This is a genomic window from Ruminococcus sp. RTP21484sp1_RTP21281st1_A8_RTP21281_210402 (assembly GCF_040914025.1).
GTDB classification, from domain to species: domain Bacteria; phylum Bacillota; class Clostridia; order Lachnospirales; family Lachnospiraceae; genus Blautia_A; species Blautia_A faecis.
Window position 1 is genome coordinate 31,576 of sequence record NZ_JBCPGE010000017.1, and the last position, 52,081, is coordinate 83,656.

64 protein-coding genes are annotated in these 52,081 nt (G+C 43.2%); 8 read left to right on the forward strand and 56 right to left on the reverse strand.

Annotated elements, in window-relative coordinates:
• From AB5170_RS09890 to AB5170_RS10110, 45 genes are all read right to left on the reverse strand, one after another.
• Positions 1-1,130: hypothetical protein (locus tag AB5170_RS09890; protein WP_368365061.1), on the reverse strand; the 1,130-nt coding region annotated here is incomplete at its 3' end.
• 20 nt (positions 1,131-1,150) lie between these two features.
• Complete coding sequence (locus AB5170_RS09895) at positions 1,151-2,617, reverse strand: DEAD/DEAH box helicase family protein (RefSeq protein ID WP_021652436.1); 1,467 nt, start codon at positions 2,615-2,617, stop codon at positions 1,151-1,153.
• Positions 2,610-3,410 (reverse strand): phage terminase small subunit, encoded by an 801-nt coding sequence (gene terS, locus AB5170_RS09900; RefSeq protein WP_021652435.1) that lies wholly within the window; start codon positions 3,408-3,410, stop codon positions 2,610-2,612. Before terS ends, AB5170_RS09895 begins: the two co-directional genes overlap by 8 nt.
• A 99-nt stretch (positions 3,411-3,509) precedes the next feature.
• Positions 3,510-4,070, reverse strand: coding sequence for a ParB N-terminal domain-containing protein (locus AB5170_RS09905; RefSeq protein ID WP_021652434.1), 561 nt, complete (start codon positions 4,068-4,070; stop codon positions 3,510-3,512).
• On the reverse strand, positions 4,060-5,205 hold the full coding sequence (locus AB5170_RS09910) for a phosphoadenosine phosphosulfate reductase family protein (RefSeq protein WP_021652433.1): 1,146 nt from the start codon (positions 5,203-5,205) through the stop codon (positions 4,060-4,062). The genes AB5170_RS09905 and AB5170_RS09910 overlap by 11 nt, the downstream gene beginning before the upstream one ends.
• A complete protein-coding gene (locus AB5170_RS09915) occupies positions 5,196-5,849 on the reverse strand; it encodes a ParB/Srx family N-terminal domain-containing protein (protein ID WP_044962048.1) in 654 nt (217 codons plus the stop codon). Before AB5170_RS09915 ends, AB5170_RS09910 begins: the two co-directional genes overlap by 10 nt.
• A gap of 45 nt (positions 5,850-5,894) precedes the next feature.
• Positions 5,895-6,671, reverse strand: coding sequence for a phosphoadenosine phosphosulfate reductase family protein (locus tag AB5170_RS09920; RefSeq protein ID WP_021652431.1), 777 nt, complete (start codon positions 6,669-6,671; stop codon positions 5,895-5,897).
• Positions 6,661-8,040 (reverse strand): transporter SSS family, encoded by a 1,380-nt coding sequence (locus AB5170_RS09925; protein ID WP_021652430.1) that lies wholly within the window; start codon positions 8,038-8,040, stop codon positions 6,661-6,663. The genes AB5170_RS09920 and AB5170_RS09925 overlap by 11 nt, the downstream gene beginning before the upstream one ends.
• A gap of 197 nt (positions 8,041-8,237) precedes the next feature.
• Positions 8,238-8,810, reverse strand: a complete 573-nt coding sequence (locus AB5170_RS09930) for a helix-turn-helix domain-containing protein (RefSeq protein WP_021652429.1) — start codon at positions 8,808-8,810, stop codon at positions 8,238-8,240.
• Positions 8,811-8,818: 8 nt separating this feature from the next.
• Entirely contained in the window at positions 8,819-9,049 is a 231-nt protein-coding gene (locus tag AB5170_RS09935; RefSeq protein ID WP_021652428.1) for a hypothetical protein, read from the reverse strand.
• Positions 9,030-9,260, reverse strand: coding sequence for a hypothetical protein (locus tag AB5170_RS09940; RefSeq protein ID WP_021652427.1), 231 nt, complete (start codon positions 9,258-9,260; stop codon positions 9,030-9,032). Before AB5170_RS09940 ends, AB5170_RS09935 begins: the two co-directional genes overlap by 20 nt.
• Positions 9,235-9,447 carry a DUF6011 domain-containing protein gene (locus tag AB5170_RS09945; protein ID WP_021652426.1) on the reverse strand — a complete coding sequence of 71 codons (213 nt, stop codon included), beginning with the start codon at positions 9,445-9,447 and terminating at the stop codon, positions 9,235-9,237. The genes AB5170_RS09940 and AB5170_RS09945 overlap by 26 nt, the downstream gene beginning before the upstream one ends.
• 15 nt (positions 9,448-9,462) lie before the next feature.
• Positions 9,463-9,684 (reverse strand): hypothetical protein, encoded by a 222-nt coding sequence (locus AB5170_RS09950; RefSeq protein ID WP_368361549.1) that lies wholly within the window; start codon positions 9,682-9,684, stop codon positions 9,463-9,465.
• The gene (locus AB5170_RS09955) at positions 9,681-10,001 is read right to left on the reverse strand and encodes a hypothetical protein (RefSeq protein ID WP_368361550.1); all 321 of its coding nucleotides are present in this window, start codon (positions 9,999-10,001) and stop codon (positions 9,681-9,683) included. Before AB5170_RS09955 ends, AB5170_RS09950 begins: the two co-directional genes overlap by 4 nt.
• A gap of 5 nt (positions 10,002-10,006) precedes the next feature.
• Positions 10,007-10,297, reverse strand: coding sequence for a hypothetical protein (locus tag AB5170_RS09960; protein WP_021652423.1), 291 nt, complete (start codon positions 10,295-10,297; stop codon positions 10,007-10,009).
• Positions 10,287-10,685, reverse strand: coding sequence for a nucleoside triphosphate pyrophosphohydrolase family protein (locus tag AB5170_RS09965; protein WP_021652422.1), 399 nt, complete (start codon positions 10,683-10,685; stop codon positions 10,287-10,289). The genes AB5170_RS09960 and AB5170_RS09965 overlap by 11 nt, the downstream gene beginning before the upstream one ends.
• Positions 10,675-11,610, reverse strand: coding sequence for a hypothetical protein (locus AB5170_RS09970; protein ID WP_021652421.1), 936 nt, complete (start codon positions 11,608-11,610; stop codon positions 10,675-10,677). Before AB5170_RS09970 ends, AB5170_RS09965 begins: the two co-directional genes overlap by 11 nt.
• A 33-nt stretch (positions 11,611-11,643) precedes the next feature.
• Positions 11,644-11,859, reverse strand: coding sequence for a hypothetical protein (locus tag AB5170_RS09975; protein ID WP_021652420.1), 216 nt, complete (start codon positions 11,857-11,859; stop codon positions 11,644-11,646).
• Positions 11,860-11,873: 14 nt separating this feature from the next.
• On the reverse strand, positions 11,874-12,419 hold the full coding sequence (locus AB5170_RS09980; RefSeq protein ID WP_021652419.1) for a hypothetical protein: 546 nt from the start codon (positions 12,417-12,419) through the stop codon (positions 11,874-11,876).
• Positions 12,420-12,422: 3 nt separating this feature from the next.
• Positions 12,423-12,713, reverse strand: coding sequence for a hypothetical protein (locus AB5170_RS09985; protein WP_368361551.1), 291 nt, complete (start codon positions 12,711-12,713; stop codon positions 12,423-12,425).
• A gap of 357 nt (positions 12,714-13,070) precedes the next feature.
• Complete coding sequence (locus tag AB5170_RS09990) at positions 13,071-13,367, reverse strand: hypothetical protein (RefSeq protein ID WP_021652416.1); 297 nt, start codon at positions 13,365-13,367, stop codon at positions 13,071-13,073.
• Positions 13,354-13,584 (reverse strand): Lar family restriction alleviation protein, encoded by a 231-nt coding sequence (locus tag AB5170_RS09995; protein WP_021652415.1) that lies wholly within the window; start codon positions 13,582-13,584, stop codon positions 13,354-13,356. The genes AB5170_RS09990 and AB5170_RS09995 overlap by 14 nt, the downstream gene beginning before the upstream one ends.
• Positions 13,577-13,894, reverse strand: coding sequence for a hypothetical protein (locus AB5170_RS10000; RefSeq protein WP_021652414.1), 318 nt, complete (start codon positions 13,892-13,894; stop codon positions 13,577-13,579). Before AB5170_RS10000 ends, AB5170_RS09995 begins: the two co-directional genes overlap by 8 nt.
• The gene (locus AB5170_RS10005; protein ID WP_021652413.1) at positions 13,875-14,102 is read right to left on the reverse strand and encodes a hypothetical protein; all 228 of its coding nucleotides are present in this window, start codon (positions 14,100-14,102) and stop codon (positions 13,875-13,877) included. Before AB5170_RS10005 ends, AB5170_RS10000 begins: the two co-directional genes overlap by 20 nt.
• 253 nt (positions 14,103-14,355) lie before the next feature.
• Positions 14,356-14,562: a hypothetical protein gene (locus AB5170_RS10010; protein ID WP_021652411.1), complete on the reverse strand. Its 207-nt coding sequence runs from the start codon at positions 14,560-14,562 to the stop codon at positions 14,356-14,358.
• Between the two features lie 15 nt (positions 14,563-14,577).
• Positions 14,578-14,781: a hypothetical protein gene (locus tag AB5170_RS10015; protein ID WP_021652410.1), complete on the reverse strand. Its 204-nt coding sequence runs from the start codon at positions 14,779-14,781 to the stop codon at positions 14,578-14,580.
• A 2-nt stretch (positions 14,782-14,783) separates the two neighbouring features.
• Positions 14,784-15,848: a DNA polymerase III gene (locus tag AB5170_RS10020; protein WP_368361552.1), complete on the reverse strand. Its 1,065-nt coding sequence runs from the start codon at positions 15,846-15,848 to the stop codon at positions 14,784-14,786.
• Positions 15,829-16,380: a Holliday junction resolvase RecU gene (locus tag AB5170_RS10025; RefSeq protein ID WP_021652408.1), complete on the reverse strand. Its 552-nt coding sequence runs from the start codon at positions 16,378-16,380 to the stop codon at positions 15,829-15,831. Before AB5170_RS10025 ends, AB5170_RS10020 begins: the two co-directional genes overlap by 20 nt.
• Entirely contained in the window at positions 16,367-16,648 is a 282-nt protein-coding gene (locus tag AB5170_RS10030) for a hypothetical protein (RefSeq protein ID WP_021652407.1), read from the reverse strand. The genes AB5170_RS10025 and AB5170_RS10030 overlap by 14 nt, the downstream gene beginning before the upstream one ends.
• On the reverse strand, positions 16,629-17,642 hold the full coding sequence (locus AB5170_RS10035) for a DUF5131 family protein (RefSeq protein WP_084449184.1): 1,014 nt from the start codon (positions 17,640-17,642) through the stop codon (positions 16,629-16,631). The genes AB5170_RS10030 and AB5170_RS10035 overlap by 20 nt, the downstream gene beginning before the upstream one ends.
• On the reverse strand, positions 17,635-17,874 hold the full coding sequence (locus AB5170_RS10040; RefSeq protein WP_021652405.1) for a hypothetical protein: 240 nt from the start codon (positions 17,872-17,874) through the stop codon (positions 17,635-17,637). Before AB5170_RS10040 ends, AB5170_RS10035 begins: the two co-directional genes overlap by 8 nt.
• A complete protein-coding gene (locus AB5170_RS10045; protein ID WP_021652404.1) occupies positions 17,871-18,065 on the reverse strand; it encodes a hypothetical protein in 195 nt (64 codons plus the stop codon). Before AB5170_RS10045 ends, AB5170_RS10040 begins: the two co-directional genes overlap by 4 nt.
• Entirely contained in the window at positions 18,065-20,230 is a 2,166-nt protein-coding gene (locus tag AB5170_RS10050; RefSeq protein ID WP_021652403.1) for a PcfJ domain-containing protein, read from the reverse strand. The genes AB5170_RS10045 and AB5170_RS10050 overlap by 1 nt, the downstream gene beginning before the upstream one ends.
• Before the next feature lie 11 nt (positions 20,231-20,241).
• Positions 20,242-21,009: a Cas9 inhibitor AcrIIA9 family protein gene (locus AB5170_RS10055; RefSeq protein ID WP_021652402.1), complete on the reverse strand. Its 768-nt coding sequence runs from the start codon at positions 21,007-21,009 to the stop codon at positions 20,242-20,244.
• Positions 20,994-21,827, reverse strand: a complete 834-nt coding sequence (locus AB5170_RS10060; protein WP_021652401.1) for an N-6 DNA methylase — start codon at positions 21,825-21,827, stop codon at positions 20,994-20,996. Before AB5170_RS10060 ends, AB5170_RS10055 begins: the two co-directional genes overlap by 16 nt.
• A 4-nt stretch (positions 21,828-21,831) precedes the next feature.
• On the reverse strand, positions 21,832-22,458 hold the full coding sequence (locus AB5170_RS10065) for a replicative helicase loader/inhibitor (protein ID WP_021652400.1): 627 nt from the start codon (positions 22,456-22,458) through the stop codon (positions 21,832-21,834).
• On the reverse strand, positions 22,451-23,257 hold the full coding sequence (locus tag AB5170_RS10070) for a phage replisome organizer N-terminal domain-containing protein (RefSeq protein WP_368361554.1): 807 nt from the start codon (positions 23,255-23,257) through the stop codon (positions 22,451-22,453). Before AB5170_RS10070 ends, AB5170_RS10065 begins: the two co-directional genes overlap by 8 nt.
• Before the next feature lie 12 nt (positions 23,258-23,269).
• Complete coding sequence (locus AB5170_RS10075; protein WP_021652398.1) at positions 23,270-27,103, reverse strand: AAA family ATPase; 3,834 nt, start codon at positions 27,101-27,103, stop codon at positions 23,270-23,272.
• Positions 27,100-28,227, reverse strand: coding sequence for a hypothetical protein (locus AB5170_RS10080; RefSeq protein WP_021652397.1), 1,128 nt, complete (start codon positions 28,225-28,227; stop codon positions 27,100-27,102). The genes AB5170_RS10075 and AB5170_RS10080 overlap by 4 nt, the downstream gene beginning before the upstream one ends.
• A gap of 149 nt (positions 28,228-28,376) precedes the next feature.
• Positions 28,377-28,733: a hypothetical protein gene (locus AB5170_RS10085; protein ID WP_021652396.1), complete on the reverse strand. Its 357-nt coding sequence runs from the start codon at positions 28,731-28,733 to the stop codon at positions 28,377-28,379.
• Positions 28,730-28,897, reverse strand: coding sequence for a hypothetical protein (locus tag AB5170_RS10090; RefSeq protein WP_021652395.1), 168 nt, complete (start codon positions 28,895-28,897; stop codon positions 28,730-28,732). Before AB5170_RS10090 ends, AB5170_RS10085 begins: the two co-directional genes overlap by 4 nt.
• Positions 28,898-28,906: 9 nt before the next feature.
• A complete protein-coding gene (locus AB5170_RS10095; RefSeq protein WP_156906935.1) occupies positions 28,907-29,077 on the reverse strand; it encodes a hypothetical protein in 171 nt (56 codons plus the stop codon).
• 14 nt (positions 29,078-29,091) lie between these two features.
• Positions 29,092-29,313 carry a helix-turn-helix domain-containing protein gene (locus AB5170_RS10100; protein ID WP_021652393.1) on the reverse strand — a complete coding sequence of 74 codons (222 nt, stop codon included), beginning with the start codon at positions 29,311-29,313 and terminating at the stop codon, positions 29,092-29,094.
• Between the two features lie 10 nt (positions 29,314-29,323).
• On the reverse strand, positions 29,324-29,800 hold the full coding sequence (locus AB5170_RS10105) for a helix-turn-helix domain-containing protein (protein WP_021652392.1): 477 nt from the start codon (positions 29,798-29,800) through the stop codon (positions 29,324-29,326).
• 41 nt (positions 29,801-29,841) lie between these two features.
• Entirely contained in the window at positions 29,842-30,042 is a 201-nt protein-coding gene (locus AB5170_RS10110) for a helix-turn-helix transcriptional regulator (RefSeq protein WP_021652391.1), read from the reverse strand.
• A gap of 89 nt (positions 30,043-30,131) precedes the next feature.
• Here AB5170_RS10110 and AB5170_RS10115 point away from each other — a divergent pair, with 89 nt between their 5' ends.
• From AB5170_RS10115 to AB5170_RS10135, 5 genes are all read left to right on the forward strand, one after another.
• On the forward strand, positions 30,132-30,338 hold the full coding sequence (locus tag AB5170_RS10115) for a hypothetical protein (protein ID WP_021652390.1): 207 nt from the start codon (positions 30,132-30,134) through the stop codon (positions 30,336-30,338).
• Positions 30,339-30,451: 113 nt separating this feature from the next.
• On the forward strand, positions 30,452-30,814 hold the full coding sequence (locus AB5170_RS10120) for a helix-turn-helix domain-containing protein (RefSeq protein WP_021652389.1): 363 nt from the start codon (positions 30,452-30,454) through the stop codon (positions 30,812-30,814).
• Between the two features lie 40 nt (positions 30,815-30,854).
• Entirely contained in the window at positions 30,855-31,796 is a 942-nt protein-coding gene (locus AB5170_RS10125; RefSeq protein WP_044962035.1) for a hypothetical protein, read from the forward strand.
• Positions 31,797-31,813: 17 nt separating this feature from the next.
• Positions 31,814-32,368, forward strand: coding sequence for a helix-turn-helix domain-containing protein (locus tag AB5170_RS10130; RefSeq protein WP_021652387.1), 555 nt, complete (start codon positions 31,814-31,816; stop codon positions 32,366-32,368).
• Positions 32,369-32,702: 334 nt separating this feature from the next.
• Positions 32,703-33,806 carry a site-specific integrase gene (locus tag AB5170_RS10135; RefSeq protein WP_021652385.1) on the forward strand — a complete coding sequence of 368 codons (1,104 nt, stop codon included), beginning with the start codon at positions 32,703-32,705 and terminating at the stop codon, positions 33,804-33,806.
• Positions 33,807-33,942: 136 nt separating this feature from the next.
• Here the strand turns inward: AB5170_RS10135 and guaA are convergent, their stop codons facing one another.
• The 11 genes from guaA to AB5170_RS10190 form a co-directional block, all read right to left on the reverse strand.
• Positions 33,943-35,520, reverse strand: coding sequence for a glutamine-hydrolyzing GMP synthase (guaA, locus tag AB5170_RS10140; RefSeq protein WP_173773039.1), 1,578 nt, complete (start codon positions 35,518-35,520; stop codon positions 33,943-33,945).
• A 674-nt stretch (positions 35,521-36,194) separates the two neighbouring features.
• Positions 36,195-38,261, reverse strand: a complete 2,067-nt coding sequence (locus tag AB5170_RS10145; RefSeq protein WP_270413439.1) for a hypothetical protein — start codon at positions 38,259-38,261, stop codon at positions 36,195-36,197.
• Positions 38,262-38,954: 693 nt separating this feature from the next.
• Positions 38,955-39,575: a V-type ATP synthase subunit D gene (locus tag AB5170_RS10150; protein WP_195409624.1), complete on the reverse strand. Its 621-nt coding sequence runs from the start codon at positions 39,573-39,575 to the stop codon at positions 38,955-38,957.
• 17 nt (positions 39,576-39,592) lie between these two features.
• Positions 39,593-40,975 (reverse strand): V-type ATP synthase subunit B, encoded by a 1,383-nt coding sequence (locus AB5170_RS10155; RefSeq protein ID WP_118579365.1) that lies wholly within the window; start codon positions 40,973-40,975, stop codon positions 39,593-39,595.
• 18 nt (positions 40,976-40,993) lie between these two features.
• Positions 40,994-42,763 (reverse strand): V-type ATP synthase subunit A, encoded by a 1,770-nt coding sequence (locus AB5170_RS10160; protein WP_118579362.1) that lies wholly within the window; start codon positions 42,761-42,763, stop codon positions 40,994-40,996.
• On the reverse strand, positions 42,756-43,343 hold the full coding sequence (locus AB5170_RS10165; protein ID WP_118579359.1) for a V-type ATP synthase subunit E: 588 nt from the start codon (positions 43,341-43,343) through the stop codon (positions 42,756-42,758). Before AB5170_RS10165 ends, AB5170_RS10160 begins: the two co-directional genes overlap by 8 nt.
• A gap of 17 nt (positions 43,344-43,360) precedes the next feature.
• Positions 43,361-43,669 carry a V-type ATP synthase subunit F gene (locus tag AB5170_RS10170; protein ID WP_117851005.1) on the reverse strand — a complete coding sequence of 103 codons (309 nt, stop codon included), beginning with the start codon at positions 43,667-43,669 and terminating at the stop codon, positions 43,361-43,363.
• Positions 43,670-43,671: 2 nt separating this feature from the next.
• Positions 43,672-44,103, reverse strand: coding sequence for an ATP synthase subunit C (locus tag AB5170_RS10175; protein ID WP_118579356.1), 432 nt, complete (start codon positions 44,101-44,103; stop codon positions 43,672-43,674).
• Positions 44,104-44,190: 87 nt separating this feature from the next.
• Positions 44,191-46,161 carry a V-type ATP synthase subunit I gene (locus AB5170_RS10180; RefSeq protein ID WP_173773037.1) on the reverse strand — a complete coding sequence of 657 codons (1,971 nt, stop codon included), beginning with the start codon at positions 46,159-46,161 and terminating at the stop codon, positions 44,191-44,193.
• Positions 46,162-46,179: 18 nt separating this feature from the next.
• Positions 46,180-47,223 (reverse strand): V-type ATPase subunit, encoded by a 1,044-nt coding sequence (locus AB5170_RS10185; protein WP_118579353.1) that lies wholly within the window; start codon positions 47,221-47,223, stop codon positions 46,180-46,182.
• Entirely contained in the window at positions 47,223-47,543 is a 321-nt protein-coding gene (locus tag AB5170_RS10190) for a hypothetical protein (protein ID WP_118579350.1), read from the reverse strand. Before AB5170_RS10190 ends, AB5170_RS10185 begins: the two co-directional genes overlap by 1 nt.
• Before the next feature lie 503 nt (positions 47,544-48,046).
• On the opposite strand from AB5170_RS10190, the gene trmB reads away from it, so the two are divergent.
• The 3 genes from trmB to AB5170_RS10205 form a co-directional block, all read left to right on the forward strand.
• A complete protein-coding gene (gene trmB / locus AB5170_RS10195) occupies positions 48,047-48,700 on the forward strand; it encodes a tRNA (guanosine(46)-N7)-methyltransferase TrmB (RefSeq protein ID WP_226815385.1) in 654 nt (217 codons plus the stop codon).
• Between the two features lie 65 nt (positions 48,701-48,765).
• Complete coding sequence (locus AB5170_RS10200) at positions 48,766-48,927, forward strand: hypothetical protein (protein WP_173719405.1); 162 nt, start codon at positions 48,766-48,768, stop codon at positions 48,925-48,927.
• A 16-nt stretch (positions 48,928-48,943) separates the two neighbouring features.
• On the forward strand, positions 48,944-52,081 hold a 3,138-nt coding region (locus AB5170_RS10205; RefSeq protein ID WP_368365062.1), incomplete at its 3' end, for a DEAD/DEAH box helicase.

Below are 52,081 nucleotides of genomic sequence, written 5' to 3' on the forward strand. Positions count from 1 at the left end.
GTGATATCCCGTTTGTCCACATCTCCATGGGCGAGTGTAGGATAGTCCTCAATCCCATCGAAATGGGAACCATTGATGTCTATCAACGAAGGAATGCCCTGGTTATTGAACGTCTCGCAAATAACATCTAAAAAAGCTCCGAGCGCAACAGAAAACAATTCTGTCTTGTCAGAGCTTAGTGCGAAGCTTCCCGTCTTTTCATGTCCCAACATAATAAAATCTGCAAGGACTGTCTGGGCAATCTTCGTATCGTATCTGTTTATGATTGCATTGGTGTCAAATTGTCTTGTGCCTCCGGTGCTCAGAAGTTCCGCTTCGTATCCATGTGGAAGAACAAGCCCTTCAGATTCATTTCTGCGAAGGTTCTTTACCATGGCAATAAGTGCTCCATTAATTTTAACCATGTCAGGATCGTGACTATCCCATATTTCCAAATCTTCAGGAGCATGAATAACTGGCAGACCTGCAAGATCTCGCTCAATTCCGATAGCTTCAATTTCCTGGATTCTCCGTTTAAAATACCAGGAGCGATATGCGTTTCTTAAAATACTCCGACCTTCCGGATTGTCTTTTACGCTCTCCGTTCGGAATAGCATTGCTTTACTCATCGGTATAGTAAACAGTCCATAATCCGGAGGCGGTTGCTGTGTCATTCCAATCAGATTGTCACTATCATCATATTCCCAGCGATACAAGGTATCCTGTGCTCTCGGAGGAAGTTTCTGCCAGCCTATCAATCCATCAGAGTATTTGCTTGATGATCTTCGGTTCTTTGTTTTACCCATTCGGCGCTTATATACAATCTCATGGAAACTCCAACCGTAAGGTAGGAATGACAGGATTTCCGAAATGGTATCTGTCCATGTGGCCTGCATGTCGCCCATACAGCTTTCAACAAACTCTGCAGCTTCTTTGTCTTTGGCACTGTCACCTCCCGGCTCTACATGCCACTCAACCTGCCGGATCATCATCTTAATTGCAAAAAGAATGGCTCCAACGGTATCGTCATTCTCTTTCATTTCTTTAAATACCTTTATCCCACGCATTCCAGACAGTTCCGGAAGAAATTCTTCATAAAACTGTCCTTCCCATCGTTTCTGTCCAATCCGTCCATACTCTTTCATCTTCATCACCCCTCTTTCCGGCTATATCAGCCCCAGTAATTGTCTTTGGTCAGCTCCTGTAATTCTTTGACTCCAGGTGCTGTGCCTGTGTGTTTCTTGATCTTTCCGAGATACAATGCCAAAGCAAGAGCATCTGCTCGGTCGGGAGAATCCAGCCCCCTTTTCTTCATTTCCTTTTTTGATTCGATTTCAAGCTTTCCGTTGCTCGCCATTGTGTATTTTCTGGAGGAAAGCTGTCCGATTGTCTGCTCATCATCTTCAATAACAATCTGTTTGTTATCAAGGAGGTCTCGCATACTGGCCCACATTGCAGTTGTCAGATTATTATATCTTTCAGCTGCATCTTTACCTGCTGCCGTATCGGTCTCAATCTTTTCTGCTGCATTTATCGGAATGATCTGCATCTTATGCAGCTTCTGTTCTTTCCGGACTTCCTTTAGGCGGTCGGTAACACCTCCGCCAAGACCGGTATCATCAATCTGCACATACACCTTGCCTTCATACTTTGAATATTCCCTGTATATTTTTTTAAATTCCTTTACGATGTCGCCTACAGTGGCCATCAGGTTCTGTCCTCGCCTGTTTCGGACTATTTTGCAATGACCATGATAATTACGATATATGATCGTTTCATCGTCTCCGAAACGGGCCACATCCACCCCAAGTGACACAAACTGCATTCCGTCCGTATCATCAAGCTCTAGCATTTTGCTACTACACTGCTCGATCAAGCTTAGCGGAATAAATACATCATCTTCTTGATTTGGGAATTCTCCACGGACACGGACGCGAACCACATTCGAATCCCATCCATACTTTCTTATGAGCGAATCAATGTTTTCTTTGTTCGTTCTGCTGCTGTCTGCAGATGATACAGTGTGGCATTTATACAACGCCCTGTCTCTGGTATGTGAATCATAGAATGTTCCAGATGTTCGCGTTGGGTTTCCGCACAGAAGAAGTTTATTATTTGCTCCAGATAAGGTACCAAGGATAGCTTCCATGATCGGATCCGCAACACCAGAAGCTTCATCAACGATAAAAAGCATATTATCTTCATGGAAACCTTGCATGTTCTCTGGCTTTGTAGCAGTCCTGGCAACGCCAAACCAACGCTTTTCATTGCCAACCATATAAACATATGTCTTTGTCCATTTAAGAAGCATTGAGAGCAATTCAGACTTGCTCATCCACTTGGAAATCTCAGACCAGAGGACATCGTGCAACTGCTGTTTGGTTGGTGCTGTCGCAACGATTCTCGGATATGGGAAACAGGTAATAAACCACAGGAATACTGCTGCCTCAAGACCAGTCTTTCCAACACCCTGCCCTGACTTAATACTTACCTTTGGGTTTGCAGCCAGGTCTCTTGCTGCTTGCGCTTGCCATTCATCAGGCTCAAAACTGAGCACCTCCCGGAAGAACATAACCGGATCATCACGCCACAGCGGTATACTTTCATCAAGGAATTCAGAGAACTGTATATCATCCATCTTTGTTCTCTCCTTCCCTTGCTTTTACCACAGCTTCGGCCCATGCACGAACAACCTCATTGCCCTTGCTTTCTCCGGCAATCTTCTGCTTTTCAAGTCTCAGCTTCGCAAGTGCTTCAATAGCCTTGGTCTTCTTTGACTGTACAGTTGACAGCTCTTTTTCAAGTCTGGCGATCATATTGTCCTTGTTTTCCATCGTGGTTTGCATGTTATACATATCTCCCGGCAGACGTTCTTCAGCAGATATTTTTTTCTCTATGCGTTCTTCATAGAGCTGCTTGTCCTCTTCTGTTTTGAATGTCCTTTTGCTTTCGCTTCGGTTGAATCCATACAGGGATACTTCACCTTTCATGTTCCGGTATTTATTGATTGCAATCATGATCCTTCTTTCCCTCACAGCAAAGAGCTGAATCTGTTCGATCAGAAGCATTTCTTCATCCATCGGGATATCTTCGATCATATCTTTTTCAGACTCATCAAGGACATCCCAATATACAGAGGAATATGCTCCGTGTTTCTCTGCAATCTTATCTCCCGGTTTCAGTGGACCGCCCTTATTTCCAACTGCATTTCTGTTCCCAGGCTGTCCACCTTTATGGCGAGCGTTCGCTTTTTTCTTTTGCGAACGTTCGTTTTTCTTTCCTTTTGTCTTTCCGTCCCAATTCTGTGTTGATTTCCACCGCCGAACTGTGCTGGCCGGGACGTCCAACTTCTTGGCAATGTCAACAAGTTTCATCCCGTTCTTATACATTTCCTCAGCTTCAATGCTGTTGGGACTTCTTGCCCTTGCCAATGTACACCCCTCCCCTCCATCATCTTATTTCGGCATATGCAAAAGGGAGAGGTTGCTCTCCCTCTCCCTGCTTTCTGTTCTATATGTCGTAGAACAACATTAAATTTTTGTAATAAATTCAGCTTTTGAATAGCCCGTCACCCCTTTTGTCATCATCTTCAAGAAGTCTTCTTTTGAAAAATCTGACAATCGGAAGATCTCCTCCGGTCTCATTCCAAGCTGTTTTCCGATTTCTTCAACTGTTTTGCCTTCGTCCATGAGTTCTTTAACGATTTTCTTCATAGGTTCTAGCAAATGGGTACCTCTTGCCCTATTATGGGTAACGGTACCGTAAATATTTTTCGCTTTATCTTTATGATCAACAATCACTACAAGCACTTTTCCCTCAAGACGTTCGTATAATGTCCTGCGATCATCTTCTTCCGAAGGAGGAACGTACTTCCAGTCAGGTCCTGCAACCGTCCATCTGTGGAATCCATCAATAATAGTACCGTCTGGTCTTACCACAATTGGCAGCGTCCATCCGTTTGTAAAGATAGACTGTGTGAGCAGTTCCAGATTTTGTCTCGAAACTTTGTTCGGATTGTAATCATTTGGTTTGATCTTATTCCTATCTACCCAATGCATGGTCCTAGATGGTGCTGACAGCTTATTGTCCATGGTGTTCTCCTTTCTTCGCATCGTTGATATAACGTCCATATACTCTCTGGTACAGTGCCCGGAATGCCCTCATTTTGGGATCTCCGGATATCAGTCCTTCGTATATGTGCTTGCAATCGGCCGATGTAGCTATTGCTGATACCGCCATAAAGAAATTACGGTATCGTTCTGCCACATGCCTTTTATGCGGAGTGTCGAAAAAAACGTCCATGTGATTAAAAAGATGTATCAGCTCCTGCCGATAATCTCTCTGCTCCTGTCCCTCTTCCGCCTCTTTCCTTTTTCTGGAACTTCTGCCGAACATCTCGCTGTCCCAATACAGGGCAGCCAGATAAGCGTTCGGTTCTCTTCTAATGATCCGTTCCATAAGATCTGGATAATACTCATTCATCTTCACAAGGCTTCTTGCTGTATCAACAGAAAAGAACTGGGATACTCGCATCTGCCTTTTACTGGATCCTGACTGCCAGAGGAACAAATATATCTCCGGGATATCTACATGATTTCTCAGAAGGAAGAGCCAGACATCATTGTCCGTCCAATCATAAATGGGAAATACCTGCTTCTTTGCAGTCATTTTGTTTCCTGCTTTTGTCATAGACGCAATATTCTGAAGCCTCTGTACAGATTCCGCTGTACGGATACCGACCATTGTAATTCCTGATACGGTTGTCCTTGGCAGGAAATCCTGATAAGCATCAATCCTTGGACGTAACAGTTTATGGTTCCTTATCGCAAAGGAAGGCGGCTGTCTTACCCATACGTCTTGTTTTGCGGAATCCCAGCAGATAAATGTTTCATCATTTGACAGTTCATTGAAGCAGTTAAAATGTTTTACTTCTACGCAATACCATTCAAACTTTGCTCCCATCATCATAAAGATGCGCCGCCACTTCTTTGTCATATCCTCCATGCAAGGAAAGATTGCTTCTTCATCTATAAACTGCACTGTAAGTTGTTTCATGTCAATCTCACCTCGATTGGCCAGATTGACCATCAGCTGCGCCACGCATAAGCTGTCCTTTCCCCCACTGAAAGAAAAGAACACTGGTAGCCCGTTTCCGAACACGTTTTTTATCCGGATCTCTGCAGCTTTCACAACATCGATATTGGCTTCACAACGTTTTACAGCCATATCTTTTCACCGCAGTTCGGGCAGATAACAAACTTCCGGGTTTCTGTTATTTCCGGTTCTGTTTCAGTGGTATTCTGCCTTTCCGACGATTGGTTGTCTGAAGTGTTCGGATTTTCTGAACTGTTCTCTGAATTATTGTCAGATATTTCCGCTGCTGCCGCTTTCTGCTCCCGTTTCTCATTGGCTTCCTTTATCTTCTGGATCTCTGATTCGTCCAATGTTCCATATTCAGAGATTTTCTCAGTTACTTCGTCTGCATCCGCGACCATCTGCTGTAATATTTCTTCATCGTATCCCGGAATGTCCAGATCGCCCTGCAATTCCTCAAGAAACTCATTCAGTGTATCCAGATTATCAATTCCAAGAGCATAAGTCTTATTGTCGGCTATCATAAGCTTCTTTTTATCATTTTCAGAAAGTTCCGTTTTTACATATACGGATGCCTCCTGATAACCAAGGCTCACCATAGCCTCATATAAGCCATTCCCGATCAGAATCACATTATTTTCATCCACAACAAGGGCTCTGGTCTGTCCAAACTTCTCAAGGGAGCGTTTCAGTTCCCTGATCTGCTGTTCAGAATGAATTCTGACATTTTTCTCTGGATGTTTAAGATCATCCAGTCTCTTTTTAATAACCTTCATTTTGTCCTCCATTTCTGAAGGGCAATGGCCTCCGGCTGCAACCGGCTATTTGATAGCTTTTAAAAAATCTCTGGCTCCATCGAAATGCTGTGCCGCATTTTCAACTATGGTCTTATCAATGTCGTAAACTTCTTTCCAGCCCTGCTGTTCTGTCTCCATGTACTGTCTGGCAGGCCATGGATGTGTGCCGCATAAATATCCTTTCTCCCAGTCATATATGGGTGGGAGCTTCACATCATAATAGTGAATGTATGCAAGGATATCTTCGTGCCTCCACTCTGCAAGAGGGCTGTATCTGGTGATTCCGGCTGAATTAGTGTAGATATTATCTTTTCCAACATAATTGCCATCAGCCTTCCTGCGTCCGAGCAGGAGTATTTCCAGCTGGTGTTCTTTATAATATCTCGCCTGTCCTCTGTGCTGTACGATATGAAACCACTGTGCTGCCTTATTGCTTTTATCCGGAAACAGCATATCCGGATGCTTTTTCAGCCATTCCATATCCTGTCCGGTATTGATAATCTCAAGGTCAGAAGGTTTATTCTGCTCTATCCATGCAATAAATGCCGGATATTCCAGATTACACCTTACAAGGACGCTCTGATCAATACCGGCTTTCTCGCATATCTCTCCAAGTACCAGTGAGTCTTTTCCCGCACTCCATGCATAGGCTGCCTTTTTCCCCTTGCATTTCTCTTTGATGTCTTTCACTGTCTTTTTCACAAGGGAATCCAGTTCTTTCTTTGGCACCGTCTCTTCAATGTGATCAAGCGCACTCTTCCAGTCTTCATTATTTCGAACGGATTGTTTTCTACCGAGCATAGTGTCTCTCCTTTCTGGAAGCAGCCAAGGCGATAAGTCCGCTCAACAGGACTGTCAGCAAGCTTCCCAGTGTTTTATATGGTCCACTATTCAAAACGCTGCCGTAGGCGAATACAGGAAGCCCTACAGCCAGTGCAGCAACCACACCTGTGATAATCCCTTTTGCATTCAGTCTTACCCCTTTCAGTGTCATGACTGTTGGAAGTAATGTTGACGCCCTCAGTGTGCCATAGAACAAAAACAGATGTGTCACTGTAATTCCCGGGATATTTGCAATCAGAATGCCAGTGATCAGAAGCACTGCCATTGCAGCTCTGGTCTTCCTGATGTCTTTTCCTCCTGCAATATCTGTCGTAAGCGAAGATACTGCGCACAGGTTGCTATCCACTGTAGACAGCAAACCGGAAACAATCATGAAAAGGAACGGCAATACTGCCCAGGACGGGAAAAAGTGGCGGATCAATTCAAAATTGATGATTCCAAGGTTCTGTGCCTGATATCCTGCACCGGCTCCCATAAATCCAAGAATTCCCATTGACAGTGGAACCACCGCAAAAAGAACTGCTCCAAGAAGAAACGCTCTTCCCAGCTTCTCTTTTTTTACTGCAAATGCCCTCTGCCAGAAGCTCTGATCTCCAAACGGCCCGGATAAAAGTCCTATCGTTGTCGGAAGCCCAAAGGCTAAGAAAATCTCTACTCCTTTTCCAGAAAAGAGCATTGTACAGTCTCCTGATATACCACTCAGGCCCTGTATAATGCCCTGTGTTCCTGTATTTCTTACTCCGAATATTACAAATAGGCTACATGCAACAAGCATGAATACCATTTGAATAGCATCTGTAAGCATAGATGCTTTAATTCCAGAGAACAGAGAATAGGAAATTGCTATACAAGCGAGCAAAATAGTCATGGTTTTGAACGAAATTCCTGTTACTGCACTAAGAATCTGGCTTCCCGCAAGAAGCTGAACTCCTGTTGACAGAACAGACAGTCCGATCAGCTGAAACAGGTAAACCCTTTTCACTCCATCGGATTGGTATTTTTCTTTCATGTAACCAGACAGTGTCATTCCCTCTGGCATTTCCTTCCGGATTTTCTTTGCAAAGGGAATGAATATCACCAGGCAAAGGGCATTCGGAACCAGAAACCAGAACAGGCCAACCCAGCCGGTAGAATATGCTTTCTCAGTTGATACAAATAATGCCGGAGCCCAGATCCATGTTGCCGCAATGCTGAGAGCCGACATCAGCCAGTTTTCAGAACGGCTTCCAACACAGAAGCGTTCCACATTTTTTTCTTTCTTTGTCAGGATCACTGTTGCCAGGATCATGATAGCTGCATATACAAATAATATTGTTACTCCATTCATGCGTAATCTCCTCTAAAATATTTTAAAGGAGCATTCCCATCTTTCTATCCTTTCCTCCCTCCCAAGATTGCATTAAAAAAGCCACTGGTTTTTTCCCAGTGGCTCATGGCTTTTGATTAAAATTTTACTCGCATATCATACACCATTTTCGTTATTAAGTCAATGTTAAGTTAACAGATTCCGTTATTCTGATTTTATTAAAAAAACTTCAGACCGTCAATTCCGAAAAACAGCGAAGATAAGCGCTCTTTCGCAATTTTGATATCTTCGTAAACAGTGACCTTGCTGACCGAAAATTTTTTTGAAATTTCTGCAATTGTCATTGGCGTCTTTGATATGTAAAGGGCTTTAATAATCTTATAGCGTCTCTTATCTTTTTCCGATAATTTGCTACAATAGATACGGTATACATCAAGCATTTTGTCAATATGCTGTACCATGATAGCGGTTCTTTTGGCCGAAGTTTTGATGCTCTCCACTATGACCTTATCATCTTTCATGGTCATGATGTCTTCCAGCACCTCTGTAACCTCCCCTTCCTTGGACTTGTAGACGGCATTTTCGTAGCTCGCCTTTAAAGTTCTGTAATTTCTAAGGAGTAAATCAGTATTATGCAAACGACGATCAATCTTCTCCTTCTCGCTTTTTCTCTGCCCTACCATCATTGCATCAGACGCAACCTGCGCTCCGGCAAGGGCAGCCTGCTGAATCATTGCATCAATTTCCTCTTTTGTCAGTGCTACGAATTGTACTTTTTTCTCTGTGTCCATGCCATACCTCACAAATATTTCTTTCCTGTTTCCGGATCCTCAAATCGAATTCTGTCGCAAAGTTTAAAATTAAATCCTTTTGCCAGACGTTTCACCATCTTTACGAACATATCTGCCTCGTTGTCTCTCCGCGTCCAGTCAGATCTGAAAACCTGTGTCTGCGGTTTTGATGCAGAACAAATCGCATCATGAGCGGTCTTATCCTTACACCCGCTGGCATTATAAAGTGTTCTGTCCATGCTGTCCCTCCCTCGACCTTTTTAAAAATCCACTTTTATATCCTTCCCATTGCTGATCGGTCATTTCCGGTCCCAACAAATCCCTCACAGTGTCAAGTGCCTGCTTTGTTCCACAGTCAGGACATATTTCTGTTTTCCTATCCTTTCTCGACACTGCTGGTCTGGCGCCGTACTGTTGCCCGCATTCAGGGCATATCTTTCTTATCGCCATTGTCCCCACCTCCCATATCCAAAAAATCCTCAATGTTCATTTGCCCAGGTACTCTGTAGTTTTCCCAGTCAACAGGGTTTCGGTAATAATGTGTAGTCAGGCTATTCCAACATTCCGGTCCATATCCCCTTTTGATGCTTTCGGGATCCGTCAGTTTCTTTCCACACTTCTGGCATTTACTGTACATATGGGCTTCCTCTCTTTACTCGTCTGTATATGTTTCATACTCTAATCGAGATATTGGAATTACCTTTTCTTCCGGCACATTGCACATATCCGCAATGCTCTTTTTCTGCATGCTTACATATTCTTCAAGATCGATGTTTTTTGTATCAATATCGACATTCAGCTGCATATAACCATCATCATAATTATATAATTCTGCGTCCAAAATCTTATAATATGTGCTGATACTACACTTCATTGCTTTTCCTCTTGCTTTTCTTCTTCTCTTTTTCCGCACATCAGTTCGATAAGCCATTGTTCCTGTTTCATCAAATACTCATACTTCCACTGGAGCAATGCCTGATCCAGAGCATGATCTGCTATATGAAGCTGCATTTTCACAGAAGAAATTCTCATTCTTGTTTCATCGATCTGTTTCTGAATCCTCGCACAAAGCTCTCCGTACTTGGATGCTTCACTCTCTTTTCTCACTCTCTGTACTGCTATGGCACACCATAATGTAAAAAACGCTCCTACTGTAGCAGCTCCTGCGATATAAAATAATACACTTCTCAATTCGTTCACCTCTCCGCTTCTCTGCAATGTTTGTTCCAGGCCTCTATTACGCTTGATATGTTTTTCCCAGCAAATGATACGAGATCACATTCTGTGGTAAGGTCTCCTATTTTGTCTCTATTGCTCTCGATTCCTTCGCAGCTGATTGCATACATTCCTGGATTATCTGCAAGCCCTTCTATTGTCGGATATTTTCCGCAGAAAGGGCAAGGTCTTACTCCCATTTTCAGCGCATATTTTTTTAACATAATTCCAACAGTCCTTCTCCTTACTTTAGTTATTTCTTTAAATGTCATCCGTTCTTCTATGATTCGCTTTGTCTGGATCGAAGCCTTCTGGATATCTTGCCTTCAACTTATTTATATTCATCTGGAATATCTCATCTATATCCAACTCCATGGATTCGCATATCATAGCAACATACCACATCACATCTCCAAGCTCTTTTTTCAAGTGTTCAACATGTAACTCATTTTCATGAAATACCCATTTTTTTATTAAATCTAATACTTCTCCGGATTCTCCAGCAAGCCCCAGGCATCCATTCAGCACACCCCCAATATCCGGTATGATCAGCTCGTCACTATTCACAAGCTGGTTATTATTAATCTTTTTAATTATCCTGTCAGAATTTTTGTGGTCATTTGTCCTCATGGCCAAATTCTGATATTCTTTACCTGTCATCCTCTTCCCCCTCGCTGAACTTAAATTCAATGTTATCTCCACTATCAACGCCAAGCTGTCTGCATTTTGCCATCGTTGATGTCCCTCCGGAATGATATGTCCTGAACAAGAACAATTCCTGAACGATATGGAAATACGACATGTTATAGCAGAACCTTTCTTCTTCACTCAGCTCTTCTATTGCATTTTCTCCATGTACCCATCTGTACCATTCTTCGAAACATCCGACCAGCTCCTGCATGAGAGAAATACAGTAATGCAAAATGTACTTTTCTTCATGGCTTTCAAGCTCTTTGTCTTTGCAATCCCATTTTGTTTCCCGTAATATCTTCCATAATTTTTCTACTTCCGGGGATCTCCACGCAACCATGCAATATGTATGTGCGTCTTCTGAGTAATGATAATAATTTCTCTCAAGATGTTTCCTGGCTTCTTTCTCTGTAAGAAACATCGTGTTTGGGTACATAAATGGTCTGATCGAAATACCAATTATCATGGTACCATCATGTCCATTGTTGGCAAGAAATTCATTCACTTCCTGCGTTGACAAATCCTCATACTCTTCTTCTCCATCTTCCGTGTACGTCAGTTTAAAATCCCATGTGTACCCTGTTTCAATTTTGCAGTTTTCTCTATCGATATTGCAGTCTGGCAAGATGTTATCATTGAGATACTTCACTGTTTCTTCCGTTGTGCTTGTAACGGTGCTTCCATCTACTTGCAGGACAAGTTCATCTGGATTTTCATTGTCAACTACTCTCTCGCTGCCTTTAATAACCCAGAAGCGAGGATCCGCTGTTCCTGTTGTGTCCTGAGTATTCATCTCAAGCTGTAATCTCTTCAGAAATTCTATATCTTCCTGAGAAATATCTCTTTTCTCTGTTGTATCTTCATGATGCTGCAATGTTTTATGGAATATTGCCATCTTAATTCTCCTCTCAATGATTGCCCCTTAATGTCAACGAACATGTTTTTTCAATGCCTTGTACGTTCTTTCATTCATGTATATTTCCCGACCCATTACAATCATTTGTCCGTTTTCAAGCAACTGATTTTCATATGTTTTAAAACCGTATCTTTTTGCCCATTTTTTGTTTATTCTCTTTTTCTTATGGGTACGTGCCTGTACCTTTTTGTCCCTTAAAACAATAATTTCATGTACATTTACATCCATTATAATCTCTCCTATTAACGCCCGCTCCGTAGCATGCAGAACAGTAATTCTGTCATAGACTTCGTTCTTATCCCTTGCCTGCAAGGTAATACAATTTCCAACTTCCAGTTTCTGTCCTCACTTAATGGCGTGGGGTCTTTGAATTCTTCAGTAGCCTCTCCCCAAAACGGAATAGCAACCATAACGCCATAATAAGTTGACGAATCCGGGTGCTTTTCGCTCATGTAATTAGCAAATCTGCCACTCCGGAAATCCGGTAGAATGTCTTTGTAACACGCCATCGTAGTTACAATGTAATTCTTTTCCCCGAAGAAATTCAAACCATTACCGCTATAAACATCCTCTTTGCAGCTCTTGATTTCATAGCAGGTGAATATGCCTTTTTCTATTCCTGACACAGAGCATTGATTCGCCGGAGAAAATTCCATGTAGTCCACCCGCCTTGCCTTCGGTGTCCATGGATCAACACTAACCTCGCTGGCCCAGTGCGAGCCAGCCCCTCCGAGGCGAGTATCTGTAAGTAATTTTCCGAGGAATTTGGTTGTTTCAGTTCTTGTCATTTTCTACCTCATATTGGGTTTTTTTACCTTAATTGTTTCTTGCAATTCAGGTTTTGTGGTGTTGTTTTCTGTCCACATGCGAAGTTCTTTTGCTCCTGGATTATCCTTTTCGATACCATCTGCCAAGTTGCGCAGGACCATAGAAATAATTCCGGCGTCTGCAGTTGCATATGGCGTAAGAGCTTTAATGATATTTTTACTGTAATAGTTCAATCCTTCACTAAGCATTTCTGCCCCTTCTTTGTTTTTTCCTTCTTGGACCATTTTTCTGGCTCTAAGGACATAACTCTGCATACGTTTCTCCTTAATCTTCCTCATTTCTTTACCACCTTTATCTTTTTTCTCAAACGTTCAGCATGTTCATTTGTTACGATATAATTTTCGCACTGCTTGCATCTCATATCTTTATTTTTTAAGTTCCCATCATAGTATCGACATTCCTCGCAAACATAGCAAAATATCTTTGCTTCTCCCGCCATTTGGTCTGAACTGTACAAATTGTTCGCACAATGGTCGCAAAGACAGCCGGCGCAAGGAAAAGCGTAATCATCCCGGCTCATAAACTTCCTTGCGCTAATTCTGGATTGTCGAAAATGTTGCCAATTGCTTCATAATGTTCCAGATCAAACTCATCAAGAAAAAGAATTTCTCTCATTCAACTCCACCGCTTTTCACGATTTCAATTGCCGTGTGCGTTTCAATAATTTCTCTTTTACGATTCCACCCCATGGGTCTTGCTATACAGCTTGCTCTTAAAATTTCATCCGTAACCTTTTCCACATCAAAAGCAGTCGGCTGTTCTTCTACTGCTTTCATGCAATTCTGGATTGCAGAATATACCGCACTAGATATTCTTCTCTCACCTGCACATTCTCTTTCATCCGGCGCTTCTGTCAGTGCATAATCGTTCAATGCCATAATAAGTTTATCTGCATCAATCAACCTCATCGTTCGTCCTCCTGTTCCAACTTTCTATCGCTTTTTCTTTACACCTTTCTATACTTTTTATGGCGTGCGCTGGGTTTTCCATATTTGGGCAATATCCTTCAGTTCTTGCGCTACACTCCTTGCATTCGCACCAAATTGTAAATCCGATATTTCTTTTCGTTTCAGCTATTATCTCTGCTTCTCTACCACAAAACGGGCAAGGTTTTAATTCAGTCATGTTCTACCTCCATTTTCAATTCTTCCTGCAATTTATCATCAATCACCGGTAGCATCATTTTAGGTACTGCCATCATATGAAACGGTGTTGGGGCATTGATGATCTTGAAGCACATATCAGCGTATACCTGTCCCGCCGTCAGCCCTTCTTTGTACGTTTCCTCCTTGTCTTTGTTGTCCTGGTACAAAGGAAGCTTCCGACATTCTTCAGCAGCTTCATGGATCAAGGCTTTTGATTCCGCCGTAAATTCAACTATTCCTTCCTCTTTCATCTGGACCAATTCCAGTATCTTAATGATTTTTTCTTCCATAACGCCATTTCCTCCTTGCTTCTGTTCTCTTCATTCTGTTTACCTGATTTTTCAATGCATTTACCTGTTTCTGAATATCATCGACATCGACCAACAGGTAAAAGTCCGGCTGGACCAGTCTGGTCGGGCCTACATTCATATTCATCTCTTTGTGCAATTCCTTGCACTTGTTTTCTCTCTCATGCACTGCTTTATATACTTTCATCATCCACACCTCTCAAGAATTTCTCTACAAACCCGGTCATATTCCAAAAGTAATGTAAGATCTTTCGTTCGGCTCAGTGGCCGGTCTACAACTTCAACGTAAAATTCTTTCCGGATCATCTGGCCGTAGCTCGTAGAATTATAAACATCCTGCTTTTTGCAGCTAATCAATTCAGCTACTTCGGATCCAGTGATGGAGTACTCCATCACTGTCCCATTCCTTTTGCATAAGTTATATAACACCTTCGCCATATTAATCACCCGTAATAAATTTCGCTGCATCCATCATCAGAAAACTCAACTTCTTCCAGCTTCCAACCATCGCGCTGGAATTCTCCTCGATATGCTTTTTCGTAATGGTTTTTTACGATTTTTTCAGCCTCTTGCATGTCTTTTGCTTTAACAATTCCGGCTGTAGTTTCGCATCGGAATCCATCATGCTGATAATATCTATACAAATTCATTTATTTCATCCCCTTTCAGCTGTGCGTGGCAATAAAGTTTTCCATCGCCCATCTATTTCCAGTAGCAGCCACCTGTGCTCTGGTTCGCTCATACGGGCTGAGAGGTCTTCCAGATGTTCTCCTGGTTCCTTCCGCCGGAAGAAGTCCCTTCCGGCGAAGATTTGCAAGTTCCTCTGGTGTTGCGTCTTTGATATCTTTTACTGATATGATCTCAATCATGTTTACGCCTCCCTTATCGCAACCGGAAGCACCATGGCTTTCATGTCGCTGTCCTCTGCTTCCACAATCATCGGTGTTCTTGGGCTGGTGAAGCCCAGTGCAATATTGTCACAGGTAAAAGCTTTCAGCGTTTCAAGAACCAGTTTGGAATCAAATCCCAACCGTATGGATTTGCATACGGTTTCCTGGAGCGGTACCTGTTCCTGATAATCTGCCAATTTATCCCGAATACTGATATTCAGCACATCGTCTTCTATCTGGAATACTGCCGGCTGCTTTTCCTCTGTACACATCTTTGCTCTGGTCATTGCTCCGATCAGGGCCGTGCGAGATGCACATGTATTGATTTCGCCATCAGTAAACATCTTCTGATACGGAAAATAATTTCCTGTGATCAATCTGGTATAGATGGTGTATTCGTCAGATTTGAATACTGCACTGTTTTTGGTGTATGTAAGTGTCACATCGTCGATCGCGCCCATGGAAATCAACTTCTTGGCGGTTGCCTTCGGCACGATCAGTTTCATGTCCTTTGCGCCTTCTGCTTTAACAGAATCTACTGCGACCACGTGCCCGTCCAGTGCGGCAAGGGAAACTCCGCTGTCTGTACCTTCAAAATAAATTCCGGTCATCTGTGTATTCGCACCGCCGTCAGCTGCTGCATAAATAACATGACCTATAGCCTCCATGATCTTTTTGCCATTCAATTCCACTCCATCCGCTTCCGGATCCTCTGTAATATCAAAATTGAATTCTTCCGGAGGATAACTCTGGTATTTATTTTTAATTGCTCCTATCTTGATCATAACTACATTCTTGTCAGTTGCGCTGATGTCGATTTCTCCATCTGGAAGATTTTTGATCAAGTCAAAGGCTTTCATTGGAATAATAAAATAACTGCCTTCTGAGGCCTCTAATTTGACCTTCATTGTGATCTCGGAGTTGGAGGCAATTAAATACCCGTCCTTTACCAGAATCCCGCCCAGTGCCGGAAACTGGTCATTCTTCTGCACAATACTTTTTAATTTGTCAATAACTCTGGCAATCTCATACTTCTGTACTTTCATCTTCATTCCTTTCCCGGAGGACAATACCATCGAGGTATTTCACCACTCCGTTTGAATATTTGATCCTGTAAGGTTCCAGCTCCTCCCGGTTCATGTACTTGTGTCCGTAAATCTTCTTCATGTCCCGGAACACCACCCACGGAACTCGGTAGAATTCTTTAAATTCCAGAGACACAACCAAAAAGCACATTGCTCCAAGCTTCATATACCGTTCAAAGCACGCCTGCTGTTCAGCAGTAACTACATCTCTGCCGATCTTATCCTTGTCCGTATGTTTTGCATCAAACAAGATCATGGTTGAATCCATGAGAATTCCTTTGAAATCAGGCTGAGCCTGTTTAGTGAAACAGCAGATGAACTGCCCTCTGTTCCTGTCCATTGCCTTCAGTACCTTAAATGCTTCCGGAGTTTTATCAACTGCTGCAATTCCTCTTTCTTCATAGAATCTGGATGCCGCAATTATCATTCCCTCAAAATGTTCCCCGTTAGATCTGCTCTGCAGACCTCTTATCGAACGCTTATAAGTATCCATTTTCTTCCGCTACCTTTATGAGTTTGTTTATTGTTACTGCTCCAATTCCCGGAATCTTATTCAGCTGAAGGAATGCGATAAACTCCTTTGCTCCCTCTCCGGTTTTTGGAACACTGGCTTTTCCACAATTGAAGCCCTCACTTCGTGCTTTTTCCACACGATCTTCCACATAATGCACAAGCTGTTCATCTGTCTTCTTTCTCATTTCCACAGCTTTTTTATGAATAAGGTTTTCATCAGTTGTTCTTCTACAGCTTCTCTTCGCCATCTTCAATCTCCTTTTTATTTTCCAGGTCCGGCACCGGTATATTGTGAGCAGTCAGCCATTTTGTAAAACAGGAATGGCACATATGGCCAAACGATGCCGCCTTGCCGCCCCTGACCGCTCTTGCTGTCAAGGTAACCATCTTGTTTTTATCTTCTGTCTTTCCGCACAACATACAACTGCCGCTGAGTCTTTTATTAACTTTCTCGCTTCTCTTACGAATTTGCAGTTCCTTCGGATAATCCCTGCGCATATTCTTCTCGCCAATAATCGGAACCAGACTGTCTTTCATGAATACCGGTATCCCATTGTAATCAGCTTCTACAACAATCCTCTTGATCCATTCGAACTTAGGAATCACTTTCTCTTTCCTGTGTCCTGTCTCGGCGCCGATGATGATCCAGTTCAAATATTTCAGTGCAGAAATGTTTTCGTCTATATCTTCAAGCAATGGCTCTATACTGGCGAAAGTGTTTAGCAGAGTTGGAAGCTGGTATATCCGTTCCATGTCCTCACTATTCGTCACAGTTGTTCCATACCACATATTTCCTTTTCCGGAAGGCACACCGTACTGGGTGTACCTTTTCGGATTCTTGGTAAGAAACAAGTAATTGTGCTGGGGGTGTTTTTCGCAAATACCAAAGATATCGTCTATCCAACTGTCCGGCACCCATTCGCCAAATATATCGGCCATTGCTCCAACAAACACATTCTGCCCCTGTTTCAGCTTGTCCAGTGTATCGTATCTGTATCTGTGCAATGTCGGTTCAAATCCAAATGGATATATGACAGGCTTTCCATCTTCATTCATGAACGGTTCATCCAGAACGAACAGATCTCCCTCTATTCGATATTGCCCTGTCTGGAGCATATTTCGTTTCATGTTTCCGCAAAAACGGAGTGACATCTTGTCGGCGTAGCAGTAAGAACAGCCATGCCGACAACCGGTGATTGGATTCCATGTGTGATCGCACCATTCAATACCGCTCTTATTCATTTGTCAAACTCCTTTCTGCATGTTCAAGAATTCTTTCTTCTTCCCACTTCACTTCTGAGAAGTCAATCTTCTGTCCGCACTCGCTACAGTATTTCGGTTGATAGTTCGGTCCTGCGTTTAATATATTCCGGCACCTCGGACAGTAGCATGGCTTATATTCTACGCATACAAGACCGTATCTCTTGTAAACCCTCGTCTTTACAACAGGTTTCCTGGCTATGAATTTCATCATTCCACCTTCTCTCCGTATTCGATCACATATTCGTACTGAGCTGATTTTCTGTTTTCGCCTCCGGGAACTTCTTTTCTGACAATCTGGACTGCATATCCTGCTTTTGCCAGCATGGAAACCATCTGCAATCGGTCTTCTTCGTTCCACTGAACGCTTCCTTTTCGAATACTTCTGATGCTCTGCTTCGCCATTATCCGCACTTCCTTTCCATCTTTTCTTCTCGTTCTTTCATCAGCTTCTCAAATGCAGCTACAAAAGCTTTTACCGATGCCGGCATCCCACAGTTGTGATTTCCCCTGCACTGGATCACGCGACCATTGTTATATTCCATTGTGAAATATGGTGTATCAGGTTCTTCCACTCTGCGCACAAAGAAGATGTGTGTCTGCCCTTTGGCCACTCGGTCAACGTAAGTTCCAACACAATGGTGAAGGGCAGCTCCTTCATTCTTGATTTCCTGTGTATCTCTTGGCACTCTCAATATCAATCCTTTTCCTTTTATCAAGAAAGCGTTGTCTATACCGGCATTCTCTTTGAGCATTTCCTCCAGAAGTTTTTTCATGACCTCGGCTTCCCGCTTTATCCGTTCATCTTCCCGGCGTTTCTTTTCCGCTGCCTTTTTATCCTGCAATGCTTGATATTCCGCAGCTGTCCGATCATGTACTTTCTTGAAATTCTTCGGAAAATAGAAGAACATATTGTTGAGATCATATTTCAGTTCTTTGCACCAGTTCAAATAATCAAGCCAGTCCTTAGCGCAATTCTGCAGACGTTCTTCTCTGATATCCGGTCTTTCTTTACACTGCATATAGGAATATCGCCAACATTGTCCGCTCTCTCCCACGCGATAATCAGCACCTTCGCGTTCAATATATCTGCAGATCTTATGGATGGTCGATTTCCTGTTCTCCTTCCGGATCAGCGTTGTGTTGCATCCGAAAAGTTTATAGAACCGTTCCAGTTCTTCCGCTTTTAGGTTGTAACCAGAGCTTTGCGCTTCCTGCAATAATCTCAGTTCATCAATGTTTCCATCAATAGACTGCAGTATTCGCGTGTTTTCCTTCGTAAGGCCAAGAATTTCAAATATTGTTTTTCCACTTTTTCTCAGTCCCCTAATTCCATTCCGGCTTTCATACCCAAAAGCACCATCGTGAAACTCGTTGATCAGATGTGCGGCCAGTTTATACAGCCCCATTTTTATAAACCATTCAAGCTGCGGAAACTTTCTGTATCTGTTGATTGCCTTTGCATAATGTATCTGTTCACTCGGTCTATTCTCCGCCAAAATTTCCAGTGCCGAGTATTTCATCGGAGTGTCTTTCCATGCTTCCGGCAGGTTTCCGGGATATAAGGTGCAGTATGAACTTTCTCTGTATCCTTCATCTGTGCACCACCGTACAATACCAGTCTGTTTATACTCTCTGTATTCATAACTGCTGGTGCATGGCGTTCCGTTCGGTGCAAATTTGTAAAATGTCCTTACGATCTCAAATAATCCATCATTTGTCTTTCCATCCGGCTTTACTTCTCTGTATGCTGTAAAATACCGCCACAGGAACCCCTCTTCTCTTGGATCAATAAATGAAACAATCCTCCTGTCACATATGCGTGCCGGCATCCTGCCTCTGGCTTTAATGGTGACCGGACTTCCGCAAAGGGGGCATATCCCCTTCTCGTTATTTCTTAACCGAATTTTCGTTCTGTCTACCAGTGTCACCCCATTACAATGAGTGCAATGCACCAGAGCCTCATTCTTTGATCTTGTTGAGTAAATCAGATATCTGCTGAATGACATCGCCTTATCTGATACCCAGTTTTTAAATTCATCAGGGATTTCTTTGACCGTTTCCATAAGCGCATCAATTGGATTGGTTTCTTTGGCATGTCTTTCATCAAGACGTTTTTGTTTGACCATATCCTGAAAGCGTGTCACAGCTGTCCAGTCTCTTGCATCTTTCTCTGTGCTCCATTCCTTGAAAAAGCTGCGCATACGATCAATGTCTGCATCCGTCCAGAAAAACATATTCGGCGTCCATCTGCCTGTGCTTTCTTTGTAATCCCAATGATGTTCATAAAGGCTGATATCATACATTCTGTCATAAGCTGCAGTCAGCCATTTCACTTTTTCAACGGTCAGATCTTGTGATATGTAATCATTCTTGGAAAAAAACGTTCTTAACTGAGCGTCTTTTTTTCCTTTCTTCAATTTTCTGATTGGATAGAATGTTACCATCAACAGATCTTTTTCTATATCTTTGGTCGTTACGATATGTGTGCCTGCAGCTCTTTCCGCAAATCTGACCATTTCATCAGAGGCTTCCTCCCTCGGAATCTTTGCTAATTTTCTCTTTTCCATGCGACAGCCTCCTACAGAAGATCAAACAATGACATCTGGCCAGACAGTTCGCTGCTTTTGGTACTGGTTTTTTCAGTTTTCCGCTGCTTGGAAGCAGCATCTTTTTTCACTGGCTTTTCAGAAATCTGAGGTTTATCTTTTGTTTCCTGTGATTTTTTCTCATTATCTGTGATTTTTTCGGTAGTTTTTGTTGGTGTAACCGGCTTTTTTGTTATCACAGGCTTTTTACCTTTTTCCTTTTTAACAGGTTTCGGTTTTTCATATTTGTGGTAATAATCCTCTGCCCATTCATATACAACCTGGTCTTCAACTGCAGCGGATCTGCCATTCGACTGCTTCCTGGCCTGCTCAACGATATAACTAAAGCACTTGTTCCAGGTCTTTCCCTCCTGCATCACATCTTCAGCAAGCCCCTGATCCTCTTCGCATCTTTTCATCAGGTAAGTAATGACCGGATCCGCAAAGTTCTTCTGTGTTGCCTTCTTCTTTTCTGCTTCCAGCTTTTCTCTGGCTTTCTGCTTTACCGGCTTTGCATTTTCAGCTTCTGCTGCTTCAACTTCTTCTTTTGTCGGAGCTGGAATCCCGGAAACAATATCAACAAGAGAGGCTTTTCCCATTGGAACTGTATCCTCTTCCTTTGATTCATCGTCTTCCTGGGCCTCTAATTTGCCCTCTGTCGGTTTCTCTTCCTGTTCCCCTATTGTTTCACTGTCTGCAACCGTTTCCGCCTCTAAACGGTCAGTATCAGCTTCAAGTTCCTGTTTTAACTGTTCTGACATTTGTAATCTCCTTTCTCGAAATCAAAATAAAAAGTAATCTTCCCAGGGTTGCGTTCTTCAATCGGAGTTATCCATGAACCGCACATTTCTTTAAATATCTGAATCTGCCGTCTACAGTTCCATTCTCCCCTGAAATAAAACGGTGTGTACCAGAATTCCTGTCCCGGCTTTTCAACCGGCATCAGTGGATCTCCGCACACCGGATTGGATATCGTATTTGCAACAGCCACCCAGCCTGCGCACCCAAGAAGCGAAAGCTGTATGTAACACATCTGGGCAACTACCCTGTCTATGTCATTGGCGGTGAACAAAACCCGTGTCTGATAATTTATCTTTTTTCTGTGGAATATGTTTGCCGCTGCTACAAGAGTTGCTCCTGCTCCACACGCCGGATCATTGACAGATATCCATTCCTGTTTTTCCAATGTCTGTACATTGTCATTGATTGTTATGCTTGCCATACATTCACAGACATTGTATGGTGTAAAAAACTGCCCTTTCCAGTGGTTCCCTAGCTCAAGGCTCATGTACAGTTTTCCAAGAAAGTCCTGATCCGGATTGCGTTCCAGTGCCTCAACCACAATCGCAAAGCATTTGGCCGGCTTCTCTACCCCGCCAAGGCGTTTGATGCACTCTGCATATTCTTTCTCTCTTGCAGTGTATCTCGGTTCCGTCTTATCAACCGAATTCGCCAGTGTGCAAGCCATTGCCGCCATTAGATCGGCCCACACCTGCCATGAACTCCGGCTGTAACACAGCTCTTGAAAAACTTTTATGAACTCTTTCTCCGTTCCTTGTATTTTCTCTATCTGCTCCATGCTGTCACCTCTTGAATCCGTGTTCCCGCATCAGCATATCTATATACTCTGGTGTCGCACGTTCTGGTTCTTCTGCTATCTGTTCCCGGTGCTGTTGTTCTATTGCCGCATTTTCGTGTGTGGTAAGCTGTGCAATATATTTATTTTTCGCTTCCAGAATACTCGGAGGAAGCTTTGCATCGTTCGTCTTGCGCTCGATCAGGGTTGAATATATCTTGAAGAAATGCGCTCGGACAGCATCCTGGTTCTCATCGAGGCATATCTCCCGGAAGCCAAGCCGCTTTACCGCTTCTCTGACTATCGGCGTCAGGCTTTCCAGTGCTTCTTCCTGCCTGTAATATCCATACTGGCTTATAGCCTTCTGTACTTCTCCCCAGGCTTCTCCCTGGTCTTTGAGGTGCGGAACTGTATATTCTGCACATTTCTCTCGTATCTCAGATATCTGAGGCGGATATGTATGAGTGGCAAACAGTTCCATCAATGCTGTTTCGCAAAGCTTATAGTCTAGGTCTCCCAACATGCGGTACCACATTCTGATGCTGTACTGGTCTGGCATGACATTAAATGTTGGATAGGCACTTTTGATCGAAGCTCTGACAAAATCAAATTCTTGAGGTGTCACTTCAATCACCCATCCCTTCGCGCCAGCCGGCCGTTGCCTCCATATACTGATCCGTTGACATGTTCTTTGTAGCTACAGGTGCTTGCGGTGTTCTGGATGCCGGCATTGAATTCTGTGAACGTTCTAACCAACCAGTGATAAATCTCTTGATTCCTCTAGGTGTCTTACGATTACGAGGGTGACTGTCAAGCCATGCTGCCATTGATCTAAACTCCTGTTCAACATCCAATGCCGGAAACAGTTCTCTCAGTGAATTGAGATAATTAAATGTCACATCGTAGTTTCCTGAGCCTGTAATCAGAGGAAGAGAGATGAACGTGTTCTGCTTGGAGTCTTTAAGCTCCAAGCTAATGTTTTTATTATCTTTCTCTTTATCTAACTCTATCTCTTTCTCTACGTCACCTATGCGTAACTGTTCCGTCACTTCAATGTCACATTGTGACGCTTTTTTGTCTCTTAACCGTCTCATTCTTTCAGCACTGGCACTTTCCGACCCTGTCATTTTGGAGCATTCCGACAGTGAATATTCGGTTTCGTCAATCAGCTGCATGAGGTCCTGCTGAATCAAAAACATAACCGTCACTCTTACATTTTCAACTTCTTCGTCCAGGTCCAGAGCAAGCTCGTCATAGAATGTTGCTTCTACTCCCTCGAAGTAAAGTCTTCCATCCTGTTTCATCGCCACAAGAAGCATTTTCAGGTAAATAATTGTGTAGGTGTCTCCTCCGGCAATCTTCCGAAGTTTTTTGATAGCCTTCTGACGGAAAAATCCGTCAGGAAGCTTTAACCAATAATATCTTTTCGCCATAAATTCCCCCGCTTAGTAGATTACTTTTGAACCATCATCTGTTTTAATTACTGTCACAGCCTGGCCAAATCTCGCTTTCATGGCATCGTCATGAGTTATAGCCATAATCTTCACATCAGAATATCGATCACGAATCGTCTCAAGGGCATCTACATAAGCCTGTGCACCCTCATCATCAAGGAATGGTGGTTCATCAATAAAGAGCATTCCAAGCTGTATTCCTGCCGCTGTTGCCTTGATTTCGGACAATGCAAGGATAACAGCAAGAGAAGCTTTTACCTTCTCGCCTCCGCTCTTGGAAGCATATGGAAGAGTTGTCTTGCCATATTCGTTGATCAGAACATCCAGCGTTGCCTTGTCTCCGTCCTTTCCTTTGACGGTGCGCTCCATCACAAATTCCACTCCCATCGTTCCACCAGTCATCTGGCCGAGAATATTGTTCGTAGTATCTGTGATATGAGGAATGATGTTCCTGATGATCTGGTGCGGAACTCCGTCCTGTGAAAATGCCTGTTTCAAAGCCTCGTAGCAATCAGCTTTCTCAGCTGCAACAGCAATACCTTTATTCAAAAGAGCTATTTCAGAACGCATTGCCTCAACATCTTCAACTCTCTGTGTCAGTACGCCTTTTTGAATCTGCGCTTTTTCAAGAGTTTCTTTTGTAGATTTTAATCTTCTCTCAACTTCTTCAAGAGCTTCACTGCCTTCAATATCTTTTCTTAATTCTTCCAGTTTTATTTCCGCTTCACGAAGATTGTTATGTAAAACAAGTTCGTTGGCATCTTCCTTGCTCCGTTCCTGATATAATTCAGTAAGTCTCTTATCAATATGCTGTTTTCTTTCTTCATACACCGGAAGTTCCTTTTCCTGGTCTGCAAAATGTGCTACCGAATTTCTTTTACATACAGCATCATCATGCTTAATAACGGAATCAGATAACGCAGCAACAATATCAGTTGCTTTCTGGGCCTTTATATTGAGCTCTAAGAGGATTTCTTCATACTGCCCTATCGTTTTACTGTTGGTGTTCTTTTCTGTCTCTAAACGGGCGATTTCAAGTTTCTTTTTCTCGGCATCCTTTTTCAAGTTTTCATATTTTACAAGTGCACGTGCTTTTCTTATCAAAAGTTCTAATCTTTCAGCATCATATCCGATAATACAAATTTCATCCTGTTTTTTGGATATTTCTTCGTCTCGTTTGATCCTCAATGCTGCTATTTCTTCCTCACATTTTTCCAGATGGTCTGCTTCTTCTGGTAAACTCTTTACATCATCGATTGCTTTTGCGAGAAACCTGCAGCTTGCTCTATCTATATCAGGGCAACCGGAATTCTTCATAAATTCCTCCTGCTGTCTTATCTCGGAAATTCTGTCCAAACGATATTTCCGCCTGTTCTCTGCTTCTGATATACGCTGAGAATACGTTGCTCTTATCTGTTGCAGTTCCTGCTCCGCAACAGAAGTCAAATGTCTTTTTTCCTGTAATTCCTCGCATTGCGTCCTCGCCTGAGCCAGCTCCGTCAGTTTTTCTTCCAAATTATCCGGAAGTTCTGCTTTAAGCTGTTCAATAAGATTCGCAATGTCGTTATTTCGACGCTTTGCATCGTTTATGATATTCTGGCAATTCTGGATGTCAGCATTATACCCAGCAAGATTTCTTTTTGCATTGTCATGATTAAGAACGTCTTTCTCCAGCTCTATAATCTGTTCGGACAACTGTTTATATTCGGCGGCTTTTTCTCTGACCTCATTCGCTGATTCCAATGCGGCATTACAGTTTTCTAAAATCTGCGTCTTACTTGAGATTTCATCTGAAATGGATCTGCGTCTCTTATGACAATCATCCAATTCTTCCGAAGCTTTGCGGCACTCCTGCTCTGCTTTTTCAATCTGAGCATGTTTATTCAGCAACTGTCCTTGAGTATCGCTTAAATCCTCAATATCTTTATTAAGCTGCTGAATATCTTCCTCTGCTTTCTGCAATTCAGATTCCGGATCTCCTTTGGATTTGATAAAATCCGTTTTGATTCGGACAGCTTCTTTTTTCGAAGCCAGCTCTTTTCTCTGTTCGGAGAGTTTCTTTTTTGAATCCAGTTCCATAACTCCATAGATTCCAAGCCCGAGCAGATTTCCAAGGATAGCAATACGTTCATCTTTCTTCGCCTGCAAGAATAATCCATACTGGTCCTGCATGATCAATGCGCAGCTGCGAAATGTCATGCTGTCCATACCAAGAAGCTTCTCGATTTCAGCCTGTGTGTCAATGATTCTTTCCTTGGACAGATTCATCCAGTCAGCACTTTCTTTTTGATACTGTGACAAGTTCAGTGTTGGTTTTCCAGATTTTGTTCTGGTGCGGACTACCCGGAATCGTTTCTCTCCGATGTCGAAAATAAATTCTATGGAACCGCTTCTTGCATCCTCTGTACCTCGGATCCACGCCTTACAGTCTCCCTCACGGGTTTCTTCAAACAGACAATCTACAATAGCATCCATGAAAAGGCTGCTCTTTCCTGCACCGTTTACTCCATTGATCGTGCAGAATGAAATGTCTGAAAAATCAAAGTTTTCTTCCTTGTAGTTTCTGTAATTTCTGACAGAAATGGATACCGGCTTAAACACACCGTGAATCTCTGCGGTGGTACTCTGTTTCATGGCTTCTGCTATGATTGGCTCGGCAAGCTCCACGATTTTGTCTGGATTCTTAAATGTCTTTTCCTCCAACCATTTTTTCAGATTCAACCTTGGGTCGCTTTCCTCCGAGAGAAGCCCGCGGTTCGTGATGTCAATAGTGCTTTCTGCTTCAATATCTGCCACATAGAATGCACCAAGCTCATACAGGTTCTTTTGCAGTAGTGGAATGTTGAGCGCCTTTTTCTGTTCAGATGTGCAGGAATACCGCACCCGGACTATCTTATCCGTCACATCTTCTGAAATGCCTGTTCTATGAAGATACATAGCCCCTTCACGGATATAGTCGCCAACTTCATCAGGATCCCAGGTGATAGTGCGGAACTGTCTGTATGGAGTAGTGTATCTATGTCCTTTTACCAGAGTGCCTTTCTCATTAAATTCATGAATCCAGAATCCACGATCCTGTCCTTCATCATTAAAATTCATTGCATTGATCGCTCCGGAATAGAATACATTGTCAAATCCTTCAATGATTTGCGGGCGATGGATATGACCAAGAAGCACCGCCTCATATCTTGCGGCAATTAAAGCTTCTCTTGGAATGACCGGCTCAAAGTTTGTGAAGAAGGAGGTCTGCCCTGATTCCATGTTGCAACCAGGAACCGTATAATGCGCCATGAGAATCGGTGTCTTTTCACACTCTGCTCTCAGTGCAAAAACCATATCTGAAATATATTTCGTCCATGCCAGATTTTCTTCATCTGCAGATAAACCAGGGAATTTTGCTCTGAACTCCTGTTTGTCAAATCCAGGTATGCAAGCAATGTCTGCATATTTCGTTTTGATAACAAACGGTTCCGTCACAACACATACGTTATTGACGTTCAGCAGCATTCTTTTCAGTACTCGGAACTGTCCGCTTCCATCATGGTTCGGTGTTCCTCTCATTACGATCACATAGCCTGCGAAATGCGCCAATGATGTGATGATATTGGTCGCATGAATCATTTCATCCGAATATCGTACCGGACCGATCTGCTCCTGGTGGAAGATATCACCGGAAATGCAAACAATGTCCGGTCGTTCTTTAATAGCTACATCAACCATATACTCAAGACATTTCACTGTATCCTGTGAACGGAGATTCACTCCGTCCACCACAGGACCTTTGAACTGGCCAATATGCCAATCAGCTGTATGTAATATTTTCATCTACGTCCGCCTCCTCTCTGACATTTAATGCAAAGTGGCTCTCCGAATTTATTGATTGAATATTCATAAACTCTTTCATTTATGACCTCACCGCATCTGGAACACTGGAAATCCATTGATCGGTCTGGTTCGGGTTCTGATTCTGGATCCGGCTCAGGAACAACGTCCGGCTCCTGCATCGGTGGATAATCATCTTCAGTTTCTGTATCCGAAGCGTACGCCGGATTATCCAGATCGGCAGGATCAAATGTATTGTTCTCCGTATCGAAATCAACTCTTTTGATGCCGATCTGCGGCGTTCCGAACATATTGTTTACAGAATTCATTCCCTGTGTCAGCATTGCCTGTCTGACCTGCGGATCCGAGAAATCCGGTGAAAAGATAACCGTAGGAATAGCAAAATTTCTCTGGAGTTCTGCTCTTGTATATGTCCCCTTTACGCCAAGCAATGCTCTAATGACACGAAGCTTTGCTCCAGTCATTGCTTTTTCAGCCCAGGTCTTTTTCAGAAGTGCCATGTTTACCATAACGGAACGTTCAATATATCGTTCCCGATCCTCTTTGGCAATCACAAATGCCTGGCATTTCTTTCCCCATTTATTCTTTGATTCCACCCACTGGCCTGCATAAATCTCAGCAGCTGCCTTTGCCTGTTTTTCGTCAACAATACCTTTGGCAGCTTTGTCGGAAAACTCAATGCGGTATTTATCTTCCTCGTCCTCGAGGCAGATTACTTTCTGATCTGTTTCGGTTCTGGCTGTTCCATCGGCTTTCCGCATGGCACCCTGTGCCTGCGCCCGGTATGTGACCCGGTCGATACGCTCGCCATATGTTTCCTTTGGATTGAACTGGATTCCGGCCGCCATTGCCATCTTATTCAATAATGGCTTTGACAGGGAGTACACATCTTCCCAGATGTCTTTTCCTCTCTCATCCTGCTTACCTGTCTTAACTGAACCAACCTTGAAAATATCTCCGCTGTTCTCACCCAGATCGACTGGAACCTCTTCTACATGGAATTTGTAGAATGGATTGAGCTGCACGTCCGTTGCTGTAGGAACCAGCAGATTGTAATTTTTGTATGCCGTGATAACTTCCGGCAAGCTTCCTAAAACATCTTTCATCTACTTGATAACCTCCTATTTTTGTGATAAAATGACGATGACTTTAAAAACAAAGGGTCGATAACCTGTTTTTAAAAGTTCTGACTGGTCTTGGATAGGATCGTGGGTGCCGTCTACACTCCGCTTTCCCCTTATTATCCAAGACCTTTTTAATGTTCATCACCTCCTATAAACCAATTCAGAAACCCAAACAGTGCGATGCCGAATATTCCAACAAAAACTATTTCTGAGCCAATTTCATAGCTTCCTCTTTCAAGATAAAGCTTATTTGAAAGCATATTGTAAAGAATCGTGCTTGCCAGGACTGGAAGTGCATACTTCAAAGCTCTTGCAATAAAAAGGATTCTCTTTCTCACTTTCTCTTTCTTTTTGCGGATGTAGTATTTCTCATATTCTGCCTCATTGAATTCTCGCACCACGGACAGATATACCCTTGTTTTGGAATCTTCTGTGATATACTTATATTCCATGTCTTTGTACATATCCGGCACCTTGCATACATTCATTTCCTTGCCTCCTTGTCAATGAGAATCAATTCCTTTGCGATAACACTCTGCAATGCCATTCTGTCCATTTCGTGCCAGCTGATCGGCACCGGGCTGTTGTCCATTGCATTCAGGATCCGCTCTGCGGCCTGATGATATTTTTCAAGATCTTTTGCTGTCAGCATCTTTCCCTCCTATACTGCCAGGCGAAGCTGGCCACTTTTTTCTTCTTTCATCATCTTTTCAACAAATGCAGTTGCTTTTTCTTTTCTTTCCATTTCGATCAGGCGTTCTTCATGGCAACTGCACTGTTCTCCCGGATCCAGATACGCTCCGCAATCCGGGCAGATTCTATAAAAAGCCATCGTATCCACTCCTTTCATTCAATCATGTATAATTTGTTAAATGCCTTTTTGGGGATTTTCCCTGACGGATATCCCTTGGCAAGCTGTCCATCAGCTATCAGGTCCGATCTAAGAGAACGTATCATGCGATATGCCGTATCCCTGCTCACACCCATCATTTCTCTGACCTCAGCGGCTGTATAGTAAGAACGTTCCGCAGATGTAAGCTTTTTGATTACACCGTTTGCATTTTCCATACCAAGCACCTCATTCCAGATTTCTCTCAATCCAATTTTTCAGATTTTGTGTGATCTCATTTACTTCATCTAATGTCTGAATGATTTTTTTCAGTTCCGGTTTTTCCTCTTCTGAGATAATTCCGTCTGCCGTAATATCAAGAAGTGATTCCTTTGCCTCGTTTATCTTCTTTAAAGAAGAAAGCATTCTCAAGCTGATTCTATCCAGTCCTGCATTCTCAATCTTCGGCATGTTCTTTCCAAGCGGGCACATCTCCCGGCAATAATTTCCTTTCAATTCCGGTGCCTTATAGCAGTCAGCCATCAAAAGGACCTCTTCCTGATATGGTATTGTGCTCCCAAGTTCGATTCTGGCTAACCTTGTACGGTCGATTCCTATTTCTTCCGCAGCACCTTCTCTGCTGCTCAGACGTTCATTTGACTTTGCCGCCTCATATCGTGCCTGGCAAAACATATTAGCCGCTGCTTTCGTAGCAAATTTCGACATTTTTCTCTCCTTCTATAAGCTGTATAATCAAGTTATGGTAATTAAATTGTGTACTCTGTATCGATATCCAGAGCCTTGCTGATTTTTTCAGCAAGTGCAGGTGCATACATTCTTCCATTTATGGTGGTTGTCACATAGTTCCTGCACATCCCAACTTCACCGCATAATTCCGTGACAGACATATCTCTGTCAATTAGGGTTTTCTTTACTTCTTTGCACCATGGAGACAGTTTTCGCTTCAAAATATCACCTCCGTTTTCAACAAATGTTTATTACATTTGTTGTTTACATTTGTTTGCGATTGCATTAAAATAATCAGAAAGGAGTTATCATGGATAATTGGATTGATAATCTCAGAAGAATTGGACTTAAACGTTATGGTGACGAAAACCGCCGGATTCTTTCTGAATTATTAAGAAACGGTATTCCTGCCGGAAACACTGTTATGTCGGAAGCATCTGCTGAGGCTCTTATCATTGCTGTGGCGGCCATGATTGAAGAAAACAATAAAGCATTGCTCTCCGATTTATCGATGTAACTCTCTCTTTTTTTGTTTTGCATTAAACATTTGTTTATTACATTTTTAATATTAATCCCAATTTGTGAATTTGTCAACTATGTTTTTCACATTTTGGGATTTTGGAGAATTGTATGATCACTCAGCGTATTTTATCACTGCTTGAAGAAAAGTCTTTGACAGCCACTGATTTATGTCGGGCTATCGGAATAAACACAAGCACTATGACCAACTGGAAGAACCGAGGAACTGATCCGCCCGCAAAAATGATAATCCCAATTTGTGAATTTTTAGGTGTGTCTAGCGACTATTTACTTACGGGCAAAGAAAGAAACTCAAAGCAGAACATTCTCTCTGAGGACTCCGAATGGTTAGCATTGATTCACCAACTTCCGCATGATGCGCAGTTGGAATTTCGAGGTGAATTAAAGGGGTACATAAAATGTTTAAAACGGCAGGAAGAAGATACTGTCGAGCCTCTTAAGAAAGCAAAATAATAAGCTTCGAGTGGTACCGAAGCAAAAGGGGGGAATGACTATGAAAAAGAAAATGATTGCACTTACCTGCTCATTGATTTTTGCCAATACTATCCCTGTATTCGCAGCATCCGATTATGGCATTAATATCGATCAAAAATACGTTTCCGGAGATGCTTCCCAATTATCCGATGCAATTTCCGAGTCGTTGAATGATATGGGTGTTAAAAAAGTTTCCTCTTACGATTTAGAGAAAAAAGAAGATTCTCAAACAGTTGCACAAGTAATTTTATCAGCAGATGGCGTAGCCATGGAGGCGGTCTGCTACTATACAAAAGACAATACTTGGAGTTGCTCTTCTATAACGAATATCCACAGTAGTAGTGATGATCTGATTTATTATTGGGTCAATCCGATTTCCGCTGATGCAACCGCATTTGAAATTAAAGACTACAAAACAGGGGAATATAAGCCAGAAGGAGCTGCCAAAGAACTACTTTCACAATATGAGAATCAGGAAAAATGGTTTTCACTGGAAGATTTTAAATTATATGATAAAAATGATGCTCCTATTGAGATACCTGATTCAGAAGATTATATAATGGCCTCTGCTTATCCTGATAGCAAAACATTTCGTGGTATAAGAATCGGTGATACAATTTCGAATTTATTTTCAGCGTATGATTCCAAATATTTTTCAGTACAGGTGGGCTATGACGACGCCACTGCTACCGATACTCAAAAGAAACTGGTTGAGATGTACAATGCCCAGATTGAAGCTGCTGATCCAGAGGATATCGAAAGTACTATTTCTTCTATTGACAGCAGTGCAGTATCCGTAGTCATACTATTTGAAGGTGCTGAATTTTGCGGAAAAATAATTCCAAAGCCAGAACTGAATTCAGACAAGTGGGTTTCATATAAGGTATCGGAAGATATAGGTTTCATAATTGATAACGATAAGATTTCTGATATTGTAATCCAACGCGGTGACAGATATTAATAAGAGGAATAGTTTTTATGACAATTGGTGAACGAATAAAAGAATTGCGGGCTGAGGCTGATCTGCGTCAGTCCGAACTTGGAAAAGCAATAGGTTTTTCTGGCCAAGTAGTATCGAATGTCGAAAGAGGTTACTCTTTTCCGTCAACAGAATTTGTTAATCGCAGTGCTGCATGCTTCGGTGTGCCAGCAGATTACATTCTTGGCCGGACTACTTCAAGATATGCTGTTGCGGATCCGAAAGAAGTTTCCGCAGTGCAGGCAAGAATAAAAGCCCGTTTGGCTCAGTTGCAGATGAGCCTTCCGGATCTGATCAAAAATTCAACGCTGACAGAGGAAGCCTGCTGCGACATTCTGGCCGGAAAGACTATTCCGGGAATAGATGCCACTGCAAGCCTGTCAAAAGCCCTCGACACCTCTATGGATTACCTTGTGGGTAATTCTGAATACAGCTGTGCCATTGCTTCAGAAGACGAACAGGACATTATCCTGCGGTACCGTCAGTTATCCAAGAAGGGAAAGCGTATCTTTTTGGGAATGATGGAGAACATGGAAGAAGAAAAAACAGAATAGTATATTTAACTGGGGAACCGTTGGGGTGTTATGTCAGCCGCCGGACACTTTGGTGAAAGGAGGCTGGTGCTGATGGTTACATATGGTGATTTATTTACTTTTGTAATTATGCTTTGTGCAGTTGTAACTCTTGTTATCAATTTAATGCATAAAAAATAGCGCCCTCGTCCTGGTAAGATAAGGCGCTATTTTTAGCTATTGTTTTATCCGGCGGTCAGGTGTACGCTGACCAACGGTTCTCTTGTTAAGTACATTATATCTATATTCAACATTTTTGTCAAACATTTGTTGATTACATTTGTTTGACACATTTGTTTAATAATGGAGGATTCAGATGCCGGCTTATAAGTATTTTACCAAAGATGGAAAGACAAAATGGTATGCCAACTTCTACTATGATGATTGGCTTGGCAAGCGTCAGCATAAATGCAAAAGGGGTTTTTCTACCAAAAAAGAGGCTATAGAATGGGAACGTGACTTTCTGGCGCAGGGAGCCAAGGATCCAGATATCCTGTTTTCTGCTCTGATCAAGAATTATATGTCAGACTGCAGCTCCCGGCTGAAACTGACCACTTTGGAAAACAAGCAGTATCTGATAGACATGAAACTGCTGCCATTCTTTAAAGATATGAAGATCGGTGACATTACTCCGATCGTGATCCATCGGTGGCAAGATGCCATGATTAATTACAGGGACGATAAGGGAAATCCTTATTCTCAGACGTATCTGAAGACCATCAATAACCAGATGTCTGCTATCATGAATTATGCTGTCAAATACTATAAGCTCCGGAGCAATCCATGCCTTGCAGCTGGTGCGATCGGGAAAAGCAGTGCAGATGAAATGAACATCTGGACCAGAGAGCAATTTGATTACTTTCTGACGTTTGAAAAGAAAAGCGCATACAGGATGGCATTCAGCCTCATGTTCTATGGCGGGCTTCGATCTGCAGAGGTTCTGGCCATTACTCCGGCGGATATCCTGCCGGACTGCTCTATATCAATTAGCAAGAACTTTGTGGTTATAAAAGGCGAGCAATACTTCCAGACACCCAAAACCGAAAAGAGCAAACGTGTCGTGAACATTCCGCAATCTCTGTATAAAGAGCTTCAGGATTATGTTGCCAGCATGGCTATAGAACCAGATGAGCGTATCTTCTATTTTCAGAAATCCGGTATGCGGTCAGAATTTAAACGTGCAACTGCCAGATCTGGTCTTCCAGAAATCAGGATCCACGATCTTCGGCACTCCCATGCAAGTATGCTGATCGATATGAAATTTTCCATCAAGGAGATTTCGGACCGGCTTGGACATGAATCACCGGAGACAACCTGGAAAGTTTATGCTCATTTGTATCCGGGAAAAGACAGGAAGCTTGCTGACGCTCTCAATGAAGTAAGAGCCACAAATGATAATGCAGAAGATAAAAACATATGAAACGTACAGTATCATATAATAACAAAAAATCCCCAAAAATAAGACACTTTCTCCCCATTAACATCACCGTAGCATCACGGACAAAAATAAAATCCCGGAAACCCTTGTAAATAAAGGATTTCTGGGATTTTGCTCATTATTCAAACTCAATCGTTCCCGGTGGCTTACTGGTCAGATCGTAGAATACGCGGTTAACTCCCTTAACTTCATTAATAACACGATTCATAACCCTGTTCAGTACTTCATACGGAATCTCTGCGGACTCTGCTGTCATAAAGTCAATCGTCTTCACTGCTCGCAGTGCCACTGCATAATCGTATGTTCTGAAATCGCCCATAACGCCTACGCTTCGCATATTGGTAAGAGCTGCAAAGTACTGGTTCGGTATCCAGGATGGTTCTTTGCCATTCTCAACTTTATAAGCTTCTGCTGCCTTATCAATTTCTTCACGGTAAATGAAATCAGCATCCTGCACAATGCGAACTTTCTCTTCAGTAACTTCGCCGATAATACGGATTCCAAGTCCCGGTCCCGGAAATGGCTGACGGAATACCAGCTTCTCTGGAATTCCAAGCTCCAGTCCTGCTTTGCGGACTTCATCTTTGAAGAGGTCACGAAGCGGCTCAATAATCTCCTTGAAGTCTACGAAATCAGGAAGTCCGCCTACATTGTGATGAGACTTGATCACTGCAGACTCTCCGCCAAGACCACTCTCTACCACATCTGGATAGATGGTTCCCTGTGCAAGAAAATCAACAGCACCGATCTTCTTAGCCTCTTCTTCAAAGATACGAATAAATTCCTCACCAATGATCTTACGCTTCGCTTCCGGCTCAGTAACTCCCGCAAGTTTATCATAATATCTCTGCTGTGCATTCACACGGATAAAATTCAGGTCAAACTGTCCATTAGGACCAAATACACCCTCAACCTCATCGCCCTCGTCTTTACGAAGAAGGCCATGATCTACAAACACACATGTCAGCTGCTTGCCAATAGCTCTGGAAAGAAGTCCTGCTGCTACAGAAGAATCAACACCGCCAGACAGTGCCAGAAGGACTTTGCCGTCGCCCACTTTCTCACGGATTTCTTTAATTGTATGCTCAACAAATGCATCCATCTTCCAGTCTCCGGCACATTCGCATACACCAAGTACGAAATTGGATAACATCTTCTTTCCTTCTACTGTATGGAGAACTTCCGGATGAAACTGGATCGCATACAGTTTCTTCTCCGCATTCTCGGCTGTAGCCACTGGACAGTCTGCTGTATGTGCAGAAATCTCAAATCCTGGTGCTGCTTGGGAGATATAGTCTGTATGGCTCATCCAGACAATTGTTTTCTCTGATACTCCTTCAAAAATTCTAGAATCTTTTTTGTCAACCAGCAACTCTGTTTTGCCGTATTCACTTACATCTGCTTTCTCAACTTTACCGCCGAGAACATGCATCATAAGCTGTGCACCGTAGCAAAGCCCAAGCACCGGAATACCAAGTTCGAATAATTCTTTCTGGTAAGTCGGTGAATCAGCTTCGTAACAACTGTTCGGTCCACCGGTAAGAATGATTCCCTTTGGATTCATGGCTTTGATCTTCTCAAGATCGGTCTTGTAAGAATAGATTTCACAATATACATTACATTCTCTGACACGTCTTGCAACCAGCTGATTGTACTGACCACCAAAATCAATTACAATAACTAATTCTTTCTTCAAGGTTTTCCTCCTGTTTTTCCCTATAAATTCTCATTGGAATCGTTACTGTTCACACTGGAAAATCTCCGGTAAACAATAACCTTGAATCTTCTTTCCATTATAAATGAGTATTACAACTTTTACAACGACTAATTTTCTTAGCTGAATAAAATTTTCAATATATCGTAGATAGATTTTATCACCATGAAATTAAGTTTGAATGCACAGCTTTTTCATACTGTATATTCCTATGCCGGTCACTTCAGGTGCGTTCCAGTTTATAAGTTCTTTAGATTTTCCTCATATATTTTTCAATTTGTTCTCACAGATTGATCACAAATTCCGCGTATATTAATAAACAAATAAAGCGAAAGCTTTTTTACATAGATTATAAATATACTTTTTCTTTTTCATACTTGCCGGGCCAAAAGGTCCGGCCCTCCTTCTTTTTAGCAGAATTTTCGGAAGTTGCTTACGTCGGAGAATTCGAATTTGATTATAAATTTAACATAAAAAATCCCGGTCTTTAGAAAAGAACTGTCTTGATATTTCTTTTCTGACCGGGATTTTTATAATTCAGGTTCACTCTTCTTTTAACGAAAAAACACTGAGCCACAATAAAGTGTAGCCCAGTGTTTTTTCTTATAACTCATCAAGCCCATAATCTTCAAATTGGAGAGTTTCTTTATCCAATTTTAAAGCTGATCCGGTTTCTCAACTGTATAAACACTCTGATCCTGGATTGCCGTTGCTCCAGACATATCTGCTGTGTCGCTGTAGGAACCAGTTGTAATGGTGTACTCGCTGTCGCCCTGTACATACACAGTTCCGTCTGTACCCTGAATTGTTACAGTTTTTCCATTACTATCTACAATTGTTCCCTCATTTTCCAGAGATGAGACAGTACTGTCGCCAGTTACAGTCCAGGTGGAATCTGCGCTTACATAAACGTTGCAGTATCCCTCTCCGCCTTCGCCTGCATAACTCTCATCATCTACAACTGCACCTGTCAAGCTGCTGCCATCTGTGAGATAAAAATCCAGATCACTGATAGAATCCCAGATCACATTTCCTTGCATATCCTGACTAATACCGGTAAAGTGGCAGTCAGCTCCGTTTGCCCCGGCCTGTCCCCAGCCTCTCTGGTTGGTGTTGCCTGTGCACTGCAGGAAAAATTCATTGTCATCGTTATAGTTAATATCCACGTTATTTAAAGTAATCGTACTCTCTGTATTAGTTGTATAAAACACACCGCCGTTCTCAGAAGTCAGGCTGCCACCATCCATCTGGAAGGTACTGTTACCAACCTCAGAATCACCAGACATGCTCTGGTAAAGGATTACAGTCCAGGTATTGTCGTTCTGATCCAGATCACTCATATTTCCAGTGAGATCACAGTCATAAAGATGAATAGAATTCAGACCTTCAATGCAAACTGCCTCAGAACCATTTGCTGTAAGGCTGGCATTGCTTACTGCAATGTCTGCTGTACTGTAAATAGCAGGAGAACCAACACCGTTGGAAACATAATTTCCACCATCGATCACCATTGTTCCGCCGCCTCTGTCACTTCGGATTGCAGCAGAAGACTCACCGTTTGTCTCTACATCCAAGTCCCATCCGTAAAGAGTCCCACCGCCAGCTACATGAACACCGCCAGAAGTATCCTGAGTCGTTTTCACAGTTGTACCAGAAGCATATACTGTTCCATCACCATATGCAAAAAGCCCTGCACCACCTGCTGCATCTGTAGTCACGCTGCCATCTTTCACATAAGCAGTACCATCTGTTGCCAGAACAGCAGCTCCTACACCATAGAAGCTGGAATTATCTCCGCCCTGGCTGTCTGCAGAAGTTCTTGTAATGGTATCATTATCAAGTGTTACGTTTGCTCCGGAAGAAATCAATGCTGCATTCTCGTCAGTTCCTGTTGACTCAATTGTCTCATTTGATATAGTTGTATCTTCTATATACTCATTTACCGCAGTATAACTGTCCACACCCTGAGACTGTCCACCAGGGCCTCCCTGTCCTGGAGCGCCTTGTTCATCACCGCCAGACTGACCCTGACCATCCATTTCCATGGACATTACAGTAATGGAAGCAGCATTTCCATCCTCATCTAAAGTGATAGAAACGATATCGCCCTCCTGAATGTCAGAAAGTGAAATCTCCTCAGCCTCTGCGGACTGTCCGTTACCGTCTGGTTTTTCCGGCTCTTCTCCGTCCTGGCTATCTGTATTCTCACTTTCCTGGTTATCGTCAGCTGCGTCCTGACTGTCACTTGCTCCATCAGAAGAATCAGAATTCTGTCCATCACCTTCCGGCTTCTCTGACGCACCGCCATTCTGTCCATCTCCGCCAGGCTGCATACCGCTTGCCTGCTTTGTGATCACTGTATCCGCAGTAATTGTAATCGTCTGCTCCTCGCCAGTCAGATCCAACATAGAAGGCGCCTCACCACCCTGGCCATTTCCATCCGGTGCTCCACCATTCTGGCCATCTCCACCAGGCTGACCCATCTCTTTCATAGTCCCAACCGCAATGGTAATCTCCGAATCAGAAACCGACTTAACCTCACCAAGTACCACATTCTCCTGACTCTCATCACCATTCTCATCCGAAGCAGCCGCCTCACCACTTTCATCATTCGCCGCATCCGCAGCCGTCTCCGTCTTACTATCCTCCGCATAAACCATAGCCGGAACAGAAGTTGTTGCTACCATAATTCCCATTAAAACAGCTAAATATCTACGTTTCATACCCATTCATTTCCTTTCTGTATTCATTCAACCCTTCCGAAATCCTCATTCTCTCCATCCGGATCATTTTGTTTTGTGTTCCTTATGGCTAATAATATACAGACCAAATGTGTGCAATTAATGGGAAAACTGTGTTCATTCCATGGTCAACCTGGTAAGAAACTGTGAACTCCACCAAAAGAATATGCCGCAACAACCAAATTCAGTCGAAATATACTCCACTCAAAAAATACACATAACAGAAATGATTTTTGACAGAACTCAAGAAGAAAGCTGACTAAAAATATACAAAAGAATAGAATATAGTAAACACGAAAATCTCCCCAAAAGGAATCAGCCAACGTTTCCTACCAGTACACAACGCTAAGCAAACGTAATTACCATCCGCCTCTCTTCCCAGGCGCTGCGTCACTTCCTCCCCTCCTTCAACTACTCCCACCTGCAGCCGCCGTCCTGTTTTCCCCTTCGCCAGTACACAGTGAGAGGAAGGTGGTGTCGGCTGGGGGCTTTGCCAAAATGGGCGTTTGACGAGTATAGCGTCCCTAAGAATTGCACTGTCTGAGCCCTGCAAGGGCGAGTTTGCAATTCTTAGGGACAATAGGCGACGCAGTCAAACGCCCATTTTGGCATCGCTCCCAGCCGACACCACCTTCCTCTCACGTACCTTAATGACAGAAAAAAAACAGGGCGCCATCACGCACCCTGCTTCATTCTCTTAATAACCTTAAGTCTGGTAAATTCCTCTCTCTCTTTCTCCTCCAAAGCATTGGAAATATCCTTGGTCAGAGCCTCGAACTTCGGAATCGTAATATTCTTCAGCGCATTCGCCCTCTTCTGAGTCTTCTTAATATTACTAGCCAGGCGAATCGCTGAATTCTCAATCATAGACAGCTTAATGGAAAGCTCCTTCACCCTCTCAAAAGCCGCCTTCGCCTCATCCAGAGACATCTTCGTACTATAATAAGCATATGTCGGCACATTTCCCGACTTATCATACTCTACCAGCGGAATCTCCGTACCCATAACACTACGTGTCTTAATACGGATAGAATTCTCCACCGGCACCGTATGGGAAATCTGATCCACAAACGCGATACCCATCTCCATATTCGCTTTCTGCAAAGCCTCATACGCAGTCCGGAACGTCTCGTCAATCTGTCCCTGGATATCCTTCGCCTGATCAACCAGATCCATCATCTCACGAATCAGAATATTACGCTTCTTATCCATCAGTTCGTAACCCTGACGGGAAAGAGCAAGTGAATTCTTAGCCAGAATTAAATTACCCTTGGTAGGAAAGGTATTCGGATCCATTCAAGTCACCTCACTCTTTATTTGGTAGTCTCGTGATAATACTGATCCAGAATCTTGGTATCAATACGGTCAAGCTCATCCTTCGGAAGCATACCAAGAAGCTCCCAGCCCTTATTCAGAGTATCGATAATACTTCTGTTCTCTGTATCTGTCTGACCGACAAACTCAGCCTCAAACGCCTTACCAAACTGCAGATACTTCTTATCCAGAGGAGAAAGCTCGTCCTCACCGATAACAGAAGCAAGGGCTCTCGCATCTCCAACCTTTGCATAACAGGAAAACAGCTGGTTGGCAACATCCTGATGGTCTGCTCTTGTGAAGCCCTCACCAATACCATCCTTCATCAGACGGGAAAGAGACGGCAGAACATTGATTGGCGGGTAAATACCCTGTCCATGAAGCTGTCTGTCCAGAACAATCTGACCCTCAGTAATATAACCGGTAAGGTCAGGGATCGGATGGGTAATATCATCATTAGGCATGGTCAGAATCGGGATCTGTGTAACAGAACCTGTACCACCGGAAACAATACCTGCACGCTCATATAAAGTAGCAAGCTCACTGTAAAGATATCCAGGATAACCCTTACGGGAAGGAATCTCTCCCTTGGAGGAAGAAACCTCACGCATTGCCTCACAGAAAGAAGTAATATCTGTAAGGATAACCAGAATATGCATACCTTTTTCAAAAGCAAGATACTCTGCTGCAGTCAGGGCAATCTTCGGAGTCAGAAGACGCTCAACAGTCGGATCATTTGCCAGGTTCAGGAACATAACAACATGATCGGAAGCACCGCTCTCCTCAAATGTTCTGCGGAAAAACTCTGCAACATCATACTTAACACCCATTGCAGCAAACACAATGGCGAAATTTTCATCGGAATCAGCACCCAGAGATGCCTGACGCACGATCTGTGCCGCCAGCTTATCATGTGGAAGACCGTTTCCGGAGAAAATCGGAAGCTTCTGTCCACGAATCAGGGTGGTCAGACCATCAATTGCAGAAATACCGGTATTGATGTAGTTACGCGGATACTCACGGGTAACCGGGTTCAGCGGCAGACCATTGATGTTCAGGCTTACCTCCGGTGTGATCTCGCCCAGCCCATCGATTGGCTGTCCAATACCGTTAAAGGTACGTCCCAGGATTTCCGGGGAGAGCCCGATTTCCATAGGATGACCGCTAAGACGTGTATGAGTGTTTCCAAGGGACATATTATCTGTACCCTCGAAAACCTGAATTACTGCTTTATCTTCGTATATTTCAATAATACGGCCAAGCTTTTCGGTACCGTCATCCATACGGAAGGAGACGATTTCCTCGTAGGAAGCGTTTTTAACGCCTTCCAGAACTACAAGAGGGCCGTTTATTTCACTAAGGCCTAAATATTCGATTGCCATAAAAAACTTACCTCCCTATCAGCCGTTTCTCTCTAATACGTTATCATAGAATCTGTCGATGTCAGCCTTATACTGGTCAAACATCTCAGGTTTGTTATTCGGAACATCATATTTGATAGCAATAACACGCTCAAAAATATTGTCCTCCTTCAGTACGGAAACCGGCATTCCCTGATTAACAAGGGAACGGCACTTCTCGTACAGATAAAGGATGATCTCCATCATATTGAACTGCTTGCTCATCGGTACACAGGTATCCTCTGCATGGAACGCATTCTGCTGAAGGAATCCAAGACGGATAACCCTTGCAATCTCCAGAGTCAGCTTCTGGTCATCCGGAAGAACATCACTACCGATCAGCTTAACGATTTCCATCAGGGAACTCTCCTGGTTCAGAATCGCCATCAGCTGATTACGGTCGCTTACAAATTTAGCAGAAACATTATCTCTGTACCATGGGGTTAAATCCTCCAGGTACTCACTATAACTTGTAAGCCAGTGGATAGCCGGGAAATGACGGGCATAAGCCAGAGATTTATCCAGTCCCCAGAAACAGCGGACGAAACGCTTTGTATTCTGTGTAACAGGCTCGGAGAAGTCACCTCCCTGTGGGGAAACTGCACCGATGATGGAAACAGAACCCTCTGTTCCATTTAAGTTCTGCATCATACCCGCTCTCTCATAGAAAGCGGAAAGCTTGGAAGCCAGATAAGCCGGGAAGCCTTCCTCTGCAGGCATTTCCTCCAGACGTCCGGATAACTCACGAAGAGCCTCAGCCCAACGGGAAGTGGAGTCTGCCATGATGGCAACGTCATAACCCATGTCACGATAATACTCAGCCAGTGTAACACCTGTATAAATAGAAGCCTCACGGGCTGCAACAGGCATGTTTGATGTATTGGCGATCAGAGTGGTACGGTCCATCATCAGGTTTCCGGATTTCGGGTCGATCAGTTTACTGAAATCCTCCAGAACCTGTGTCATCTCGTTTCCACGCTCACCACATCCAATATAGATAATGATATCAGCGTCAGACCACTTTGCGATCTGGTGCTGTGTCATAGTTTTTCCAGTACCGAAACCGCCAGGAATCGCTGCTGTACCACCCTTTGCAATTGGGAAAAGGGTATCCAGGATACGCTGTCCGGTTACAAGCGGCACGCTTGCAGGGAAACGCTTGTAGGTAGGTCTTGGCACACGGATCGGCCATTTCTGCGCAAGTGCGATATCGCGCTCACTGCCATCAGAAAGACGAACCGTTACAATCGGGTCAAGGATGGTATATGCTCCGTCCGGAACTGCCTTGATAACCTCAGCCTCTCCAATTGTTGGCGGAACCATGGATTTATGAAGAATGGAAGCTGTTTCCTGAGTCTCGGCAATGATAGTACCTGCGCTTACCATATCTCCAACTTTAACAGTTACATGAACATCCCATTTCTTAGCAGTATCAAGGGAATCAACACTTACACCACGGGAAATATATTTTCCGGAGGATTTTGCGATCTCCTCCAGAGGACGCTGGATACCGTCGAAAATGTTATGAATGATTCCAGGTCCCAGAAGAACGGAAATAGCATCGCCTGTTCCCATTACTGTATCACCTGGCTTCAGTCCTGTTGTCTCCTCGAAAACCTGTACGGTAGTCATACCCTTTTTCAGACCAATGACCTCACCGACCAGCTTCTCAGGTCCAACATAAACCATCTCGGAAATCTTAAATCCCGGGTCGCCTTTCAGATAAATAACAGGACCGTTAACGCCGTAGATAATACCTGTTTTATTCATGGCTCAGCCCTCCGTCAAATTTGAATTCTTTTTTCAGCTTCTCATAAGCACTCAGGAAAGAGTTGTCGATCAGGATGTTTTTAGCCGGGATTGTGGCTTTGATACCACCCATAAACGGTTCATCGGAAATCTCAACTGTGAATCCGGTCTTTGCTACAATAGAGCGCTGTAATGCTGTATCTTCAGCGGAAAGATAGATAAAAATCTCATCATTTCCTGCAAATTCTCTTGCCTTCTGGATTCTGCTGCACAGATAATCCTGATACGCAGGACTCTCCATGAAGTTCTCCAGATGATTCTTAACCTCTACAAAAAGCTCGTTTTTAAGCTCTGTCTGTTTGGCTGTCCAGTCACGTCTTAAAGTCAGCTGCTCAGCAGAAAGTGCCTTGTTTACCTCTCGGGTAGCATTTTCTGTCTCTGCCTTGATCTGTGCCTCGGCATCCATTTTTCTTGATTCTTTATGCTTTTCAAACATTTCTTCCAGACTCTTCTTATGTGCTTCCAGTGTATTCTCAGCCTCTGTCTGGGCTTCCGCAACGGAAGTGTCGTAGAAATGCTGCAGTTTTTCTTCAATTGTCATGCTTGGTCTTCTCCTGCCTATAACTTTAAGCCAATGGCTTCGTTAACATATCCGGTAATAAAATCAGGTTTGCGGCCTGTACCATGCCTGTCAGGGATTTCGATGATCAAAGGCGTTTTATGGTTCAGCTTTACATCGTCCACGATCTGGGGAAACTCCCTGCCGAATTTCTCGGTCAGGAGGAGAATCCCGATTTCCTTGTTGGCGATTGCTTTTTCCAGAGCGTCCTTCAGTTCGTCACGCTCATGGACTACCACGCCTTCCACACCTGCCAGTCTCATCCCTGTGCAGGTATCGATGTTGTCACTGATCAAAAACATTTTCATAATTATAATTTACCGATGATCATGAAGGAAATGATCAGACCGTAAAGAGCAACACCTTCGGCAAGACCTACGAAGATAAGGGATTTACCAAGAATGCTCTGATCCTCGCTGATTGCACCAAGAGCTGCACTTGCCGCACTGGCTACGGCAATACCACCACCAATACAGGAAAGACCTGTAACAAGAGCTGCTGCAATATATCCAAGACCTGTTGCAATACCTGCATCAGCGCCTGTTGCAGCCTGTACAGAAGAGCTTCCTGCAAACATAACCATTGCTGCTACTAACATGGTACCAAAGAAGAAAAATGCGTTTGTTGCGATTGTTGTTTTGTAACGTCCACGGCTCTTCTCGCCGATGAAATAGTAACCAAATGGAACGATAATGCTTAATACAAGCGCTACTGCTAAAATAATCTGTGTCATAACTGTCATGATAATTGACCTCCTCGTGTTTTAACATTTGTAATGTCACTGCATTTCACAGAGACATTTGATAAATATTTCACTACCAGCGGCAGTTTACTTTGCCTCCGCGTCAGAACGGAACGGCTCGAATTTTCTTCCGCTTCCTTTGTAGAAACGGCTAAACATCTCGTAATACTCAAGTCTCAGTACCTGGATACCAACGATCAGACCCTCAAGACCGCATACGAAAATATTTCCGAGAACAATCACTACCCAGTTCGGGCTTCCGTTCTCAGCACCGGCCAGCATCAGTACAACCTGCATCATAGCTGCATGGCTGACTGCATAAGCTCCGATACGCACGAAAGAAAGTGTGTTGGAGAAATAGCTCAAAAGGACTTCGAACATCTCGAAAAATCCCTGAACAATAAACATTCCCACACCGCCTTCAAAAGCTGCCGGCTTCTTTTCCACAAGGTTTGTAAGAGGCTCTTTTAAGAACATTACAAGCAGCGGAAGGATAAACATAATGCAAAGAACAATACCGCCAGGAAGCTTATGGCCTGTCATGAACAATGCAATTACAATCACTGCGGATCCATAGAATACAAGGCCTGCAACAGAGTTGGTATCAAACCATACTTTCTCTGTATCCTTTGCTTTCAGGGAATTCATAATATTAAAAATCATGCACAGAAGAATGATTCCCATACCAAAGCCAATAGCGATAATAAATACGGTATTCAGTTTTCCGATAAAAGGCACATTCATCATGGCATCCATAGGCCTTAACCATACAGGCTCTATAATATCTTCAAATCCGAAGACGCTGCCGAACATGAAGCCAAAGAATGTGGAAAAGATACCTGCACAGCTGATGATTCCGGCAAGATCAATATGCTTGAATCTGTAAAGAAGATATCCGCCGATCAATAAAACCAGACCCTGTCCTGCATCTCCGAACATTGCGCCGAAAATAAAGGAATAAGTAATGGCGATAAACCAGGTTGGATCCATCTCTCCATAAGCCGGAAGGCCATACATTTTGGTGTACATTTCGAATGGCTTGAAAAGCTTGGGATTCTTCAGCTTGGTAGGCGGTGTCTTATGGGCATCCTCCTGCTCATTCTCATCAATCAGACAGAAAATACGGGAATCTCCGGAAATATCATTCTGGAAAGCCTTAGCATCCTCCTCTGTCATCCAGCCACAAAGGATATAAAATGGTTCTTTCGGCTTATAATCGGCTGCTGCCTCTCCCTTATTGTCCCCATGTGTGCATGCTGCCAGTTTACGGATATCAAAGTTCCGTGAAAACTGGGAAAGTGTATGTTTGCAGGAAACAATGTCGGATGCATTTTTTCTGAAGAAAGCTTTTCTTGCCGCTTTGTTTGCATCAAGATCTGCAATTGTTTTCTTGTACTGCGCTTCAAGTGCTGTGTATGCAGCTTTGGCAGTTCCATCATACTGATCCGGTACAAAGATTTTTTCAAAGTGCATAGCAGAATATACGGCATGAATTCGCTGAGCTTCATGAACGGGAACAAAATAAATTCCCCAGATATAACGGTCATCTTCATCACATTTAATGAAAATCGTATCCAGATTATCATAAATGTATGTTTTAAATTTATCGAAATAATCTTTCTCGATCCGTCCAAAGCGATAATGGATATAACGCATTTTCAGGATTGACTGCACATCAAAGTCTACATTTCGGAAAGGATAGATGATACGAAGTGATTCTGCCAGAGAATCACGTTTCTCTTCCAGTTCCTGACGGGTCTTGTTAAGGACATCCGCTTCATCTTTGATCTGCTGTACGAAAGAGAGAGCTTTTTCGATTGGCAGCTTCTTCGCAGAAGCCTGCTCCGGGTTCTCAACCTCTTCATAGAAGCTTCCGACTGTGCTTAAAGCTTCTTTATAAGGATTGATTTCAAGATAAGGGGAAAGATTCTTCACATCTGTGAGCTCAGTAAGAGCATTCTCCAGATGAATCTCATACCGGCTGAGGTAATTATTTACAACTCGGTCGATATCCTCTCTTGGCCCGGTAATGCTGACAAATTTCATTTTCTCAATCACATTGCTACCTCCGGGTTACTAATTGTTGTGAACATAATGCATTGCCTCGTCCGGATCAACCTGGTAACGAACACACTCCAGTGCGATGGTCAGACGGTTTACCTCATGCTCTTTGTGGTAAAGATAAGAATACAAAACAGCTACTGAATAAGGATCCTTGCGAGCCTCTTTCTCAAGCACGGTACGGAGCAGACTATTATAAAGCTCCTCCATGGAGATCAGGTTCAGCTGCTGATATTTCCTGCCGTACCAGGTACGGGAAAAGATCTGCTCACCTTCTTCTTTGCTGGTAGCTTCCACCAGAGCTGTGATTTCTTCTTTCTTTAGTTTATAATTCACGGGAATCAGCTGTGCGTAGATGGCTGCCGGCTCCATTTTGTAATAACGCTTGGATCGCAGGATAAACTGCAGATTCAGCATATCAAACTTCTCACCATAAGCCTTGGTGATCTCGTCCAGATCGTTTCCCTTGAATAACTTTTTGCGGACACTCCAGATCTGATTAAAATAATAAAGATCAAGAGCCATTCCGTAGTCAAATAAAAGTCCATTGCCGTTCTCATATACGCTCTGAAGCGGAGCATAGAATTCATTGCCCTTCAGGGCTGTCATGAACTCATCCATATTTCCGGCACCTGCCACTCTGTCAATGTCCAGCTTGGAATGGTGCAGGAAAAAGTCGCGGTAAGGACTCATATCCACAGGATCGGTGCTTCTGTGATCAAAGAGATTTGTCATGATCTCTTTCAGAACACGGATTTCGTAGCGCTTGGAATAAAGTGCCAGGAACTTGCGCTGCTCCTTGTTTGCAAAATTGTAAATGCGGGAGAAATTTCCGAAAATGGATTTCTTCAGAAGCTTCTCGATCTCACCTCGGTGAAGATTATTCTCATCAAGGTCTGACCATGCTTTCGCATATTCCGGCGTTTTCTTCAAATAAGCGGCTACCTGTGGAACGTCCGAAAAGCGGACGATTTCCTGAAGCTGTTCATCTGTCACCAGATGACTGCTCATAGCGCGTATTTTCGTGGAAATTCCGCTGTAGGAAAGAACGCTTCCCATTACATCACTTCCTCCTGAATGATCTTTTCAAAAATTTCTCTGGAAAGGCGTTCGTGATTCTTCGCATAGTAAGCGTCCAGCTGACTTAAGGCAGCCTGAGTGTCTTCCCGCAGGGATGACAGGCGCTTATCCTTCTCACCCTCAAGATTCCGGCGAATTTCCTTAATCTGCTCTTCTGTCTGTTTCTCCAGCTGGGTGTCGAATTCCTTGGACTGCCTTTCCATCTCAGCTGAAAGAGCTTTCTTCTTCTGCAGTGCATCCTTCATAATGGTCTCTGCAGTTGTCTCTATCTCGGATAACTTACCGATTATCTGTTCCATTTTTCCCCTCCTTTTTCAAGTTTTAAGTATCTTACACCCATTTTGATGAAAATACCAGTCAAACTTTGCCTAAAATTTTCACAAAAATTCAATACAATTCCAGATGTTTTGACTAAAAATTAACGATCTTATCAATTCCTGTCATATCGAAATTTTATACTAGGTACACGTATTAATTATAAATAGGAAGAAAATGCATATTTATACAGAGTTCTCCCACATTTTTCCGTTTACTTTTCTTATTGACGCATTTCATATTCAGTCAAAATTAGTCAGTTTTTTCAATTAAAAGAACTTTGCGTTTTCCCCCTGACATAGAATGTGTTTGAAAAATCACGATATCAATATTATTGCGGAAAAGCAGGAAATCATGTATAGTAGTTTTGTTAAGAATGAATACAATTTCAGCTGATTCTGACAAGCATTTTTTACCACCCGGTAAACTTTTGCAAAGAGCCGGAATCAGTTTCATACAGCTATAAATATAATTACAGGAGGAACCTATGCGACTTAGAAATATACCAGGCGCCAAAGACGCAATTGCAGAAAGTATCTACGTGATCCAGAATCCCCAGGAGAATAAGGGAAACTGGGACAAGGTTTTCCCACAGAATCAGCCTGTCCATCTGGAGGTTGGCATGGGAAAAGGCCGCTTTCTTATGGATATGGCGAAGCTCCATCCGGAAATCAACTATATCGGAATCGAAATGTATGACAGCGTACTCCTTCGTGCCATTCAGAAGAAAGAAGCCCTTGCAGAAGAAGGACAGGAGCTTTCTAATTTAAAATTCATGCGCATGGATGCAAGACTTCTTCCCGAAGTTTTTGAAAAAGGCGAGGTTTCCAGAATCTATCTGAACTTCTCTGATCCTTGGCCTAAGGCCCGCCACGCTTCCCGCCGCCTTACCTCCCGGGAGTTTCTTTCCCGCTACGACAAGATTCTGAAAGAAGACGGAACCATCGAGTTCAAAACTGACAACCGCGGTCTGTTCGACTTTTCCCTGGAAGAAGTCCCGGAAGCAGGATGGAAACTGGAAGCTCACACCTTTGACCTCCACCATAACGAAGAAATGATGATTGGAAATGTAATGACCGAATATGAGGAAAAATTTTCCTCTATGGGAAATCCGATCTGTAAGATGATCATTCGTCGTTAAATGTTTCACCTTGCTGTATTTCTTTTCATATTATAAGGAAGAAATATCTGGCAGGAGTTTTTTATATGAAGCGAACCAGATCTTTGCAAAAATTTGCTGCTCAATTTGGCTATGAACATAAAAACAGAAGCAATCCCTTCTCCGGCATAAAAAAGCATGCCAATGAACTGTCCAAACTGCTGGACAGCATGTTTCCCAAGGACAAAAACGACAAAGAAAAATCATAAAAAGGAAGCCAAACAAATGAAAAATTCTCCGACAGAAGTGAAAAAGAAAGAAACGGAAGAGCGCAAACGTCAGGAAGAGCTGGAAAAACAAAAGCGTAACGAAACGTACCAGCTTCTTGGCGGTTCCCAGAATGACAGTGACGCAGACGACGATTCCTCATTAGACGGAAATATCCAACAGCTGGAAAATTACAGCTACTTTGACGGCGACAAAATTCTTGAATCCCTAAAGCTTGCCCCCAAAGACCGAAAAAACGGGGAAGCCATCTATCGCCAACAGAAAATGAATGTCACAGATATTTCCTGCGGCTACGACAGGATGAACGGTCAGCGCCTTGGCCAGATTGAAGCAACCTTCCAGACTGGCAGAGATATCTTCGGCGTCACCCTTCTTTTCTCTCACGAGGAAGTTACTTATGCAAGATGCGGATGCCCGGAATGCCACAGAAAATACTGGGGCTGGTATTCTGATAATTCCAGGTGCCAGTATACAGCTGCACTTGCCTTCTATATTCGTGATTATGTAAACCACAGCAATTTTTCGGATGCCACTGACATGAACGGAGACTATCTGCTGAACTCCTATCGCAGAGGACAGCTCAAAAATGACCAGAAAGAAACACCGGCCCATGTTTCCGCAGGTGTTTCCCTGGTTCCAAGACTGACACAGAATGACAATAAGCTTTCCGTTTCTTTTAAGGTAGGAACTTCCAAAATGTTCGTGGTAAAAAAACTGGATGACTTCTGCCGTCAGGTTCGCAACGGTGAGACCGTTCAGTATGGAACCAGCACCCAGATCAGCCACAAAACGCAGGATTTCACAGAGGAGAGCCGCAAATGGATCCGCTATATTGACCGGATCGTCCGCGAGGAAGAGCAGTTTGTAGACAAAATCCAGAATTCCGGCATCTATTTGCCAAAAAAATTTAATGTTGGCAATTCTCTGGATCTTTTTGGCTGGCGTCTGGACAGTTTTTATGACAATATTTGCAATTATAAAATAGATTTTGAAGATAAAACTCCGGATGCTGCCCGTAAAAAAGCCCAGCTTCACTGCAAAACAGGGAATCCACGGATTTCCATACGGATTCTGGATGCCTCTAAGGACAAAAAGCAATTTGACGGTGTCACAGTGAAGGGATACATCCCAGAGCTTTTTCATGGTATGGACTCTTCATACTTTATCCAGGATGACAGCTTCTGTAAAACCGAACCGGCCTTTATGGAGAAGGTCCGTCCATTGACAGCACTTTCCAGAAATGGAGAATTCCACTTCCAGATGGGGCGTAATACACTGTCCAATTTTTATCACAATGTGCTGCCTCAGCTTCAGGAAGTGGCGGATATTACGGAGGAAAATCCGGAGAAATTCAGACAGTACCTCACGCCTGAAGCACACTTCGTATTTTATCTGGACATGGAAAACGATAACGTTATCTGCAAGGTAAGCGCCTTTTATGGAAAAAGAGAATTCTCTGTAGGAAAGCTTTTACTTCATGAGGATATCTCCCCGGACCAGCAGTTCCGTGATTTTCCTCTGGAAAACAGTGTCCTGGATCAGACCATGGAATGGCTGCCTTACTATGATCCCGACTTTGACGTACTTCACTGCAACCATGACGAAGAACTTAGCTATCAGATCATGGAGTCTGGAACTGCCGCCCTCATGGAGCTTGGCGAAGTACGCTGCACCAACCGTTTCCGCAGCAGACACACCTTAAAGACTGTAAAGGTTTCCGTTGGTGTGTCCGTATCCGGCGGACTCCTGGATCTGAATATTTCCACGGATGATATTTCCAGCCAGGAGCTTCTGGATATCCTGAAAAGCTATCAGCTGAAGAAAAAATATTACAAGCTGAAAAGCGGCGAATTTGTCAATCTTCAGGAGCAGAACCTGGAAATGCTGGCAGAACTGATGAAAACCCTTCATCTCACCCCAAAGGAATTTGTCAAAGGAAAAATGCACATTCCGGCATACCGCACCTTATATCTGGATCAGATGCTGGAGAGCAACGAAAACATATATGCCAACCGCGACCGTCATTTCCGTGAAATCGTAAAAGGCTTCAAAACCATTAACGATGCCGATTTTGAAGAGCCGGAAAGCCTTTCCAGGATCATGCGAAAATACCAGAAGAACGGTTATAAATGGCTGCGTACCCTGGAAGCATGGAAATTTGGCGGAATTCTCGCCGATGATATGGGCCTTGGAAAAACCTTACAGGTAATCGCAGTTCTTCTTGCAGCGAAGCTTGAAGGAAAAACCGGCACATCCCTGGTAGTAGCTCCCGCTGCCCTTGTTTTTAACTGGGGTGAAGAGCTTGCCCGATTTGCCCCACAGCTGAAAGTTTCCCTGATCGCAGGAAGTCAGTCCGAGCGTCAGGCAAAGCTTCAGACGTACTCAGATTTCGATGTTCTGGTCACCTCTTACGATCTTTTAAAAAGAGATATTGACCAGTATGAGGAAAAAGAATTTTTATACCAGATCATTGATGAGGCACAGTATATCAAGAATCACACAACAGCAGCAGCCAAATCTGTAAAGGTGATCCACAGCCAGTCCCGCTACGCACTTACCGGAACACCAATTGAGAACCGCCTCAGTGAGCTTTGGAGCATTTTCGATTATTTAATGCCGGGATTTCTCTACGGTTATGATTCCTTTAAAAAGGAATTTGAAACTCCGATCGTAAAGAACGACGATGAGTCTGCCATGACCCGTCTGCAGAAAATGGTGTCTCCATTTATTCTTCGTCGTCTGAAAGAGGATGTGTTGAAGGATCTTCCTGAAAAACTGGAAGAAGTCCGTTACGTAAAATTTGAGGATGCACAGCAGAAGCTGTATGATGCCCAGGTTGTACATATGAAGGAAAAAATTGCCCAGCAGGACGAGGGCGAATTTAATAAGAGCAAATTGTGGATTCTGGCTGAATTGACGAAGCTGCGACAGATCTGCTGCTCTCCTTCTCTTTGCTTTGAAAATTACCGCGGTGAATCTGCCAAGGCTGAGAGCTGTATGCAGCTGATCCAGAGTGCTATTGATGGTGGGCACCGTATGCTTTTATTTTCCCAGTTTACTTCCATGCTGGCTCTTCTTCAGGCAGCACTGGAAAAAGAGGGGATTCCTTATTACATCATCACTGGGGAAACCTCC

Bases quoted from the DNA above. Each gene is read 5' to 3' on its own strand.
- trmB (WP_226815385.1), top strand. From the start codon at position 48,047: ATGCGACTTAGAAATATACCAGGCGCCAAAGACGCAATTGCAGAAAGT.
- AB5170_RS10025 (WP_021652408.1), bottom strand. From the start codon at position 16,380: ATGGATACTTATAAGCGTTCGATAAGAGGTCTGCAGAGCAGATCTAAC.
- AB5170_RS09940 (WP_021652427.1), bottom strand. From the start codon at position 9,260: ATGGCGATAAGAAAGATATGCCCTGAATGCGGGCAACAGTACGGCGCC.
- AB5170_RS10160 (WP_118579362.1), bottom strand. From the start codon at position 42,763: ATGAATAAAACAGGTATTATCTACGGCGTTAACGGTCCTGTTATTTAT.
- AB5170_RS09945 (WP_021652426.1), bottom strand. From the start codon at position 9,447: ATGTACAGTAAATGCCAGAAGTGTGGAAAGAAACTGACGGATCCCGAA.
- AB5170_RS09950 (WP_368361549.1), bottom strand. From the start codon at position 9,684: ATGAAGTGTAGTATCAGCACATATTATAAGATTTTGGACGCAGAATTA.
- AB5170_RS10000 (WP_021652414.1), bottom strand. From the start codon at position 13,894: ATGGAAGAAAAAATCATTAAGATACTGGAATTGGTCCAGATGAAAGAG.
- AB5170_RS10080 (WP_021652397.1), bottom strand. From the start codon at position 28,227: ATGAAAGATGTTTTAGGAAGCTTGCCGGAAGTTATCACGGCATACAAA.
- AB5170_RS10095 (WP_156906935.1), bottom strand. From the start codon at position 29,077: ATGGCTTTTTATAGAATCTGCCCGGATTGCGGAGCGTATCTGGATCCG.
- AB5170_RS10175 (WP_118579356.1), bottom strand. From the start codon at position 44,103: ATGACAGTTATGACACAGATTATTTTAGCAGTAGCGCTTGTATTAAGC.
- AB5170_RS10030 (WP_021652407.1), bottom strand. From the start codon at position 16,648: ATGGCGAAGAGAAGCTGTAGAAGAACAACTGATGAAAACCTTATTCAT.
- AB5170_RS10120 (WP_021652389.1), top strand. From the start codon at position 30,452: ATGATCACTCAGCGTATTTTATCACTGCTTGAAGAAAAGTCTTTGACA.
- AB5170_RS09930 (WP_021652429.1), bottom strand. From the start codon at position 8,810: ATGGACACAGAGAAAAAAGTACAATTCGTAGCACTGACAAAAGAGGAA.
- AB5170_RS09915 (WP_044962048.1), bottom strand. From the start codon at position 5,849: ATGAAGGTTATTAAAAAGAGACTGGATGATCTTAAACATCCAGAGAAA.
- AB5170_RS09960 (WP_021652423.1), bottom strand. From the start codon at position 10,297: ATGACATTTAAAGAAATAACTAAAGTAAGGAGAAGGACTGTTGGAATT.
- AB5170_RS09965 (WP_021652422.1), bottom strand. From the start codon at position 10,685: ATGACAGGTAAAGAATATCAGAATTTGGCCATGAGGACAAATGACCAC.
- AB5170_RS09905 (WP_021652434.1), bottom strand. From the start codon at position 4,070: ATGGACAATAAGCTGTCAGCACCATCTAGGACCATGCATTGGGTAGAT.
- AB5170_RS09935 (WP_021652428.1), bottom strand. From the start codon at position 9,049: ATGGACAGAACACTTTATAATGCCAGCGGGTGTAAGGATAAGACCGCT.
- AB5170_RS10135 (WP_021652385.1), top strand. From the start codon at position 32,703: ATGCCGGCTTATAAGTATTTTACCAAAGATGGAAAGACAAAATGGTAT.
- AB5170_RS10070 (WP_368361554.1), bottom strand. From the start codon at position 23,257: ATGGCGAAAAGATATTATTGGTTAAAGCTTCCTGACGGATTTTTCCGT.
- AB5170_RS09985 (WP_368361551.1), bottom strand. From the start codon at position 12,713: ATGCAGAGTTATGTCCTTAGAGCCAGAAAAATGGTCCAAGAAGGAAAA.
- AB5170_RS10090 (WP_021652395.1), bottom strand. From the start codon at position 28,897: ATGCTGACAGCAAAAGATCTTGAAAAATATCATCAGGCCGCAGAGCGG.
- AB5170_RS10105 (WP_021652392.1), bottom strand. From the start codon at position 29,800: ATGTCGAAATTTGCTACGAAAGCAGCGGCTAATATGTTTTGCCAGGCA.
- AB5170_RS09920 (WP_021652431.1), bottom strand. From the start codon at position 6,671: ATGCTCGGTAGAAAACAATCCGTTCGAAATAATGAAGACTGGAAGAGT.
- AB5170_RS09990 (WP_021652416.1), bottom strand. From the start codon at position 13,367: ATGAGGTTGATTGATGCAGATAAACTTATTATGGCATTGAACGATTAT.
- AB5170_RS10185 (WP_118579353.1), bottom strand. From the start codon at position 47,223: ATGGGAAGCGTTCTTTCCTACAGCGGAATTTCCACGAAAATACGCGCT.
- AB5170_RS10005 (WP_021652413.1), bottom strand. From the start codon at position 14,102: ATGATGAAAGTATATAAAGCAGTGCATGAGAGAGAAAACAAGTGCAAG.
- AB5170_RS10145 (WP_270413439.1), bottom strand. From the start codon at position 38,261: ATGAAACGTAGATATTTAGCTGTTTTAATGGGAATTATGGTAGCAACA.
- AB5170_RS10035 (WP_084449184.1), bottom strand. From the start codon at position 17,642: ATGAATAAGAGCGGTATTGAATGGTGCGATCACACATGGAATCCAATC.
- AB5170_RS10125 (WP_044962035.1), top strand. From the start codon at position 30,855: ATGAAAAAGAAAATGATTGCACTTACCTGCTCATTGATTTTTGCCAAT.
- AB5170_RS10150 (WP_195409624.1), bottom strand. From the start codon at position 39,575: ATGGATCCGAATACCTTTCCTACCAAGGGTAATTTAATTCTGGCTAAG.
- AB5170_RS10200 (WP_173719405.1), top strand. From the start codon at position 48,766: ATGAAGCGAACCAGATCTTTGCAAAAATTTGCTGCTCAATTTGGCTAT.
- AB5170_RS10060 (WP_021652401.1), bottom strand. From the start codon at position 21,827: ATGGAGCAGATAGAGAAAATACAAGGAACGGAGAAAGAGTTCATAAAA.
- AB5170_RS10190 (WP_118579350.1), bottom strand. From the start codon at position 47,543: ATGGAACAGATAATCGGTAAGTTATCCGAGATAGAGACAACTGCAGAG.
- AB5170_RS10100 (WP_021652393.1), bottom strand. From the start codon at position 29,313: ATGGAAAATGCAAACGGTGTAATCAAAAAGCTTACATCTGCGGAACGT.
- AB5170_RS09995 (WP_021652415.1), bottom strand. From the start codon at position 13,584: ATGACTGAATTAAAACCTTGCCCGTTTTGTGGTAGAGAAGCAGAGATA.
- AB5170_RS10075 (WP_021652398.1), bottom strand. From the start codon at position 27,103: ATGAAAATATTACATACAGCTGATTGGCATATTGGCCAGTTCAAAGGT.
- AB5170_RS09895 (WP_021652436.1), bottom strand. From the start codon at position 2,617: ATGGATGATATACAGTTCTCTGAATTCCTTGATGAAAGTATACCGCTG.
- AB5170_RS10115 (WP_021652390.1), top strand. From the start codon at position 30,132: ATGGATAATTGGATTGATAATCTCAGAAGAATTGGACTTAAACGTTAT.
- AB5170_RS10010 (WP_021652411.1), bottom strand. From the start codon at position 14,562: ATGAATTTGTATAGATATTATCAGCATGATGGATTCCGATGCGAAACT.
- AB5170_RS10040 (WP_021652405.1), bottom strand. From the start codon at position 17,874: ATGATGAAATTCATAGCCAGGAAACCTGTTGTAAAGACGAGGGTTTAC.
- AB5170_RS09910 (WP_021652433.1), bottom strand. From the start codon at position 5,205: ATGGCTGTAAAACGTTGTGAAGCCAATATCGATGTTGTGAAAGCTGCA.
- AB5170_RS10050 (WP_021652403.1), bottom strand. From the start codon at position 20,230: ATGGAAAAGAGAAAATTAGCAAAGATTCCGAGGGAGGAAGCCTCTGAT.
- AB5170_RS10055 (WP_021652402.1), bottom strand. From the start codon at position 21,009: ATGTCAGAACAGTTAAAACAGGAACTTGAAGCTGATACTGACCGTTTA.
- AB5170_RS10130 (WP_021652387.1), top strand. From the start codon at position 31,814: ATGACAATTGGTGAACGAATAAAAGAATTGCGGGCTGAGGCTGATCTG.
- AB5170_RS10155 (WP_118579365.1), bottom strand. From the start codon at position 40,975: ATGGCAATCGAATATTTAGGCCTTAGTGAAATAAACGGCCCTCTTGTA.
- AB5170_RS10020 (WP_368361552.1), bottom strand. From the start codon at position 15,848: ATGAAAGTACAGAAGTATGAGATTGCCAGAGTTATTGACAAATTAAAA.
- AB5170_RS09925 (WP_021652430.1), bottom strand. From the start codon at position 8,040: ATGAATGGAGTAACAATATTATTTGTATATGCAGCTATCATGATCCTG.
- AB5170_RS10170 (WP_117851005.1), bottom strand. From the start codon at position 43,669: ATGAAAATGTTTTTGATCAGTGACAACATCGATACCTGCACAGGGATG.
- AB5170_RS10165 (WP_118579359.1), bottom strand. From the start codon at position 43,343: ATGACAATTGAAGAAAAACTGCAGCATTTCTACGACACTTCCGTTGCG.
- AB5170_RS10045 (WP_021652404.1), bottom strand. From the start codon at position 18,065: ATGGCGAAGCAGAGCATCAGAAGTATTCGAAAAGGAAGCGTTCAGTGG.
- AB5170_RS10085 (WP_021652396.1), bottom strand. From the start codon at position 28,733: ATGAATGTATGCAAGGTGCCGGATATGTACAAAGACATGGAATATAAG.
- AB5170_RS09980 (WP_021652419.1), bottom strand. From the start codon at position 12,419: ATGACAAGAACTGAAACAACCAAATTCCTCGGAAAATTACTTACAGAT.
- AB5170_RS09970 (WP_021652421.1), bottom strand. From the start codon at position 11,610: ATGGCAATATTCCATAAAACATTGCAGCATCATGAAGATACAACAGAG.
- AB5170_RS10015 (WP_021652410.1), bottom strand. From the start codon at position 14,781: ATGATTGAGATCATATCAGTAAAAGATATCAAAGACGCAACACCAGAG.
- AB5170_RS09975 (WP_021652420.1), bottom strand. From the start codon at position 11,859: ATGGATGTAAATGTACATGAAATTATTGTTTTAAGGGACAAAAAGGTA.